The sequence below is a fragment of the Kluyvera intermedia genome (assembly GCF_021440345.1).
Lineage (GTDB): Bacteria > Pseudomonadota > Gammaproteobacteria > Enterobacterales > Enterobacteriaceae > Kluyvera > Kluyvera intermedia_A.
This window is the reverse complement of record NZ_JAKCNS010000030.1, coordinates 1-54,607: the sequence shown is the minus strand read 5'-3', so window position 1 is coordinate 54,607 and position 54,607 is coordinate 1. Positions and strand designations below refer to the sequence as shown.

Genomic DNA, 54,607 nt, shown 5'->3' with positions numbered 1-54,607 from the left:
GGCCGTCATTCAGGCCGTGCGCACCACGGTGGTGTCAGTGGCCCGCGCCGTCTGGGATTTCTTCTTCTGAGTATTTAACCCATCCCTGTTACTTCCCTGCCCCTGTCGCCGATGCGACGGGGATCCCTTTTATTTGTTTTCCCGTTATGAGGAGTCTGCTTATGACCCGTCTGGCTTCGCGCTTTGGCGCAGCAAACCTTATCCGTCGCGACCGTCCGTTAACCCGTGAAGAGCTGTTTCGCGTAGTGCCCAGTGTATTCAGTGAGGACAAACACGAGTCCCGTAGTGAGCGTTATACCTATATACCCACCATCTCCCTGCTCGACAGCCTACAGCGAGAAGGCTTCCAGCCATTCTTTGCCTGTCAGACCCGCGTGCGTGACCCGGGTCGTCGTGAACATACAAAGCATATGCTGCGTCTGCGGCGGGAAGGGCAGATCACCGGTATACAGGTGCCGGAAATTATTCTACTCAACTCTCACGATGGAACCAGTTCGTATCAGATGTTGCCGGGACTATTTCGTGCGGTTTGTCAGAACGGGCTCGTCTGCGGTGAGTCGTTTGGCGAGGTGCGGGTGCCACACAAGGGGGACGTGGTGAGTCAGGTGATTGAAGGCGCGTATGAGGTGCTGGGGATTTTTGACCGGGTGGAGGAGAAACGGGATGCCATGCAGTCGTTGCTGTTGCCACCCCCGGCACAGCAGGCACTGGCAAAAGCCGCCCTCACATACCGCTTTGGTGAAGACCACCAGCCGGTGACTGAATCGCAGCTCCTCTCCCCTCGCCGCTGGCAGGATGAGAGCAATGACCTGTGGACCACGTACCAGCGTATTCAGGAGAACCTGATTAAGGGCGGGCTCAGTGGCCGTAATGCCAAAGGAGGACGGTCACATACCCGTGCCGTTCGCGGTATCGACGGGGACGTGAAACTTAACCGGGCACTGTGGGTGATGGCGGAAGCCCTGCTCACGCAACTGCAGTGACCGTTTAATGTTGCTGCTTTGTTAATATCGGACACCACCTGTCCGCATCGCACCGTGCTGACGGTCCTCACTCACCGAGGGAAGGCCTGTAACCCCCGCTGCCTCTGGCTTTTGCAGAAATGAAAAATAGTTTCTGTGGTGTCCATACCCTGTCCGACCCCCTCTTTAAAGTAATCACATCATTTTCAGTCAGTTAACTTTCACGGAGAACGTCTCATGACACAGGCAGAACGCCGCCATGACCGGCTGGCTGTCAGGCTGTCACTGATAATCAGCCGTCTGGTGGCAGGGGAAACGCTGAGTGTGCGTAAGCTTGCCGCTGAGTTTGGTGTGTCGGTGCGCACGCTGCGGCGTGATTTTCGTGAGCGGCTGATGTATCTGGACCTGGAGTATCAGTCCGGATATTGCCGCTTACGCACTGCGGGCAGTGAGACGCAGATGGTGCCCGACGTGCTTATCTTTGCCCACCGCAGCGGGATGGCCGGTCTTTTCCCTGGCTTTGACCGTCGTCTGGTAAACGCACTGCTGATGTGCGATGAGTCTCCCTGCGTAATCGCACCCGCCAGTCCGGCTCCTTCGCCATCAGGCGCATTGTCTTTCTGGCGACTGATTCAGGCCATTACCGGGCGCAGGCGGGTGACTCTGATTGCCGAGGGGCAGCGCTGTGAGCGGCTGGCTCCCTGCCGGTTACTTATCCACCAGCAGGCCTGGTATCTGGCGGCAGAGCACGACGGACATATCGCCGTATTCTCCCTGGATGAAATCCATCTGGTTCAGCCCCTGCAGGAGACTTTCCGGCGTAACGACAGTCTGTGTCGTCTTGTTGAAGACCCGGGCTTTATTCAGTCCTTACCCCATTTTCGCTTTATCCAGCAGTCACTGCTTACGTTTGTTCCGGCCGACAGCCCACCAGAATAGCGTAAGCGTTGTTATCAACCCGGCAACAGGGAGGAGCCCTATGCCCGTTATTGCCATTATCGCCATTGTTGTCATCGTCATCATTCTGAACAAAACCGGGGTGTCCGAGAGCCTCACGGCCCTGACCCTTGCCACTGTTGCCGCACTGCTGACGGGCGGAGGGGCAGCAGGTGCCGCCAGTGTCGCGCTGACACCGTTCGTCGGCGTGCCGGTGGGTATTTTCGTGGGCATTTATGTCTTTGCCAAAGTGGTTCGTCTGATTTCAGGAAAAAAATAATGAAACGTAAAACACTGCCTCTGCTGGCGCTGGTTGCCACCACTCTGTTTCTCAGCGCATGCGATGACAGAAGTGATGACCTGAAGGCCATCAGTAAATTTAAGGACCTCACCCCACCGCGTTTCAGTGATGTGGTCAGCCACCAGGATGATGTCAGCGAAGAATGGTCACAGGTTGACTACTTATCCGGTCCCACCTCGCAGGTTTTACGTACCCGCCAGTCGCCCGATGGCTGCGAGGGTGGCAGTTACTACTACCTCGTGGATATGCAGGAAAAAACCGTCCAGCCACTGATGAATGCGCTGTGTATTGCCGATAACATCAAACTGGAATACCAGGAGGTGACGGACCCGTATACCAAAGAAAAATACTTTGAGTACGCCCATGACGGCAAACTGATGGGGCGACTGCTGATACCCTCAAACCCTGAGAACCAGTAATAAAACAACGACAAAGGAGACAAGAATGACAATACTTTCACTAAGTCGGTTTATGCTGGCGGGTGTACTGCTCGCGAGCTTTAATGCCTCTGCTATCCCGGGGTTCTGGCAGCAGGGTTACGGTCAGGGCAATACGGAATACAGCGTGACCGAAGCCAGCGGGAAGACGTTTACCATCAACTGCACAGGGAACCCGGACCAGAATGGTTTCTATCAGCATTCAGTCTTTCTTACCCTTGCCGATGACAAGATGGTCAGTTCGCACGATGACGACACTACTATCACCGTAGTGATGGATCACCAGCAGTACATTATTCCGTCCAGCCTGGGCTGGCGTAACGGCGATAACGCCTGGTTTGACTTCATCAGCAATATCTCTGAGGCCGGGCAGTTCGACGTCTACGTCAATGACCACAAAGCAGGGACCTTCACTGCGGACCGGAAGAACGCTGAGAAAGTTCTGTCCACTCTCGGAGACTGCAGCAACGACTGATAGTAGTATCTTCCCCAGCAAATCCACCCCGACAGCTAGCAGGCTGCCGGGGTTTTCTTTTATCAGGAGCCCGAAAATGTCCCAATCCGTGTTGCTGCCACCGGGGCCTTTCACCCGGAGACAAGCGCAAGCGGTCACTACCACGTACAGCAATATCACACTCGAAGACGACCAGGGCAGTCACTTCCGTCTGGTGGTTCGTGATACTGAAGGCCGGATGGTCTGGCGGGCATGGAACTTTGAGCCGGATGCCGGTGAAGGTCTTAACCGCTATATCCGCACCTCAGGCATCCGTACAGACACGGCCACCCGCTGATCGCGAAGCATTTACCCGCATTCACCTCCCCGAACACACTTTATATCCCCATACGCCAGCCATCGCCGCTGGCGTTTTTATTGACGGAGACATACCCATGACAACACAGACGCAGCACGACCTCGCACCCGCTAACCAACCCGAATTTGAACTGACCGTCACGCCGGTCCCCGATGAACAGCGTATCGATTTCTGGCCACAGTACTTTGGCGCTATCCCGCAGTGGCTACTCCTGGAGCCGCATATCTTCGCCTGGATGGACCGCTTCTGTGAGGGCTACAGCGGTGGTATCTGGTCGTTCTACACCCTCAGCAATGGCGGCGCATTTATGTCCCCCGATCCTGACAACGATGAGACATGGCGTCTGTTTAACTGCCTGAACGGTAACGATGCCCAAATGAGTGCAGAAGCAGCAGGTATTGCTGTCTGCCTGATTGCGTATAGCCACCATGCCTGCCGTACAGAATGTGACGCGATGACCGCACACTATTACCGCCTGCGGGAGTATGCCATGCAACATCCAGAGGCTCACGCCATTCTGCGTATTATCGACTGACCGAAGGAGCAACAGATGAAACAGCTTTCCTTTTTACCCGGCGAGATGACGCCACAGGACCGGCGTCTCATTCAGCGGGCGCTCAGGGCTCTGGACCGCCACCTGCATGAGCCCGGCGTAGCCTTCACCTCTACCCACGCCGTACGTGAATGGCTGCGACTGCATATGGCCGCGCTTGAGCGGGAAGAGTTCCGGGTGTTGTATCTGGACAACCAGAATCAGTTGATTGCCCATGAAACGCTCTTCACCGGCACGATTAACCGCACCGAGGTGCATCCCCGGGAGGTGGTCAAACGTGCTCTGCACTTCAACGCGGCGGCGGTGATACTCGCGCATAACCATCCTTCCGGCGAGACGACACCTAGCCAGGCCGACAAAACCCTCACGCAGCGACTGGTTCAGGTGCTTCAGCTGGTGGATATCCGTGTCCCTGACCATCTGATTGTCGGTGGCAGGCAAATCTATTCGTTCGCAGAACACGGTCTGCTTTGAGGTATTACATGAAAATTATCAGTAAACGCAGGGCAATGACGATATACCGCCAGCATCCTGAGTCCCGAATCTTTCGCTACTGCACCGGCAAATACCAGTGGCACGGTAGCGTCTGTCATTACACCGGCAGGGACGTTCCGGATATCGCCGGAGTCCTCGCGGTATACGCCGAACGCCGCCAGGACCGCAATGGGCCCTATACCTGCCTGATGAGCATCACCCTGAACTGACAATAGTGGAGAACTGTAATGAGCAACCCTACCAGGGGCCTGCAGCGGGAGATTACACTGCGCCTGGGAGCCCGTCTGGTGCAGGAAGGCAACCGACTGCATTATCTGGCTGACCGGGCCAGCATCACCGGCAAGTTCAGTGACATCGAATGCCGGAAGCTGGATGAAACATTCCCGCACTTTATCCGCCAGATGGAATCGATGCTGACCACCGGTGAACTCAGCCCCCACCATGCCCACTGCGTTACCCTGTACCACAACGATTTAACCTGCGAAGCCGACACCCTTGGCAGTTGCGGCTACGTATACATCGCCATTTACCCCACTCAGCGTTAATTACCTACACGAGAGCAAACATGAAAACTTTACCTGCAACAACTCAGCGGGCGGTGAAGCCCTGCCTGTCACCCGTGGCTGTCTGGCAAATGTTACTGACACGTCTGCTGGAACAGCACTATGGTCTGACAATAAACGACACGCCATTCTGCAATGAGGCTGTGATTAAGGAACACATCGATGCCAGTATCACCCTAGCCGATGCCGTGAATTTTCTGGTAGAAAAATACGAGCTGGTTCGTATCGACAGGAAGGGATTTAGCTGGCAGGAACAATCTCCTTATCTCCGGGCTGCAGACATTCTGCGAGCGCGGCAGGCAACTGGCTTGTTGCGGCAAAGCCGTAACAACGTAGTACGATGAACATTGCGTACAACCTTCCCGATTTACATTTCTGAACTTCCTCCCTTGTTTACCTATTGCGTAATGCGCCTGCTACTACCCGGCAGGCGCGTTATCTTTTTACGGACAAACAATCATGCAACCAGAAGTTGAAGTATTAACCGATCATAATGAGCTAATTTGTTCGAGCTTTATTGAACACATTGCCAACACATTAAATTTAGGAGTGGTGTACAACTAAACCTGCAGCCAAGGATGTATAGTGAGCGAAGCCCTATCAGGCCTTTTTGGTCAGTAGATAAGATTGATCTTCGTTGATAGAATTTACTTACACCAGCTGTTACATTAAGATAATTTTTTGGTGGGAGAATGATAAGATCTTACGTAACAATTTGATTTTAATGGTGCGATAATAGGAACAGTACACAAAGGTTATGACCATTGTTTTTGTTGGATTTTTTATTGTTCAGTTTTTATAGATACCCCCAAAAGTACCCCCATATCTTTTTCCGCCCCTGAAATTTGGTTATTATTCATACAGCACATCAGGCAGTAACGCTCTCCCTTCAACCCGCTTATTGTATGATAGTGCTATCCCACAATAAGGAATCAGCCAGCCATGAGAATGACCAGCCGCAAAAAAGAGATACTCAGCTATTTTGAACCGGATAACCTCGAATGGGTGACAGGTGAAATTGGTACGCCGCCGTTCGATGTGTCGGGCGTGACCTACCTGCTTCATGGCATGGTGTCGTTCGATAAGCGCCACCAGCTCGAATCAACCCGACGCACACTAGAAAGCATGGTTGCTGGTGGACTGCTGGAACGTGTGATTGTGTATGAATCGCGTCAGGCAAAGCGTGGCGGTGAAACCAGCGCTACGGTCGTGCGCTACGGTTTACCGGGACAGTGTGCCGTTGTGCGAGATAGTGGCGGCGCTGATAACGCAATATCAGGCGAATACATGCGGGTCAGTTAAGAGCCTGCAATCTGTCGTTGATGCGGCTCAGGTCGTAAACCCGGCGTTCAATATCCAGCATAAGGAAATTGCGTATCTCGGCCTGTTCAGGATTATCAGATTCTCTGGCCTGTAAGAGCAATTCATTGTAACCATGCAATCCCCCCGAATTTTCCGCCGGGGTAGTCCCCCTCCCACGCAAACAGCTAACAGGCTGGATGCTGGTATCATGTGTTTGCTTCTCCAGCACAATAAGGCAATCCCACCAGTCGCCAAAGTCATACGTGTAAACCAGCTTGTCACCCTCATTCTGGATCGCCGCCCATAGTGGCGTGATTGCCGCATTATCCATGCTTTCACCCTCACCCCATACGCGATACTCGCTACCTAGATCACCTTTACGGCCTTTCTCGAACATATACAGGTGTTCGTCATTCCAGCCAAAAGCCAACTGGATCACCGCGTGAAGTTCACTAAAGGGGATTTGCTCTGGAACCAGCACACGCCGCCATATAGGTGGCTTGCTGTCTCGGATGGTTATCTTTAGCTGGTACATGCAAATCCTGAATAAATGCGAATCGGAAGGATAACGATACTGACGTACTCACAATTCTGTAAAGGTGAATAAAGGAAATTTGCTTAATACGCATAAGTTACATGTGGAATAATCCCATATCTACCTGCGCGGCGCTGGCTTCTTCCACTGGTAGGCAGGTGCTCGCATCATTTCGCGGAACCTGTCGCGCCGGGCTATATCGGCATTAACTGAGCGTTCTATCTCCCGTTGATCTGCCTGTGTAAGCTGGTGGCCTCCGTGCTCAAGTTTGGCGATGGTCAATAAAGCTATTTCGCGTGGTGTCATACGTCATACCCTCTGGAAGGATGAAACACGCCCGGATTAAATTTCATTTTTCGCGGGTATAAAAAAACGATGGGGCGGGCAGTCCTTAAGGCTCAGGGTTGCAGAGATTTGGCCTCCCCCTCCCGGTGATAGTTTATTGCTTGATGTGGACGGCTTGCTATATTGGCGGCGAATGCAAATTGTCGCAGAAGTCTATCCCGTTCCTTGACGCCCCGTGCGGGCGTTTTGCTTTTACAAAGTCAGGCCAATGCCTCTCGCTGCTTTCCCCGTCTTACGCTCAATCACGCCCGTGATTCTATCTACTACCGGACTGAATGCCTGCCAGTAAGCCATCTCCATTGCTGACAACTCTGCCCGCTTCCTGTCAAACGTAGCCCAGCGCATCCCCTTTGGCTTCGGGAACATGCGAATGTCATTAAACAGATTATTGGTAAGGTCATTGTTGCCCCATATCGCGTGTCGCTGCTGGCGTATCTTCATGCACATCCTGTCCAGTCTGTCGGCACTCTGGCTTTTATAGTGAAGTTTCCAACACGCCCGGCAGCCAATGTCTTTCTTGCCGATATACAGCTTTGCAGCCCGCTTCATACAGTGGGGACAAACGTACCATTCCCGCACGCCATACCCGGCCTGCGTGGTTGTAGTGCGAATCGCCCGCGTCACGCCGTTGATTGTCATGGCGTAGCTGTCGGCTTGCCGGAAGGCATACAACGTTCCGCTTTCGGTCTGGGTATAAAGCTGCGTCCCCGGTTCGGCGTCCGCCAGCCTGCTACGCATGTTCGCAAGGAATGGCAACCCTATACGGGGCAGGTCGGTGGTATAGCTGCGCGTTCTGTCTCTCACTGGCTGGCCTCCTGCGAATTACTGCGCATTAACTGCGAATTACTGCGCATTAACTGCGAACGGTGCGCAAATTGAATACGAAATAATATGCGTATTTGACTGCGAATTGTGCACTACTTTGCGCACTGTATATCTATAAATCCAGTAATGGAGCGGGTTTCAGGATTGTTTGCGCATTGGTATCCGTTTCGTTTTCCGTGGTTACTTTGGAAACTGCGCAATTCGCAATATTCATCCGGCGGTACGCACGCTGAATGCGCAGTTTTGCCGCGTACCTGACTGCGTACTGCGAACCAGTGGCGCGAACCTGAATATTTTGGACTGCCTAAATCGAATATGGCTTCCAGCCCGCGACTGGCGCGGGTTTAGCGCTACGAGGGTTTAAAATCCGTCCAGGACAGTCCAGAATTTACAGCCGTTTTAGTGCGAACATTACTGCGAACAGTCGCCCCCGATGGTGGCCTGTCGTTGCTTCTTGCCGCCATTTAACCGGAAGGCGTTACCGTTCGGTTGCGCTATCCCCATGCGGTGTTGCGTTTCGGTAACAGCTTTATGCAGATCGCCAAAGTCCTCAACCTTCACGGGCGGGCGCTTCACGTTCTCCAGACACGTTTCACGGCGGCGCTTTATCCATTCCCGATCATCGTCCTCGGTGCATAACAGCATGACTTCCATCCATCGCGCGGCGGCGCGTCGGTACAGCCCTTTTGCTTCCAGATCCTCGGCTTTACTGTCGTTTACCATGTGTATCCCCCTCAGAATGGATCTTCATCATCAAACGGCGGGCGCTGGTCAAAATCATCAGGGGTGTTATATAACTCCCATCCCGGCGCGGATTGTGTTGCGTGGCCTCTGCTGGCTCCGCTTGCTTTGACTGATTCGGCCCGCTTCCCGCCGGGGCGTACCGTTCTGGCGCTGATCACACTGTCGGCTACTACCTGATAACCTTGCTGTGTACCGCCATCCTTGCCCGTCCACTGATTGATCTGCATCGCTCCGGCAACACTGACTAAATCGCCTTTAACGTGTCCTGCCAGTGCGTCGGCCTGTTTGCCGAATGCCACCACGCCCAGCCAGAAAGTAACCTCTCCGCCCTCTGCTGCATGGCATGGCAGTGCCACCGCTAAACGCCCCATTGCCATGCTTGTACCGTTTGCTGTGGTGCGGGTCTGCGGGTCTGCGACTAAACGCCCGTAGGCTGATATCTGTGCTGTCATTTTGCGAATACCTCGAATTATTAGTTTTTCTAATGAAGATTACCCGGCTCCGTCTTATTGTTGGACACCTTCGTTTTAAGCTACCCCCCCCATAGAATCTTTTTGGGGGTGTAATATCCCTACCAATCCCTACTAACTGGCTCAGGCCACGAATGGCAAGGCTTTCAGACTGGTAGGCATTCAATTTTGTTGCCCTACATAACCCTACTTATCCCTACTAAATCACTTCAACGGCATTTTACTGCCTGTTTTATTTGGTAGGGATAAGTAGGGATAAGTAGGGATAAAAATATATATCCCTACCTAGTTTAAATCCTTGCTACGTCTGGCCTCGTCTCGTTTTTAGTAGGGCAGTAGGGATAAGTGCTGCCGTAAAAGTTTCAATCATCACTCTGCCCGCTCTCCACACCGTAAGCACGGGGGATGAACTCCTCAGCCATCTCGTTATAGCCCACGTTGGTTTGCGCTCTGCCGTTAATGCTTCGCGTCAGGTAGCTGGCTCGGTACTCTTTTGCTGCTGATTTTATGGCGCGTGAAAACTTATTGACGGAAAGCGGTTTACCCAGCCCGTGATACTCCATAAACGCCAGGTAAAGATGATAAAGATACGCCCTCGGCTCTGGCTGGCCTGCCCATGTACCTCCGCCCATCATCATGCCTTTGGGTTCGTTCATGAAAAAAAGTGCCGCACACATATCGATAACCGGATCTGTGCCGCGTTTAACGTCTAGCGCCTCCTGAGAATCGCGCTGCTCAAGTAATAGTGCTTTTGCTTTGTTCTGGTCGGCAAAGGTGGTTAGCAGGTGGCGGATAATCACCGGGATTTCTCGCCTGATTTTTGCGGTTAAATCCGGGTCTTTGTCTGCGTCTGATACCGGGTTATTAAACGGGAATATCACGCGGCGGCGGGCAATGCCCCCGTTTCGCTCCGTGAATGTCATCGGCTCGTTATTGGTTGCCATAACAACGGCATTTAGCACGGTTGTGAACTGCTTTTCATATTTCCCATCAATCTCTACCGGATCGCCGCCCGTAATGGCCTTAATCCCCGCACCCTCTCCAACATAGCGGGTCTGGTCAGGCATGATAATGAGACTTTTGCCCACGAACTGCGCCCTTCCTCGAGCGGTGTCCAACGTCATCATGCTACCGCTGGCGGTGTTGTGTTCACCTGCCAGCGTGGTTGCTATGCTGCTGAATACGGATTTCCCACTGCCGCCCTCGCCAGTTACCTCAATGAATAGCTGCCAGTCGTGACGCTTCGCCAGCACCATAAACAAGGCTGCTTTGATACGCTCGGCCTTATGATGGTCGCCAGCCGTTGCATGATTCAGCCAACGGGTAAAATCGGGGGCGCTGGTGGAAATATTCTCCCCCGGCGCTGGCGGGGTGTAGGTGATCCCATTGTGGTTCATCAGCCAGTTACCAGGCGAATGGGCGGAAAACGTCTGTGCGGCGAGGTCATAAACGCCGTTATCAAAACCAATCAGATCCCCGCTCCGCTCACCAATTACCGGGATTTGCAGTTTCATGGTTGCGACAACCGATTTAATCCCCTTTTCGGTGTAGTGGGCTTCGTGCTCGTCGAAAATTGCCACCATAACCCTTTCTAATTCGCTGTCTGGTAGCTTCACCCATACGCCAGATTCGTAGCAGTAAACAGCGCCACTATCAGGGTTAACCGCCAACATATCCCAGCGAGATGAAAGCAACCGCGCTTTCTGGCTGGCTGCCATTTGTGCAATATCTCCGGCATCGGCTTTACGGCGGGATTTACCGCCCTCAATGGCCTGTAGTTGTGGTTTCACGGCATCCCCCTGAATCTGGTACATCGAATCGTTAAAAGCGGCTGTAGCGGCTTCCAGCCCGTTTTGCTGGCGGTAGTCGTCCCAGTCGGCTTTATGGTCTGTCGGCGGCAGCGCCACCCAGCCAGCCACGGATAAAGCTGCTTTCTCTGCGGCCTCCTTCCCGATGTTGGTGGCTCCGGTTTCGGAGGCTGCTGTAAGGTGGTCGTTATCTGCGGCGATAATAATTTGCGACTGCGGGTATTTCCGGCGCATTACTCCGGCAACGTGGATCAGGTTCCCGGCGTCAATTGCCGCCACTGTGAGCGCCTCCGGGCGCATCAGGTGAACAGACAGAGCGGTAGCCAGCCCCTCGGCAATTAATACGCTCTGCGGCTGTTCTGGTGCGTTTACGGCGTGATATGCCCCGCGCTTCGCTGAACCTGTCAGAAGTCGCTTCTCTCCCTGCGGTGTAATGGTCTGCGCTGCTGCCACTGCGCCGGATTCGTCCACCAGCTCCAGCAATAACGAACCATCCGGCATAACCGGATAGTTAAACCCGGTCAGCCCTTTTGATTGCAGGTACTCAGATTCGCCCCGTGTGACGCTCTGGCGCATTCCGGCATACAGACGGGCAAACGTAGCCCTTCGCTGCTCTGCGTCCTCTGCTGCCTGTTTCTGGCGCTCAGACTCCATTTGCTCCCGCCTCTGGCTGGCTGCTGTCGGGTCGGTTTCCGCTGCCCGGTAATCAATACCCAGCACATCAGCGGCAAGGTGCGCCGCCTCCGTGGTGTCGCAGTTGTTAACCCGCTTGATTAAATCCAGCCCGTCGCCCGCGCCGCACTGGTTGCAGATAAAGCTGCCGCGCCCGTTGTCGTCGAACCGGAAGCGATCCGTACCGCCACATGCAGGGCAGGGGGCATGGCGGCGTGATGAATCAGGCACGTCGATTGACAGGCCAGCCAGCACATAAGGCCAGTTACCAGCGGCGGCGGTGGTCACTTCGCGGATAAGGTCGATATTACGCATTGTGTCGCTCCCTCAGTGCGCCGCTGGCATTTCAGGCCAGCCGTTTTCATTCAGATCAGCAATGAAGTGATCGTGTAGCTCTGCCAGCGTTTCACGCCCGAACGGGGTTAACTCTCCGCGCTCCGCATCCAGCATGGCGCGGTAGAACACAATGGCGTTTTCCGTACCCTGTTCGACGCCGTATCGCTCAATCATTGCGCCCTCGATGTTGTTCGCCATCGCCAGCCGTTCAGCAAACGGGTAAATCACCATGCCCGCATTACCATTGGAGTAAATCGCCACCTGCGATGTTGTGCCGTCAGCCTCCGTGACGGAGGTTGTGCCGTTTTCGCGCTTCATTTCAGAAACGAACTTCGCAGCAATCAGCCAGCGCCACATAGTGACGTTATGCTGCGCGGTAAAGTCGAACCAGCCACGCGCCCCGCCATCAGCAACGGCAAAATGAATGGCGTAGCCGATATCTGGCGTATCGTCGTACTCTCCCGCATCCAGACGGCTTACAGCGCTCTCATAGGTGATAATGGCTACATGCTCATACATCCCGGCATCATTGCGGGTCATGATGTTTACGCCGTGCGGTGTGGCTTCTGCGTGGAACAGGTCGGGATTATCCGTCTTTAAGGTCAATACGTTGCTCATTCCGCCACCTCTACGCCCTTGCTGATTTTTCGCTGCTGTACACAAATAATTGCCCCAACGCTCCAGCCGTTGCCGTGTGCTTCGTCTCTCATACACTGAACGGCAATATCGGGCGTCTCGGCCTCGCCGTACCATGTGACCGGGATCGACGCTCCCGCACCATCAAGACAGGTAGCGAAAGTTCGGAACTGTTTCATTTGTCCGCCTCCAGTCTCGCCTGACACTCTTCAGCTCTTGTCACGGAGTGAATCTCAAACAACCATGCATACAACTCGTCACGTTCCGCGCTCGCTGTTATTCCGGGCATAATCTCCGTCAGCACATGGCAAAGGCCTGCACGTACACGCAAAAGGCGGGCGCGTGAAACATTCTCTGGGGTGTGTGGTTCGGTGATTTCACCGCAACCCAGCGCGGCACGAATGCGGTTACTTACTGCTGTTGCTTCCTCAATCTGGTCAGGTAACTGGCTCATGCTGCCACCTCCAGACGGATACGACCGGCAAAGAAACAGACGTGATCCCGCGCCAGTGAACGGCGGGCTTCCTGCTCAGTCTCTGCGGCGATATGGTGAATTTTGGCGGTAATTGTCGGCATGTCGCGGCGAACGGCAGCGATTAACCAGATGAATTGCGGATTTTGGGTATGGGTAGTAGCCAGCATAGCGGCAGCCTCTGATTCATGGTTTTGAGAACCACCACCGGAAACGCCAATTTCGCTGGTGGTGAACTGTACAGGGTTGGCGTAACCGGGAATCAGAGAAACCGGCGCGGATTGCTCCGCCCCCATACAGTCCACCATTGAACAGGTGTAACTGCGCGGCACAAAAAAACACGCATGGCGCGTGTTGTGCGCTCTGATAATTACCGGGACGCCAATCCCGACACCAGATTTTGCTAGTGCGCTATAACCATAAACCGGGTTGGCGATAATCAGCAAGCCCTTTTTTATGGACTCGCAAAACTCACCTTCGCGCACGCGCGTACTTCTCCGAAAACTCCCGCCAGTAGAATGATTTCCCCCTCGCGTAGTGATGTCAGAAAAACCTTCCTTGCGTGCGCGTACTGGTGCAAAAAGTCCCGTGCGCGTACTGGTCTCGAAAGTCCATGTGGCGCGGTTGTCAGCGGTAGCAATCCATTCCACAACATCAGCCATTTGGGGAAGAATCCCCCCCGTTTCTGGCTTATAACGTTTGGGTTTTGCTGAGTCGTTAGCGTTAACATTTGCATACATCACGCGATCACCTCTACGGTAAGCCCGCCAGCGGTATAACCCTGCACACGTACACCATCTACACGGTGACGCTTCTTCGCCAGAAAGCGGATATGGTCGGCGTAGACGTGCTGCCATTTACCATCGAGCGCCACGCGTTTAAACCACGGATGCGGCTTTGTCATGGTCTGGACAACGGGCGCGGAAGCCTTGCGGGGCGCGGGTTCTGCTGTGCATACCCCCTTGTCATTGCCTGTTACTCGATACAGCCAGACACTCGCCAGCTTTCCGGTCAGTCTGCGGGTACGCACCGGAACATAACCCGCGTTACGCATTGCCTTACTGAAAACTGCGTCATTCAGGTAATACTGGCGGCGTAGCTCGGTAGATACAGAAACGGCAAAGGTGCGTTTCGTCGGGTACTCCTGCCACTGGTGAACCATCGACAACGGTAGCCCGTTCACGTCCGGCTCTTTGCTGCCAGCCACGGGAAAACCCTTACTCTGGACGGCGGTCATTGCTGTTGTCATTGCTTCACCTCCGAAAACTCTTTGATGAATCGTTCTACAGGCTGGGCGCACGGGAATTGATAACCGCTTCGGTAGAACGTCACGCGATTAAACTCGACGCGCTCAACGGTCACGGTAGCGCCGTGGCTGTCTTTGTAGACGTGTCCGGGTAATGGGGTAGAGTTACGCATGATTAGCCCCCAGCATCGGCGCTACGCTCATCAGGGCGGCGAATGTCTCCATGCGGCGGGATACCTCGCGCACTGCGTCTGTTGGTGACAATCCGTTTTGGATAGCTTCATCAAAGGCGGCTTGCTCAATCTTCTGCATTACAATCAGCGCGCCCAACTGTTGCTCTGTGGCGCTGCGGCGCTCGCCACCCATCAGGCCAGTGACACGGTTTTCAGCACGCGCCAGATTGATGTAATGGTGCTTTTCGGCTCCCAGCGCTTTCAGTCCCTCCCGGCTCTCGTGATAGCCCGGCAGATATTCACGGCGTACAGGGTCGACGGCGCGGCGTTTAGCAAATGCCTTTGTCACGTCCAGCTTAAAACGCTTCATGCGCTCAGGATCGCGCCCACGAACAATGCGGCACATATAATCAAACTGGTCGGCATTTATCAGCGCGAACCTTGCGACTGTCGCCCCGGTATCATGTGCGCACGTCTCCGTTTGAAACGGAAGCGTGCCCAGCTCGCGTAACTCTGTTTTGTGGGACTTAATAAGCGCATAAAGGTTTTTGTGCTTTATCCCCACGTGATCAGCAAACAGCCGGGAATCAATGCGTGGCTCATGGTTGCGTATGATTAAAATATCGGTCTGGCTGTTGTTGAGGTGTGGGGCGGCCTCCGAATTGAATCGGCTTTTTTCGATAGTCATGTTTTCGGCTCCGTTATGCGGCGTTAAATGCGTCCGGGTAGAGGTTCAGAATGTCGGCAATATCCTGCTGAGATAACCCGTGATGTTCATTAATGGCGGCGTTATGGTTCACAAGTTGGATCACCTTGAGAACGTCGCCACGGCAGGAAAAGCGGTAGCGCAGGTGTGCGCCGATACCATCCGGGTTTTTCTCGTCGATACGCTCTAGTTGAATATCAAGCTGGCGCTCCAGTTCAGACGCATAATTACGCCCGGATGAAAGACGGCAGTAGCGCAGAATATCATTTTCTGTCCATCCCTCTACGCCAGTGCGCAGCATATAGACGCGGGCGCGGTGTTTCTTTGGGGTACGCTTAGGTACTTGTACCGGGCTGGTGGTCGGCGTAATATCAGACGTGCGAATATCTGAGTTAGCCGCCTGCTGTACGGGGCGGTTTTTCTTTTCCATTACGCCACCTCGCCACGCGACTCAGCGATGCGCTGATTAATCCACTCGTCAATTTCACTTTCAATAAAAGCGATAGAGCGGGAACCAATTTTAATTGCTGCGGGAAAGCGTTTCTCGCTCATAAGACGGTATAACCACGCCTTACTATAGCCAGTACGCTTTTGTACCTCGGCAAATCTAATTAATGACTGAGACATATTTACCTCGTAACGTCCATTGCGGTTTACGAGATTAATGATGGCATGAAAAAAGCTAAAAAAATCATACCCTCAGGCATGAGGGATTTTTCTTAGTTATAAACCCTAAGGGCTAAGGGTAATCGGCGAATCTATTTGTAATCGTACCCTCAGGGTAAGCCAGGTGCTGCCATGAGGGTACGGATAAAATTTCATTTTCACCCTGAGGGTAAGCATCATGCAGCATAATCCCTGAGGGTGTTAATTGCTTAACGTTTAATTGGGCAGGCGACCATTTCGATTGCTTTGGCCTGGACATTCGAAAAACCCTTATCCTCCAGGTCTTTCACAATCGCTGTTTGGTTGCCTCTTGTTTGCCTATCATTCTCAGGATCGTACTTTGCCCATTCTTGGTTCCGAATTTTAATCGCAAGGTATAGAGGGTCATCTTCCCGATACCTGTTAATTAAAATAGGGCGTTCATTTTCGAGCTTTCTAACCTGCTTTTTAAGTGTGTCAATTTCCATTTTCAGGATCTCAACATCAGCTTCACTAAGTGGTTTTTGCTCAACACCATTCAGTGGTGTGGGCTTAACCTCCTCAAGAGGAGTTGAAAGGTCAATTCCAAGCTTATCCGCTAACTGCTTCAACTCGGAGCGCCTAAAGCCATAAGTATCAAATGCTGGTGCTGACCAATGGTCTTTCACCGGCTGTCCCCATCCCGCCATAACATTAACCTCCAGATCTAGAATGGAATATCATCATCGAAGTCCATAGGAGGCTCAGATGGCGGAGTCACCTCAGGCATATGCCCTTCCTCATGAATAACTTTCAGGAGAGTTACCAATTCTGAATCCTGGTATCCACCATCGGTTCCTTCAATCGTGCTTGCAATACCTTGCTTCACCCACTCAGGGAGCGCTCTATCACTATTTTCAATGTAAAGAAAACTTGCGATATCGGATTCACTGACATGTGGTTGCTGTAGTCTGATACGAGTAATCAATTCTCTTAAACTGATAAACTCATTTTCTCGTGCTTTGAGCACTTCAGCGATATCTAACATAACGCCACCTCGCGCCCTCTGATTTTGGGGGCTATGTCAGCCCGCAGAGGTGTACGGGTTTTCGGGGATCAGCCTAGACATAGCCTATTCTTTGTTCGTCTACTGAAGTCTACCCGCATCAGCTATCACTGTCTATTCATCCAGTCATGAGGATTTACCAAAACGCCCATGAACCACGTTTTCATGGTGTTCCAGCGCATCCATATAGTCGGCATACCATTGAAGCATTTCCCGGCGGCCATCGAGATATTGAGCGTGGTTGTATGTGCCTCGAATAGAGTTTTTATCGACGTGGGCGAGCTGCGTTTCAATCCATGCGGTGTTATAGCCCTGTTCGTGGAGAATGGTACTCATGGTGTGGCGGAAACCGTGGCCTGTTACTCTCCCGGCATACCCGATGCGTTTAAAAACCTGGTTAATGCTGGCTTCACTCATGGTTTTACGCGGATCATTACGCCCAGGGAATATATAGGGATAGCGGCCTGTCATTTCCCGGATACGCATGATTATGGCTTGCGCCTGTAATGACAATGGCACTATGTGTGGGCGGCGCATCTTCATTCGTTCCGCCGGAATCTCCCAAACAGCAGCATCAACGTCGATTTCCTGCCATGTAGCTCCTCGGAGTTCACCTGTTCTTAAACCAGTGATGATCAGCAAACGCGCGGCCAATACCACCAGCTCACTACCTGAGTAACGTGATAGCGCCTCAAAAAATGCGGGAAGCTCAGGCGCATTCAGGAAAGGATAGTGGCTGGATTCATGCCCCTGCATAGCGCTGGTGAGATCTGGCGCTGGATTGTATTCAGCCCGGCCAGTAACAATGGCATAGCGAAAAACTTCACCGCAGCGCTGCCTAACCTTCTTAGCCTTCTCCGTTGCCCCTCTCCCCTCCATTCGGCGAAGCACATTAAGCAATTCTAGCGGTTTGATTTCCGAGATCGGTTTTTTACCAATGTACGGAAAAACATCCTTATTGAATGCTTCCATAATGTCCGAGGCGTACCCCTCAGACCATTTATAGAGCTTGCTGGAATGCCATTCGCAGGCTATTTCCTGAAATGTATTCCTGACATTTAACTCTCGGGATATCTTTTCTTCCCGCTTTGCTTCGCTAGGGTCGATGCCCCCGGCGATCCCCCTTTTTGCCTCATCACGTTTAGCCCGCGCATCTGCGAGGGTAACGTCTGGATATACCCCCAGAGCCAGCAGCTTTTCTTTGCCTGCTACACGATACTTAAGCCGCCAGTATCGTGCACCATTTGGGTTAACCAGAAGATAAAGCCCACCACCATCAGCAAGTTTATAGGGTTTATCTTTTGGTTTAGCGGTATCAACCTGGCGGGCGTTGAGCTTCATTGGGGGTATCTCCACAAGACCTAACAGCACATACCCCCGAATGTACCCCCAGAAGCATGTAGATTTTGGGGTATGTCAGTAGACGTAAAAATACTATCAGGAGCGACACAATGCAGAGTATAAGGGGTTTGAGTGAACTTTAGTAGACGTTAGAAGATGTTTGAATGGTGCCGATAATAGGAGTCGAACCTACGACCTTCGCATTACGAATGCGCTGCTCTACCAACTGAGCTATATCGGCCCTGCAAGATGTATCCACGGACGTTAATCACGGGACAAAAGGTTAAGACTAACGGGGCGATGCGTCAATAGTCAGTTGAATCAACTGCCTGTTTTTGCATCGCCCGCTATCAATTACGCACGAATGGTATCTTCGCCGAAGCCAATCCACTTGTAGGTGGTCAGCGCTTCCAGCCCCATCGGGCCGCGCGCGTGCAGTTTCTGCGTGCTGACCGCCACTTCCGCGCCGAGGCCGAACTGACCGCCATCGGTGAAGCGGGTCGAGGCGTTGACGTACACCGCTGAGGAGTCCACTTCGTTGATGAAACGATTGGCGTTGCTCAGGGTGCGAGTCAGGATAGCATCAGAGTGCTGAGTGCCGTGAGCGCGGATATGAGCAATAGCATCATCCATATCGGCCACGATAACCACGTTGAGATCCAGTGACAGGAACTCGTTATCCAGCTCTTCAGGCTTCAGGGACACCAGTTTCGCCGGTCCATTCAGCTCGCGCATTACCGTTTCGTCACCGTGCAGCGTCACGCCGCTTGTCGCCATCTGCTGGCTTAATGCCGGCAGGAAACGTTCTGCAATGGATTGATTCACCAGCAGCGTTTCGACGGTGTTACAGGTGCTTGGACGCTGGGTTTTAGCATTCACAATGATCTTCAGCGCCGGCTCAATCTCGGCCGTATCATCCACATAGATATGGCAAACGCCGATACCGCCGGTGATCACCGGGATCGTCGACTGCTCGCGGCACAGTTTGTGCAAGCCCGCGCCGCCGCGAGGGATCAGCATGTCGATGTATTTATCCATGCGCAGCATTTCGCTGACCAGCGCACGATCCGGATTTTCAATCGCCTGCACCGTCGCTTCCGGCAGGCCGCACTCTTTTAACGCCCGTTGAATAACGCCAACCGTGGCGGCATTGGTACGATAGGTCTCTTTACCACCGCGCAGGATCGCAGCGTTGCCGGTTTTCAGGCACAACGCGGCCACATCAACGGTGACGTTCGGGCGCGCTTCGTAAATCACGCCAATAACGCCCAACGGCACGCGACGACGTTCGATGCGCAGCCCGCTGTCCAGTAATCCGCCGTCAATCACCTGCCCTACCGGATCGGCCAGCGTGCAGACCTGGCGGACGTCGTTGGCAATCGCCGTCAGACGCGCCGGAGTCAGCGCCAGGCGGTCAAGCATCGCTTCGCTCAGGCCGCCTTCGCGCGCCTGAGTCAGATCGTCGGTGTTAGCGCGCAGGATCTCATCGCTGTGAGATTCCAGATAATCAGCAATCGTTTCCAGAACCCGGTTTTTTTCACGGCTGGATAATAGCGCCAGTTTGTAAGAGGCTTGCTTCGCTGCAATGCCCATTTGTTCCAGCATGTTGTACTCCTTAACGGGTGATCATGTCGTCGCGATGAACGGCAACTGGGCCGTACTCATAGCCGAGGATGGCATCAATCTCTTGCGAGTGGTGCCCGGCAATCAGCCGCAGCGCGTCGCTGTTATAGCGGCTGACGCCATGCGCGATGTCCCGACCTTCAAGGTTACGAATACGGATCACTTCACCACGGGAGAAGTTACCTGTCACGTTTTTAATGCCTTTTGGAAGTAATGAACTCCCGCGTTCCAGAATCGCGCCAGTCGCACCGGCATCGACAATCAGCTCACCTGCTGGAGGTGCGCCGAAAATCCAGCGTTTACGGTTCTCAAGCGGCGTGTCCTGAGCGTGGAAGCGAGTCCCGACGGAGATATTCGCCATGACATCACCAATCACACCAGGCAAGCTGCCCGCGGCAATGATGGTGTCAATACCTGCCCGACAGGCCACGTCGGCGGCCTGCAGTTTGGTGCCCATACCGCCGGTGCCAAGGCCGGAGACGCTGTCGCCGGCGACGGCGCGCAGTTTGTCATCGATACCGTAGACATCTTTAATCAGTTCCGCGTCCGGGTTGCTGCGCGGATCGGCGGTAAACAGGCCCTGCTGGTCGGTGAGCAGCAGCAGCTTATCGGCACCGGCCAGAATGGCTGCCAGCGCGGAGAGGTTGTCGTTGTCGCCCACTTTGATTTCAGCCGTCGCCACCGCATCGTTCTCATTAATCACCGGAACAATGTTGTTATCAAGCAGCGCACGCATGGTGTCGCGGGCGTTGAGGAAACGCTCGCGATCTTCCATATCGGCACGGGTCAGCAGCATTTGGCCAACGTGAATACCGTAAATGGAGAACAGCTGTTCCCAGAGCTGAATTAAGCGGCTTTGACCAACGGCGGCCAACAGCTGTTTAGAAGCGATAGTCGCGGGCAGTTCGGGGTAGCCCAGATGCTCTCGCCCGGCGGCGATGGCGCCTGAGGTGACGATAACAATACGATGCCCAGCCGCATGGAGCTGAGCACACTGGCGAACCAGTTCCACAATGTGCGCGCGGTTCAGGCGGCGCGATCCGCCCGTTAAAACACTGGTGCCCAGTTTGACGACCAGCGTCTGACTATCACTCATGATTCTCTGCCGTTAAATAGGAAAAAATGATACCAAACTCACGTTGTAGCAGGAGTCTGGCCGCTTGCCAACTGCCAGCATTGAAAGCGAGGGTTTTGTTGCGCGGGATCAGGCAGCCTAGAGGCGATTGTTGACATTTTTATGACAGAAAAAATTAATCATACTTTTTTATATTTAATCGGACATTGTCATAAATTTTTAACACGCGGGGGATAAAAACGTTCCTGTTTTTTCACAGTGGTCTTTCACAGCAATTTTAGAACATAAAAAACCGGGATTAAGAAATGCAAAAAACTACGCTGGCATTAACGATGATGGGTATTATTGCGTCCTCTTCAGCGATGGCTGCTGAAGTATATAACAAAGACGGTAATAAACTGGACGTTTACGGCAAAGTCAAAGCCATGCATTACATGAGCGACGATTCAAGCTCCGATGGCGATAAAACATACGTTCGTTTTGGTTTCAAAGGTGAAACCCAAATTAACGACCAGCTGACCGGCTATGGTCGCTGGGAGTCTGAGTTCTCCGGTAATAACGATGAAAGCACCTCTACGCAAAAAACGCGTTTGGCTTTTGCCGGTCTGAAAGTAAAACAGTTCGGTTCTTTTGATTACGGTCGTAACCTCGGCGCGCTGTACGATGTTGAAGCCTGGACCGATATGTTCCCGGAATTCGGCGGCGACTCCACCGGTAAAACCGATAACTTCATGACCAAGCGCTCAAGCGGCCTGGCAACCTACCGTAACTCTGACTTCTTCGGCGTTGTCGATGGTTTGGATTTAACCCTGCAATATCAGGGTAAAAATGACCGTAGCACTTACGCTACCGCTAACGGCGACGGCTTCGGTTCTGCGCTGTCCTATGATTTCGGTGGCAGCGATTTCGCGATTAGCGCGGCGTACACCAACTCTGACCGTACCAACGTTCAGCAGGCTAAATCCCTGGCTAATGGCGGCAAAAATGCCGAGTCCTGGGGTACCGGTGTGAAATATGACGCCAACAATGTTTACCTGGCGATGATTTATACCGAAACCCGCAATATGACCCCAATTAAAGGTCTGGTCTCTGCGGATCAAGGTTTTGCTAATAAAGCACAGAACTTCGAAGCCGTTGCCCAATATCAGTTTGATTTCGGCCTGCGTCCATCCCTGGGTTACGTGCAGATGAAAGGCAAAGATCTGGATAACGGAATTGGCGATCAGGATCTGATGAAATATGTGGATGTCGGCGCGACCTACTATTTCAACAAAAATATGTCAGCGTTTGTTGATTATAAAATCAACCTGATTGATGAAGATGCCGTGACCAAACGTCTGGCTATTATGACCGACGACGTTGTTGCGGTTGGTATGACCTACCAGTTCTAAGTGATTTATAAAAAAGCCTTCCATCTGGAAGGCTTTTTTTATGACCAAATAAAAAGACCAGCGCACAGGCTGGTCTCTTTATTTTATTTATGCCGTACGCTTAACCGCTTCGTTGGCAAAACCTTCTGCCGGCTCCAGCGTCAGATCCAGCGTCTTAAGCAACTCTTTTGCCCGGTCATGGAAACCACGCAACGTTAACTGCAGACGTTCAACCACCTCGGGATCTTTGATCGCCACCGCCTGCCATACCCCATCTTTATCAAACAGGCCGAACTGATAGCTGTAAGTGAAGCGATTTTCTTGTGCTTCCATTTCCATCCACCAGCCCCAGAACTCACGCTTCTCAGGCGCAGGCTTTACGTTAACGCAAACGGCCAGACAGTCGAAAAAAAAGCGGTTGTCTTCGCACTGTTCTTCGCGAATATAGGGGCCAAGCGCAGCGAATTTCTTAATCAATCTACTCTTCGGGTGTCCACTCGGTAACGTCATTGCGATCTCCTTTAGTGATGCACCTGTTTTACCAAATCAATAGAATTTATCAATCTATTAACAAAATCTATTGTTGATCCACCCGGCAATTTCTTTCAGCGCCTTGTCAAAGTTGCGATACACCGGGTTAAACGGGATCGACATCAGTTTCCCCTGCGCAGATGACGAAACAATTAAACGCGACTCTTCTTCCGGGCTAAATGGATCGTTATTCCAGAATCCTGAAAGCATTGGCGTTGGGCAGCGGCGTCCCAGCAGCCCCTGAGTTTTCAGGGAGTAGCGATTAAGTTCAACGCGCAGCGCTTCGTCAGACGCATCGTGCATGCCCAGTCGCGAGGCCAGCACATCGAGATACATCTCCGGTACGCGTCCCTGTTGCAGTGGATCATTCAAAAGACAATGCACCACCGGCCCCAGACAGGCGACAGCTTTCAGATTCTGCGCTTCCAGATACGCCAGGCGTACCGCAATGTTGGCACCAAAGCGGAAACCAAAAGCGGCAACGCGGGTATGGTCAACCCACGGAATATTGGGCAGCGCGCGGATCACATGCTGATGCAGCATGCTGGAGTCCTGAGTCAGCTTCCATTTTGAGGAGAAGCCGATAGAAGGCATATCTACCGTCAGCATCGCAATACCCAGCGGCGCAAAATAGTACTCGTATAGGCTGTAATAATCGGTTTGCAGACCATCAAGGCCGCCGCACATTAGCACCGTCGGGAACGGGCCCTCGCCTTTCGGCATATGCAGGAAACCGGTAATCGGCGCCCCACCAGGAATGGCAAACTCGAGCTCGCGCATCTCGCCGGGTAAACGCTTCGCCGCTTCTTCATAAGCACGGTTAGCCAGCGCCTGCGCCTGCTCGGCGAGGTCGTCCCCCTTCAGATGGGGATAGGCGGCAATGCTATAGAGGTTAGAGGCGTGCAGCCAGTGGCGACCGCTGAGGGTTTCATCAGGCTCCTGAGTGGCTTTCTGCTGCCAAAGCATGGCCTGTGATGACCACTCATAAATCCAGTTACCGCCACGGTAGCCGACGACGGTGTCAAACAGGTCATCGTCGGTACGCTCGGCCTTGCTCATCACGATACGCGACTGGACGTCGAGAATTTCCTGCGGCGTTACGCCACGCCAAATCCACATTAAACGGTTAATCATGCGGTACCAGTGCGGGATATTACTTCCGCTCAGCGCCGACTGCATACTGTCGGTCTTACCGTTGGAGAAGCGGCGTACCAGCGTTGATGTTTCAGGGTGTTTAAAGCGTGGTTTGAATAGCGTTTCGCTGAGATTGGCTTCTGGCATCACAAAACCTCCATAGGTACGATCTTGGGTCTATTGTAACGCGTGGAACGTTAAAAAAAACAACGCCCGGCATAACCGGGCGTTGGAAGCGCATTTATTGATGAATTAACGGCCAGAAATAGGCGGTACGAATACCACGCCCATGTCCCAAGGCTGTTCAATCCAGGTATCCTGCGGGATATCAACAACATAATCGTTAACCAGTGGGCGACCCGCTGGTTTAGCGAAGATGGTGACGAAATGCGCTTTCGGGTACATTTCACGAATAGCTACCGCGGTGCCGCCGGTATCGACCAGATCGTCAATAACGATAAAGCCTTCGCCATCGCCTTCAGCGCGTTTGAGAACTTTCAGTTCACGCTGGTTGTCGTGGTCATAGCTGGAGATGCATACGGTGTCGACATGACGAATGCCCAGTTCACGTGCCAGCAGTGCGGCTGGTACCAGACCGCCACGGCTAACGGCAATAATGCCTTTCCATTGTTCTGAAGGCATCAGGCGTGCAGCCAGTTTGCGCGCATGAATCTGCAACATGTCCCAGGTGACGACGTATTTTTCGCTCATGTGAAGTGTCCCAGCCTGTGTTATACGGCTTAAAAAGTGTTCAAGGGGGAAATGGGTTGCGCGAGATTATAGAGATCTGACGCACTAAAAACCAGTGTTTAGCGGAATTGCAGGCTCTTTTTACGTGGTTTCTTCTACCGGGAGGGAGAGAAAGTGGTATTCTCAACCGCATCGCGCAAGCCAGTCTTGTGGTATATGTATGTGCTAACCCTTTACCTGCAAGCGACTTTTGCAGAACGCCGTAAGGAGACTCATCGTGTCTGAACTGTCTCAATTATCCCCGCAGCCGCTGTGGGATATTTTTGCCAAAATCTGTTCTATTCCGCACCCTTCTCATCATGAAGAGCAGCTCGCTGCCCATATCGTGGGCTGGGCGAAAGAAAAAGGTCTGCACGCAGAACGCGACCAGGTCGGCAACATTCTGATTCGTAAAGCCGCGACGCCGGGCATGGAAAACCGCAAAGCGGTTGTTCTGCAGGCTCACCTTGATATGGTGCCGCAGAAAAACAATGACACCGTGCACGACTTCGCCAAAGACCCTATTCAGCCGTACATCGACGGTGAGTGGGTAAAAGCACGTGGCACAACTCTGGGTGCTGATAACGGTATTGGCATGGCGTCCGCGCTGGCAGTACTGTCCGACGATTCCGTTGAACATGGCCCGCTGGAAGTGCTGCTGACCATGACCGAAGAGACCGGGATGGACGGCGCATTTGGTCTGCAGCCTAACTGGCTGCAGGGCGAAATCCTGATCAACACCGACTCTGAAGAAGAGGGTGAAATCTACATGGGCTGTGCGGGTGGTATCGACTTTACCAGCAACCTGCCGCTGACCCGTGAAGCAATTCCGGCTGGCTTCCAGACCTTCAAGCTGACGCTGAAAGGGCTGAAAGGCGGTCACTCTGGCGGTGATATTCACCTCGGTCTGGGTAATGCCAACAAGCTGCTGGCCCGTTTCCTGGTCGCCCATGCGGCGGAACTGGATCTGCGTCTGGTAGACTTCACCGGCGGTACTCTGCGTAACGCAATCCCACGTGAAGCGTTTGCCACTCTGGCGATTCCAGCAGATAAAGTTAGCGGCCTGAAAGATCTGGTAGAAACCTATCTGCACATTCTGCAAAACGAACTGTCAGCGAAAGAGAAAAACCTGAACCTGGTGCTGGAAGCTCAGACCGTTGAAGGTAAGGCGCTGACCAACGCTTCCCGCGATGCCTTTATTCAGTTGCTAAACGCAACGCCAAACGGCGTTATCCGCAACTCTGACGTGGCCAAAGGCGTGGTAGAGACCTCTCTGAACGTGGGCGTCGTCTCCTTTACTGAAGACACCGCAACCATTCACTGCCTGATTCGTTCCCTGCTCGACAGCGGTAAAGATTACGTTGTCAGCATGCTGGAATCACTGGGCGCGCTGGCGGGTGCTAAAACCCAGCCAAAAGGCGGATACCCAGGCTGGCAGCCGGATGCAAGCTCCCCGGTCATGCAGCTGGTACGTGAAACCTATCAGCGCCTGTTCAACAAGGTGCCGAACATTCAGATTATCCACGCGGGTCTGGAATGTGGCCTGTTCAAGAAACCTTATCCAAACATGGACATGGTCTCTATTGGGCCAACCATTACCGGCCCACACTCTCCGGATGAGCAGGTTCATATCGAAAGCGTTGGCCAGTACTGGCAGCTGCTGACGGAACTGCTGAAAGCGATTCCGGCGAAGTAAGTTTTGCCCTCCCGGCGGGTTTAGGCTCGCCGGGAATCTCTGCCCACTACCTGACTTTTTCCATCCGGTAATTCACAAACCGTTCCCCGCGCGCTTCAACCTCTTGCTCAGCTATTACCTGAAAACCCAGCCGCTCAAAACACACTTTCGCCGTCAAGCTTGCTTCTACCGTAAGCGTCCCGGCTGGAGCCTGGGTAAACAGTTCCTGCAACAAAGCGCTGGCAATGCCCTGCCGCGAATATGCAGGATCAACAAAAAGCAGATCGATATAGGTGCCTGCAGCAGTAACGAAACCGACTGGGCGCTGGTTTACCGTCGCCACCAGCACCAGAGAATCGGCCATTTTCTGCCGCCAGCGCGTTTCATCAACCTGCGCCCAGGACTCAATCTGCGAGGCAGAATAGTGTTGGCTGGCAGTTTCCCGCACCGCGCGCTGGAATATCTGGCACAGTGCAGAAAAATCATCTTCACGATATGGGCGAATAAGCATAACTAAATCCCTAAAAGTAGCTGTCGTTCCAGCTGTGGGTCGAGCAGCGTAACGTGCAGGCCAACAAGCCGCACGCCGCGCCCTGCCCGCCGTTCATGCCAGGATTTTTGCGCCGTGGCGATGAGATCGTCTTTGTTTAGCTTCGGCCAGACATGTTCCTGGGTGGTGAGCTGGAAGTCATTAAATTTAAGTTTAACGCCCTGACGCGCGATCAGCAGATCCGGTTTGACCTTTGCCAGCCGACGTTCCAGTTCAGGGTAGAGCCGTTCGATAATCGCCTCGCAATCGGACCACTCATGAATGTCTTCTTCCAGCGTCCGTTCTACGCCAATCGATTTACGCTGCCTGTCGTTGTGGATTTCACGCTCATCGATCCCCTGACTGCGCTCCCAGAGGATCCGGCCAAACTTGCCAAAACGCTTTAACAGCATCGCTAAATCGCTATTCTGCACATCTTCACAGGTACGCAGCCCCATGCTTTCAAGCTTGGCCGCCGACACCTTGCCCACGCCGGGGATTTTGCTCAGCGGCAGGGTTTTGAGAAATGCCGGGACTTCAGCCGGAGTCAGGACAAACTGGCCGTCGGGTTTATTGAGATCGGAGGCAATTTTGGCGAGAAACTTCACCGGCGCCACGCCCGCCGAAGCGGTGAGGGCCAGCTCTTTAAATATGGTCTGACGGATTTCCTGGGCCATTAACGTCGCCGAACCGTGGCAGTGCGGGCTATCGCTCACGTCAAGATAGGCTTCATCCAGCGACAGCGGTTCAATCAGCGAAGTGTAGCGGGAGAAAATTTCACGGATGTGGTGAGAGGCTTCACGATAGGCTTCAAAGCGTCCCGGCAGTAACGTGAGATGCGGGCAGAGCTTCAGCGCCATTCCGGTAGGCATGGCGCTACGCACGCCAAATTTGCGCGCCGGATAGTTCGCCGTGCTGATCACCCCGCGCTGTACCCGACTGCCGCCGATGGCGATAGGAATATCGCGCAGCGCCGGGTTGTCACGCATTTCAACCGCCGCGAAGAAGCAGTCCATATCAATATGGATTATTTTGCGCATCGTTAGCCCTCACTTACCACTGGATAAGTATACAGCATAACTTTGGCAAATGAGAAGAGTGCAAAATCGCCCGGCAGTACCGGGCGATAGAGAAAACTACAGGATGCGGTTTTGTTGCCGCTGCGCCTCACGTGCCATACGTTTCTTACGCGCATCGCAGGGTTCAGGGCAGTCGCAGACTTTTTCCATCCCCAGCGACGAGATACCACCGCAGCTACCCTGCAGCGTTTTTCGCTTCACCAGATAGCCGAGCGACATTCCAAACACCACCAGGATAAAAATAGCGAATGTCGCCAGAAACACCGTTAGCATCATCAGCCTCCAAAGTCGTCGAGCATGATGTTTTCATCCTCTACGCCCAGGTCTTTGAGCATTTTAATCACCGCAGCGTTCATCATCGGCGGCCCGCACATGTAGAACTCGCAGTCTTCCGGCGCTGGGTGATCACGCAGATAGTTCTCGTACAGAACGTTATGAATAAATCCGGTGTAGCCCGTCCAGTTATCTTCCGGCAGCGCATCGGAGAGCGCGATATTGAAGCTAAAGTTCGGATTTTCCCGCGCGAGTTGCTCAAATTCTTCGGCATAGAACATTTCACGCAACGAGCGCGCGCCGTACCAGAAGCTGATTTTACGCGTACTGTGCAGGCGCTTAAGCTGGTCGAAAATATGCGAACGCATCGGTGCCATCCCGGCCCCGCCGCCGATAAAGACCATTTCCGCCTCGGTCTCTTTGGCAAAGAACTCCCCAAATGGCCCCGAGATCGTCACCTTATCTCCCGCTTTCAGCGACCAAATATAGGACGACATAATCCCCGGAGGCGCCTCAGGTGCGGACGGCGGCGGCGTGGCGATACGCACGTTGAGCATGATGATGCCCTTTTCTTCCGGGTAGTTCGCCATCGAGTAGGCGCGTAGCGTCGGCTCTTTGACGTCGGAGACGTAGCGGAAGAGATTAAATTTATCCCAGTCGCCACGATACTCATCCGGCACGTCGAAGTCGGCGTAGGCGACTTTATGCGGCGGGCATTCAATCTGAATATAGCCACCGGCGCGGAACGGCACATTTTCACCGGCAGGGATCGCCAGCTTCAGCTCTTTAATGAAGGTGGCTTTGTTATCGTTGGAGATAACTTCACATTCCCATTTCTTAACGCCAAAGACTTCGTCCGGCAGTTCGATTTTCATATCCTGGCGCACGGCAACCTGACAGGCCAGGCGACAGCCCTCTTTCGCCTCGCGCTTGGTGATATGTGAAAGCTCGGTCGGCAGAATATCGCCGCCGCCCTCTTTCACCGTCACCCGGCATTGACCGCAGGAACCACCGCCACCACAGGCGGAGGAGATAAAAATACCGTTGCTGGACAGCGTATTCAGCAGCTTGTCGCCCGCCGGGGTTTTGATCTGCTTGTCCGCTTCATTGTTGATTTCGATAACCACATCGCCGGCGTTCACCAGCTTTGATTTGGCGAACAAAATCAGCAGCGACAGCACCAGTACGATCAGCGTAAACATGACTACGCCCAGTAAAATTTCCATCATTCGCGGCCCTTATAGCTGCACACCGGAAAATGACATAAAACCTAATGCCATCAATCCCGTGGTGATAAAGGTGATCCCTAAGCCACGCAGTCCCACGGGCACATTTGAGTACTTCATTTTTTCGCGGATCCCGGCCATGGCGACAATTGCCAGCATCCAGCCGATGCCGGAACCAAAGCCGTAAACGATAGATTCACTGAAGTTGTAGTCGCGCTGCACCATGAACGAGACGCCGCCGAAGATGGCGCAGTTCACGGCAATCAACGGCAGGAAGATACCCAGCGCGGTATACAGCGACGGGAAGTACTTATCGAGGATCATCTCGAGAATTTGCACCAGCGCCGCAATCACCCCGATAAAGGTGATGAAGTTGAGGAAGCTGAGATCGACCCCTTCCGCCAGCGCGCCATCGCGCAGCACCAGGTTATAGACCAGGTTGTTGATCGGCACGGCCAGACCCAGCACGACGGTTACCGCCACGCCAAGACCAAAAGCGGTCGAGACTTTCTTCGATACCGCGAGGAAAGTACACATCCCCAGGAAGAACGCCAGCGCCATATTTTCAACAAACACCGCGCGGACAAACAGGCTAATGTAATGAGCCATAATCGGTTACTCCTTTTCCTGCTGTTCTGGCTTCCAGCTTCGCAGCGCCCAGATCAGCAAACCGATAATGAAAAATGCGCTTGGCGCGAGCAGGAATAGACCATTTGGCTGATACCAGCCGCCGTTCTTAACGGTTTCCAGCACCGTGATACCGAACAGTTTTCCGCTGCCGATAAGTTCACGCAGGAAGCCGACGATCAACAAAATCGCACCGTAGCCCAGGCCATTACCGATGCCGTCCATAAAGCTCGCCAGCGGCGGTGACTTCATGGCGTAGGCTTCCGCACGCCCCATCACAATACAGTTGGTGATGATAAGCCCAACGAACACCGACAGCTGCTTGGAGGTTTCATACGCGAATGCGCGCAGCAACTGATCGACCACGATAACCAGCGAAGCGATAATCGCCATTTGCACGATAATACGCACGCTGTTCGGAATGTGGTGGCGGATCATCGAGATAAACATGCTGGAGAATGCCGTCACCAGCGTGACCGCAATGGTCATCACAAACGCCGTTTCCAGCTTAGTGGTGACCGCCAGCGCCGAACAGACGCCGAGCACCTGCAGCGCAATCGGGTTATTGGCGATGAGCGGGCCAACCAGCACGCGCTTCACCTCTTTCATATCGCCTTGCTCAGCCATGATTCAGCCCTCCTTCACGCACCTGCTTCAGGAACGGGCCAAAGCCCATTTCACCCATCCAGAAATTGAAACTGTGCTGCACGCCGTTGGCGGTCAGCGTCGCGCCGGATAAGCCATCAACCGCATACAGATCGCCCTGTGGTGCCGCGCCTTTCATCACTCTCAGCGCCGGCTGGCCGTTGTCATCCACCACGCGTTTGCCGATAAACTGCGCGCGCCAGTTCGGGTTTTCAATTTCGCCGCCCAGCCCTGGGGTTTCCCCCTGGTCGTAATAAGTAATGCCTTTGATGGTACGGCCGTCTGTATCCAGCGCCACAAAGGCATACATCATCGACCACAGGCCGTTGCCGTATACCGGCAGAACGATTTCCTGAGTTTTCTGCTGCTCGTCTTTGATCAGATAGATTTCCACCACGTTGCTGCGGCGTTTGATACCCGCAGGATCCTGATTAGCTTCAAGCGCCACACTCTGTTGAGGATCTTTTAACGCCATGCTCTGATTAAACTTCGCCGGGTCGCTGTCCAGCATCGCGCCGCTTTTTAAATCCACCAGACGCGGCGTCACGCGGGCGGCATAGATTTCCGCAACCTCTTCGGCAGACATGTTGTCGTGCATCAAACCGGCAACGGCGAGAATGTTGCGCTGTTTATCCAGCGCGCGCTGTTCTTGCTGGAGGGGTTTGAGCCCCACGGCAGAACCGGCCACCACGATGGAGCAGACCAGGCAAAGCACCAGCACCACCAGCAGCGTTTTGCCGATGCTATCGTTACTTTTGATTTCAGCCACGCGACTTCCTCCGCTTAATATTGGCCTGCACCACCAAGTAATCGAACAGCGGCGCAAAGAGGTTGGCGAACAGAATCGCCAGCATCATCCCTTCTGGATAGGCCGGGTTTACCACGCGAATCAGCACGCACATCACGCCAATCAACGCGCCGTAGCACCACTTTCCTTTATCGGTAAACGAGGCTGAAACCGGGTCAGTCGCCATAAACATCATGCCGAAAGCAAACCCGCCCAGCACCAGATGCCAATACCACGGCATAGCGAACATTGGGTTAGTCTCCGACCCCACCAAATTGAACAGAGTGGCGCAGACAATCATGCCGAGCATCACTCCGGCCACAATGCGCCAGGAGGCGACGCGGCCAAAGATAATCAGCGCACCACCGAGCAGAATCATCAGGGTTGAGACTTCACCAATCGAACCGGGAATATTGCCGATAAAGGCATCCATCCAGCTTACCGGTTGACCAGTTACCACGTTCACCAGCGACTCACCGCCGTGGCTCGCCCACTGAGAAAGCGGCGTGGCACCGGAGAAACCATCGGCCGCGGTCCATACCAGATCACCGGAGATTTGCGCCGGATAGGCGAAGAACAGGAACGCACGCCCCGCCAACGCTGGGTTGAGGAAGTTGCGCCCGGTGCCGCCGAAAATCTCTTTGGCAATCACCACGCCGAAAGAGATACCCAGCGCCGCCTGCCACAGCGGCATCGTCGGAGGGACAATCAGCGCGAAAAGAATCGAAGTGACGAAGAAGCCTTCGTTTATCTCGTGTTTGCGTACGATGGAAAACAGGACTTCCCAGAAACCACCGACCAGGAATACGGTCGCGTAGATAGGTACGAAGAACACTGCGCCCAGCATCATCATGCTGATCCAACCGGCGTCAGGGGCAAAACTCACACCCAGCGCCTGCGCCAGACTATAGTGCCAGTTGCCTGCAATCACCTGCTGGAGCTGTTCCGCACCGTACAGCTTGTGCAGCGCGGGAATGGTTTGCAGCCCCACGTTGTACATGCCCCAGAACATCGCCGGGAACACGGCGAACCAGACGAGGATCATCATGCGTTTAAGATCGATAGCGTCACGGACGTGTGCTGCACCTTTCGTGACATGGCCCGGCGTATAGAGCAACGTCGCCGTCGCTTCAAACAGCGGGTAGTATTTTTCCAGCTTGCCGCCCTGCGTAAAGTGCGGCTCAACTTTTTCCAGTAGCTGTTTTAAGCCCATCACTTAGCCTTCCTGCTCAATTTGCGTTAATACGCGGCGCAACACCGGACCGTATTCATATTTTCCCGGACAGACGTAGGTGCACAGCGCCAAATCTTCTTCATCCAGCTCCAGGCAGCCCAACGCCTGAGCGCTGTCGGTGTCGCCGGCCAGCAGGTCGCGCAGCAGCACGGTAGGCAGAATATCCAGCGGCATCACCCGCTCGTAGCTGCCAATCGGCACCATCGCACGTTCGCCGCCGTGGGTATCCGTCGAGAAGTTGAAGAGTTTTATCTTCAGGAAATGGCCCAGCGTGGTGCGCGTAATAGAGAACTTATCCCGGCCCGGAGCAACCCAACCGAGCAGCTCTTTTTCGCGCCCTTCTTTCAGCACGCTGACCTGCAGATGGAAGCGGCCAAGGAACGCATGTGGCCCGATGGCGTGAGTGCCGTTCAGAACGGAGCCGGAGAGCACACGATTTTCACCCTCATGCAGTTCGTCCACCAGCAGCGCGTTAAGATCCGCCCCCAGACAGGTTCGCACCAGGCGCGGATGTTTGGCCTGTGGCCCACCCAGTGCTATCACCCGTTCGGTCCATAAAATACCCTCGAGGAACAGTTTGCCGATGGCGATAACATCCTGGTAGTTAAGGTGCCAGACCTGTTTATTCAGACTGACCGGTTCCAGAAAGTGAATATGCGTGCCGACTAATCCCGCCGGGTGCGGGCCGGTGAATTGGTTAAACGTCACCTGTCCCTGCGGGTGACCGCCCAGCTTGCCACCACTGCTCTGGCAAACGTGGACTTTGCCGTCGGTCAGGCGTGTCAGGAGAGTTAAACCGGCATTAAAAGCTTCGCGTTGGGCAAGGATAATAGGCTGCGGATCGGCTGCCAGTGGATTAGTGTCCATTGCGGTGACGAAAATCGCCGCAGGCTCCGTACCCGGTGTCGGTGTTTTGCTGAAAGGACGAGTACGCATCGCCGTCCACAGGCCAGACTCAATCAGCTGCGAGGCCACCGTGTCACGCGGCAGGGTCGCCAGTTCATCGGCGGCATAGCGGGTGAACGCCACGGCTTCATCGCCGTCAATATCAATCACCACCGATTGCAGAACCCGGCGCTCACCGCGATGTATCGCGCTCACCGTGCCACAGGCCGGGGAGGTAAAACGCACGCCGGGAATTTTTTTATCTTCAAAAAGCAGTTGCCCTTTAATGACCAGGTCGCCCTCTTTTACCGCCATGGAAGGACGTAGCCCCACATATTCTTCACCCATGACCGCCACTCGGCTCACCATGGCATTATCAATACGTTGTTGATCGGGCAGGCCGGCAATAGGCAAATCAAGGCCTTTCGTTATTTTAATCATACTGTTCGCAGGTATCCGTTAACGACGACGTCAACAAAGCGTTGAGGCCAGCGTTTTGGTTAACGAGACAAAAGAAAGGAATTACACCGGAAACCCAATGGCATCCCAGGATTGGGTAAAACGAGGGACTGAAGCATCCTTTCTTACACTGTATTGAGAGTTACTCCGTGAATCATCCAAACATTCCATTATCTGGCTGAATGATTACGTAACTAAAGTTTACCATTTTCTCCTCCCGCGATGCAGCAGTTCTGCTTTTCGGCCCATTAAATTGCGAGCTAATACGCAAAGTTCTGTTGATTCAGACCGGGATAGCTGGTGAATCATCAACTTATCCTACACACTTTGTGACGAGAGCAAATGCGCTCGCCCGCAGCACAACGCACCGGGTTCTAGCGGGAATGCAATAGGAAATTGTAAACGCCAACCGCTCCTCTTGCGAAAAAATGCGGTGGTGCTAAGGTGAGCGCACAAAAACAGATTTATCTGCTTTTTCTCTCTATGGCCTCTCCTGGCGTGTTGTTATTTTTTATCAAGGAACATGTAGTATGCGCAAAATCGCATTATTTATTGCGATGCTTTTAATGCCGTGCGTTTCGTTTGCTGGGCTAATGAGCAGCAATAGTCCGACGACGCCCGTTAGCAAAGAATATAAGCAGCAAATGATGGGCTCTCCGGTTTATATCCAGATCTTCAAAGAAGAGCGAACGCTCGATCTTTTCGTCAAAATGGGTGAAACCTACCAGCTCCTTGATAGCTACAAAATCTGCAACTACTCCGGTGGTCTGGGGCCAAAACAGCGCCAGGGCGATTTCAAAAGCCCGGAAGGGTTTTATTCGGTACAGCGTAGTCAGCTGAAGCCTGACAGCCGTTTCTATAAAGCGATTAATATCGGTTTCCCGAACGCCTACGACCGCGCACACGGCTATGAAGGGAAATATCTGATGATTCACGGTGCCTGCGTATCGGTTGGCTGTTATGCCATGACCGATTCTGGCATTGATGAGATTTTCCAGTTTGTGACCGCCGCGCTGGTCTTCGGACAGTCTGGCGTGCAGGTCAGCATCTATCCGTTCCGTATGACGGATGCCAACATGCAGCGCCACAAATACTCTTACTACCATGATTTCTGGCAGCAATTAAAACCGGGCTACGACTACTTCCAGCAGACCCACCGACCGCCGATGGTTTCGGTCGTCGATGGTCGTTATGTGGTGAGCAAACCGCTCAGCCACGAAGTGGTTCAGCCGCAGCTGGCGTCAAACTATACGCTCACCGAGGCAAAATAAACGCCATTCGCCTGGCATAATCTTGTGCCAGGTTTCATTCCCCGTCAGCGGTTGGGTGGCAATAACCGTCACCACATCGTTGGCGGTCGTTTCCTTCTGAAAATCAATTTCGACATCCTGATCCAGAAGCGTTGCCACACCAAACGGCGCGCGACGGGTTATCCAATACAGGTTTGTAGAACAGAACGCCATCACGTAACGACCGTCTGACAACAGCATATTGAATACGCCCTTCTCACGTAACTCATCGGCCAGTGACGCAATATACTTGAATACCGCCTGCATATTACCCGGCGTGCGCGGGTAGCGCTGCGTCAGTTTATGCAGCAGCCAGCAGAACGCTTTCTCGCTGTCCGTTTCACCGACAGGACGAAACTGCCCCGTCTCCAGCGATTTGTAGCCGGTGAGCTGGCCATTATGCGCATAGGTCCAGTTGCGTCCCCACAGTTCGCGGGTAAACGGATGGGTGTTCTCCAGCGCCACCATGCCTCGGTTGGCCTGACGGATATGGGCGATCACCGAGCAGGATTTTATCGGATAGTCCTGCACCAGTTTGGCGATGGGTGATTGATAGCTGGGCTGCGGATCTTTAAAGGTGCGACAGCCTTTACCTTCGTAAAAGGTAATTCCCCAGCCGTCTTTATGCGGCCCAGTGCCCCCACCGCGCTGAACCAACCCGGTAAAACTGAAGCAAATATCGGTTGGCACATTGGCGCTCATCCCGAGCAATTCGCACATATCACACCCCCACAGCAATCGGGGCCGAAGCCCCGTGAAACTTATGCCTTAACCATCTCTTTTTCGATAAGCATGATCAGGATATGGATAACTTTAATGTGAATTTCCTGCACGCGGTCAGCATAGCCAAAGTGCGGTACACGGATTTCGATATCCGCAGAACCCGCCATTTTGCCGCCGTCTTTACCGGTCAGGGTAATGACTTTCATGCCCTGCGCACGCGCCGCTTCAATCGCTTTGATGACGTTTGCAGAGTTACCGGAAGTGGAGATACCCAGCAGAACATCACCTGCACGGCCTACAGATTCAACGTAGCGAGAGAAAACATATTCATAACCGAAATCATTACTCACGCAGGAGAGATGGCTGACGTCGGAGATAGCAATCGCCGGGTAGCCCGGACGGTTTTCACGATAGCGGCCAGTCAGCTCTTCTGCGAAGTGCATCGCATCACAGTGTGAACCACCGTTACCGCAGGAGAGTACTTTACCGCCCGCTTTAAAGCTGTCCGCCAGCAGGACTGCTGCGCGCTGAATGGCGTGGATATTGGCTTCGTCTTTAAGGAAGTTTGCCAGCGTATCGGCCGCTTCATTCAGTTCGTTACGAATAAGATCCTGGTACATGAGGATAATCCTTCAGCATTAATAAAATTGTCATCGCTAGTGTAACGGATAGCGCTAGCGCAGAGAAGCGAGCGCCGTTCTATTCAGCGGATGTTTGGATTTTTGGTGCGCTAAAAAGCAGCAACAATGTGAGCGAGGTTGTAATTATTTTGTAAACACATTGCTAATTAAAATCACATCAACTACAACCATATCATCACAAGTGGTCAGACCTCCTACAAGACAGGGGCATTTCTCTATGATGATTTTGAGTGTTGTATTAACCATTGCTTTACTCGGTGTACTCTTCTATCACCGCGTCAGTTTAACGCTCAGCAGCGTGATTCTGCTGGCCTGGACCGCCGCGCTTGGCGCATCCGGCCTATGGAATCTGTGGCTGCTGGTGCCGCTGGCCATCATTCTGGTGCCGTTCAACTTTACGCCGATGCGTAAGTCGCTGATCTCCGCGCCGGTCTTCCGCATGTTCAGTAAAGTGATGCCGCCGATGTCACGCACTGAAAAAGAAGCGATTGATGCCGGTACCACCTGGTGGGAAGGCGATCTGTTCCGCGGCAACCCGGACTGGAAAAAACTGCACAACTATCCGCGTCCTCAGCTGACGGCGGAAGAGCAGGCCTTTATTGACGGCCCGGTTGAAGAAGCCTGCCGCATGGCCAATGACTTTGCGATCACCCACGAAATGGCCGATCTGCCGCCAGAACTGTGGGCCTATCTGAAAGAACACCGCTTCTTTGCGATGATCATTAAGAAAGAGTACGGCGGCCTGGAGTTCTCGGCTTATGCCCAGGCTCGCGTCCTGCAAAAACTCTCCGGCGTTTCTGGCATTCTGGCGATTACCGTCGGTGTACCAAACTCTTTAGGCCCGGGCGAACTGCTGCAGCATTACGGTACTGAAGAACAAAAAGATCATTATCTGCCGCGTCTGGCACGTGGTCTGGAAATTCCATGCTTCGCCCTGACCAGCCCGGAAGCGGGTTCTGATGCTGGCGCGATTCCGGATACCGGCGTCGTTTGCATGGGCGAATGGCAGGGTGAGCAGGTTCTGGGTATGCGTCTGACCTGGAACAAGCGTTACATTACGCTTGCGCCTATCGCCACCGTACTCGGTCTGGCCTTTAAACTGTCCGACCCGGACAAACTGCTGGGCGGCGCGGAAGAGTTAGGTATCACCTGTGCGCTGATCCCAACCAACACCCCGGGCGTGGAAATTGGCCGTCGCCACTTCCCGCTGAACGTACCGTTCCAGAACGGTCCGACCCGTGGTCAGGATATCTTTGTGCCGATTGATTACATCATCGGTGGACCAAAAATGGCCGGCCAGGGCTGGCGTATGCTGGTTGAATGTCTGTCCGTCGGTCGCGGTATTACCCTGCCATCTAACTCCACCGGCGGCGTGAAATCCGTGGCGCTGGCGACCGGTGCCTACGCACACATTCGCCGTCAGTTCAAAGTCTCCATCGGTAAGATGGAAGGTATTGAAGAGCCGTTGGCGCGTATCGCCGGTAACGCCTATGTGATGGATGCAGCGGCTACGCTGATTACCTACGGCATTATGCTGGGTGAAAAACCGGCCGTGCTGTCGGCTATCGTGAAGTACCACTGTACCCACCGCGGCCAGCAGTCCATCGTTGACGCCATGGATATCGCCGGCGGCAAAGGCATTATGCTCGGTGAAGGTAACTTCCTGGCACGTGCTTACCAGGGCGCGCCGATTGCCATCACCGTGGAAGGGGCCAACATCCTGACCCGTAGCATGATGATCTTCGGCCAGGGGGCAATTCGCTGCCATCCATACGTGCTGGAAGAGATGGCCGCAGCGCAGAATAAAGACGTGAATGCTTTCGATAAGCTGCTGTTCAAACACATCGGCCACGTCGGTAGTAACAAAGTTCGCAGCTTCTGGTTAGGGCTCACCCGTGGCTTAACCAGCCCGACGCCAACCCGTGACGCTACCAAGCGTTACTATCAGCATCTGAACCGCCTGAGCGCTAACCTGGCTCTGCTGTCAGACGTATCGATGGCGGTGCTGGGCGGTAGCCTGAAACGCCGTGAACGTATCTCCGCGCGTCTGGGCGATGTGCTGAGCCAGCTGTATCTTGCGTCTTCGGTGTTGAAACGCTATGACGACGAAGGTCGTAATGAAGCTGATTTACCGCTGGTTCACTGGGGCGTGCAGGACGCGCTGTATCAGGCAGAACAGGCGATTGACGATCTGCTGCAAAACTTCCCGAACCGCTTTGTGGCAGGTGCGATGCACGTGGTTATCTTCCCGACCGGTCGTCATTACTCTGCGCCGTCCGATAAACTGGATCACGCCGTAGCGAAAATCCTGCAAACCCCAAGCGAGACTCGTTCCCGTATTGGTCGCGGCCAATACCTGACACCGAGCCAGTACAACCCGGTGGGTCTGCTGGAAGAAGCGCTGGTTGACGTAATGGCCGCAGACCCAATCCACCAGCGTATCTGTAAAGAGATTGGCAAAAACCTGCCATTCACTCGCCTGGATGAACTGGCGCATAACGCGCTGGCAAAAGGGCTGATTGACCAGGCTGAAGCCGCTATTCTGATCAAGGCTGAAGAGAGCCGTCTGCGCAGCATTAACGTTGACGACTTTGCCCCAGACGAACTGGCGACCAAGCCGGTAAAGCTGCCGGACAACGTACGCAAGGTTGAAGCCGCGTAACGTTACCTTCTCGTTATCCTCGAAGCGGAGCCTGGCTCCGCTTTTTTTTATCCAAACAGTCCTCAGCGCTATCACCTCCTGATAAGGTGTTACAGTTAGATTAATGCCCTGCCATAAGGAGCGAATCACTGTGCCTGGTTTGAAAATTACCCTTTTGCAGCAACCGCTGGTGTGGATGGATGGCCCTGCCAACCTGCGCCATTTTGATCGTTTGATGGAAGAAATTGTCGGGCGCGATGTGATTGTCCTGCCGGAAATGTTTACCACCGGTTTTGCCATGGAAGCCGCCGAGCAGTCGATGGCGGAAGAGGACGTGATTGCCTGGATGCGCACGCAGGCGCTACGGACTAATGCCCTCATTGCCGGTAGCGCGGCGTTACAAACCGGACGCGGGGCGGTAAACCGCTTCCTGCTGGTCGAGCCGGAAGGCCACGTGCATGCCTATGATAAGCGCCATCTATTCCGTATGGCCGACGAACACCACCATTATCTCGCAGGCGATAAACGTATCGTGCTGACCTGGCGCGGCTGGCGTATTCTGCCGCTGGTTTGCTATGACCTGCGCTTCCCGGTGTGGTCTCGCAATCGCAACGACTACGATCTGGCGCTGTACGTTGCCAACTGGCCGGCTCCGCGCTCGCTGCACTGGCAGGCGCTGCTGACCGCTCGTGCCATTGAAAACCAGGCCTACGTTGTCGGATGCAATCGCGTTGGCACTGACGGCAATGGTCATCACTATCGTGGGGACAGCCGGATTATTTCTCCGCAGGGCGAGATCCTGGCAACCGCCGAAGCGCACCAGGCGACGCGTATTGACGGCGAGCTGTCGCTCACCGCGCTACGCGAGTATCGTGAGAAATTCCCCGCCTGGCAGGATGCCGACCCTTTCGCACTCGGTTAATTTGCGCATCTTCTGGCCTGATGTTCCGTCAGGCCATAAACCCCATCTTTATTACTCATTATATTTCAATGAGATTCGATATTTATTTTCAGGCTAATCATTTTTCTTATTAAATGAGTGTTGCCACCTTTTAATATTTACTTATTACGCCTGCTTTCTGTTCTACACTCATAAAGTGGATAAAATTCAATACCAATAAGCGGTTGCAGTTAATAAGATCCAACGATGACTTTTTTCTATTGGCTTGCTTTTAACATCAGGTCGGGATGGTTGTGTCTGCAATATCAACTGGAACAATGCTCATGGAAAATAATAATCTCATTGTTGTTGAAAAAAGGCTGGTTGCCCGATTTATGGATATGTTCATCAAGTTTGGACTTATTCTGGCATTAGCCTCTTTTTGTTTTACCGTTTTCTCTCCCTTTCTGAACATGATGCTGTGGGCGATAATTCTGGCGGTTACGCTCTATCCTCTCCATCAACGCTTCGCGGCTCGTTTTGGCGGCAAGCAGGGCTTAGCGTCTACTCTGTTGGTATTGCTGGGAATTCTGCTTATCGTCGCCCCGACGGTCATGATGGTGAGCTCGTTGGGTGACAGCATCAGCGGCCTGCTCAGCAAATTTGGTCATGACAATCTGGTCATCCCTCCTCCTCCCGATAATATCGCCACCCTCCCGCTCGTCGGGGAAAAACTGTATGCACTATGGCTCAAAATCTCGGTAGATCTCCCCGGATTTATCAGCGCTTATCGCACTCAGTTGGGTGATATTGCTAAACAAATACTCGGGTTTCTCGCCAGCATGGGCGGCGGGTTATTGGGTTTTGTTTTTTCATTCATCGTGGCCGGCATCATCATGGCCTGGGGCGCGGCTGGTGCCAACAGCGCCAGGCGTATTGCGATGCGCATTACCGATGAGCACAAAGGCGTTGCCCTGGCAAAACTGTGCACCAGTACGATTCGCGCCGTGGCGCTAGGCGTAATTGGTGTGGCGTTGATCCAGGCGCTGCTGGCAGGGGTGATCATGGTAGTGGCCGGCATCCCAGCGGTAGGCGTCTTCTTTATTCTGGCGCTGATTCTGGGGATCGCGCAGATCCCGGTGATTTTGGTTACCGCACCGGCGATCGCTCTTATGTGGGGCATGGACTTACACGGAATGGGGCTGAATATTCTCTTTACCGTGCTGTTGCTGATTGCCGGGATGGCCGATAACGTCCTTAAACCGTTAATGCTGGGTCGTGGCGTCGATGCCCCTATGCCGGTGGTTTTATTGGGCGCACTGGGCGGAATGGCGGCCAACGGTATTCTGGGCATGTTTATCGGCGCGACGCTGCTCTCCATCGGCTATCGCATCTTTATGGCCTGGGTGAATGATGGCCTGGCTAAAGCGCCGAGCGATAGCGATGTTCAATGACGGCAGTCTGTGGCGTCTCCTGATCGCGGGAGGCGCTAGCCTGGTACTGACTGCCTGTACAACGCTGGGTCCGAACTATATTCCGCCAAAAACGCCCGAACTTGCGCAATGGCAACCGGCTACGCAGAAGGCCGTATCTCACTCGGCCCAACCATCCTACGCGCAATGGTGGACTCAGCTTCACGACCCCACTCTAACCATGTTGGTTAATGAGGCGCTGCGGAAAAATCCGGATGTAAAAATAGCCGGGCTACGCCTGCTGGAATCTCGTGCCCAGCTTGGGATTGCGGAGAGTCTGCTTGGGCCGCAGGCGACTATTGGCAGCGGTGAGGTCGTACGTTCAGGCCAGGTGCATGACGGCCGTAGCAGCTCGGCCACCCGCTACAGCGCGGGTTTTAATCTTGGCTGGGAAATTGATTTCTGGGGTAAATTTCAGCGCGGCATCGAATCCGCAGATGCCAGCTATTTCGCCGTGCTGGCGCAGTATGACGACATCCAGGTATTGATGGCCGCTCAGGTCGCACTGCTGTACGTCAATATCCGCACGCTGGAAGCCCGGTTGGCAATCACCCGCAATAACGCCGCCATTCAGAAACGCAGTCTGCAAATTACCGAGCGCTTATTCCAGAGCGGCAATAGCGCCGAGCTTGATGTACAGCAGGCGAAAACCCAATACCTTTCAACACTCTCTACGCTGCCGCAGTTAGAAACCAGCCTGCGTCAAAGCCAGAACGCCTTAAGCGTTTTGCTAGCCAGAAAACCGGGGGCATTGCCGGAAATGTCTGGAGACACCGGGGTGATCCCACGCGGAGATTTATCGTTAGTGACTGAACTACCGGCAGACCTGCTTCGCCGTCGCCCTGATGTCAGAACCGCCGAACGACAGCTAGCCGCGCAGTCAGCGCTAATTGGCGTTGCACAAAGCGAGCTTTACCCGTCCATTTCGCTGATAGGCAGCGTCGGGATCGGTGCTCAGACCGGTAACAGTGGTAGTACGGTTTCGTGGGTCGCGGGGCCGACATTTAGCTGGAACCTGCTGGATCAGGGACGGCTTGGCAACCAGGTCCTGGTACAGGACGCACGTTTTCTCCAGTTGCATGAGCGCTATCGAGACACCGTATTCCAGGCCGCACGCGAAGTTGATGATTCCGCCATCGCTTACGCTAATGACAAAGAAGAAATTACCCTGCTTATCGACACCGGAAAAGCGGCGAGCCGCTCACTGGAGATAGCCAATACGCAATATCGCGAAGGCATGGCTGATTTTCAGCGTGTTCTGGATTCGCAGCGTGCGCTGTTTAACCAACAGGAACGGCTGGTTAACACTCAAGGTGCGATGATGCGCGACCTCATTACCCTGTACAAAGCGCTGGGCGGCGGCTGGGAGCCGGGTCGTCAGCGTCCGCTGGTTGACCGCGAAACCGATGCACATCTGCGTCAACGCGACGATTGGGTTCCGCTGCTGGATACCCCTCTCCCCTCTGCTACCGAAACCCAGAAAGGTCACGCGCCATGACGACATCCTCACCTTCGCCCGGACAAGCCAGCCGTCGTGGAACTGCGGTTATGGCAGTACTGATCCTGATTCTGCTCGTCGGGTATTTATTCGCCGACCGTTTTACCCCTTACACCTCACAGGCCAGGGTACAGGCGTTTATTGTGCCCATCGCCGCCGAGATCAGCGGGCAGATCCAGCAGGTTCACGTCCGGGATAATCAGCGCGTGGCTATTGGCGATCCGCTTTTCGATCTCGATCCAGAACCTTACGATCTAGCGCTGGCGCGGGCTCGCGCTGATTACCTGACGGTATTAAGTTCAGTCAAAGCCAACGGTGAAACCATCGCCGCCGCCAAAGCGGGTTATCAGGCCTCAGTGACCGCTTATGAAAATGCGGCGAAAGACGCCGAGCGCCAGGAGAGGCTGTATCGGGAAGATCCCGGCACTATCTCCGTTCGTCGTCTTGAAATTGCCCAGGCCGGTCGCGAGACAGCGCGTAGCCAAATGGCGGCGGCGGCCGCAGATGTTCGACGGGCGACCGAAGCAGCCGGAGAGATCGGCAATAACAACTCGCAGCTGCTCAGCGCCCGCGCCGCTATCAACAAAGCCGAACTGGACAGAAAGAATGCCCATGTTGTCGCCAGCAACCGTGGCCTGATTACCGATCTGCGGGCCGAAAGTGGAAAATTTGTTGCTGCGGGTTCACCCGTAATGACGCTGGTTGCGATAAACGATGTCTGGATCAGCGCCGATATGACGGAAAACAACCTCGGTCATGTGCAGCCCGGCGATGAAGTGGCCATTTTACTCGACAGCATGCCAGGGCATATCTTCAGAGGCGAGGTTCGCAGCGTCGGCTACGGTATCAATGCAATCCCGGCACAACCGGCAGGCACACTGCCCAGCATCGATAACAACCGCGATTGGCTGCGTCAGGCGCAGCGCTTTCCGGTCAAGATTGCTTTCAGCAAAGACAGTCCGCCGCCGCCGAATAGCCTGCGGGTCGGTGGCCAGGCCGATGTGCTGGTTTACGCCAGCGGCAGCAGCCTGCTGAATGTCTTCGGCAGCCTGTATATCCGCCTGATGAGCCTCTTCTCGTATCTTTATTGAGGTTCATTATGCATAACGCCGACCGTGCCGTGCTGAGGATAGGGTTTGGGATCGTGCTAGCCTCGCTGGTCTGCTACGGCATTGCGCTACCGATGCCGCATCTTGGCTGCATTATGGCGTGGATAGTGTTGTGTCAGGGTAAACCACTGCCTATCCAAAAAGGGGCGATCGTTGGCTTGATGCTGACGGTGATGATGACAGGTGGAGTACTGATGGTGCCGCTGCTGACGCATTATCCGTTAGCGGCTATGCTGCTCACCGCACTGCTGCTGTACCGGCTAATGCTGATAGGGCTTGCGGGGAAAGGCCCTCAGGCTACGCTTCTGATTGCCGCCCTCACGATTATCCCCGTCGCCGGTCTGATTGAGCAGTCGCTGGCTATCGGCATTGCACAAATGATGGGGCTCGGCATTATTCTCGGCACGCTGGTGAATCGGCTGATGCTGGCGCTTTTTCCCGCCTCCCCGGCATCTCTTAGTACAACACTACCGTCTCATACATCCCATACGCTGGCGCTGCGGGCCGTTGCAATTGTGCTGCCGGTTTGGCTGCTGGCGCTAAGCCATCCAGCGTTTTATATCCCTGCGGTGATGAAAACCGTCATGCTGGCGCAGCAGGCCAATACCCTGACGGCGAAAGCATCTGGGCGCGAACTGGTTTTCTCAACGTTGATCGGTGCTCTGCTGGCTGCGGGAATGTGGTTTGGCTTAAGCGTCTGGCCTTCACTGCTCATGCTGGTGCTCTGGCTGGGGCTACTGAGTCTATGGGTAGCCCGACGGATGATCCGACTCGCCACCAGCCGCTTTACGCCCTCATTCTGGAGCAACGCCTGGATAACTTGCCTGATCCTCTTCGGCCCCGCCATTCAGGATAGCGCGTCAGGTAAGGATGTATGGATGGCATCCGCCATGCGCTGCGCGTTATACATCGCTATTGCCCTTTACGCCTGGGCCTGCGTGGCGCTGCTTGAGCGCTGGCGCACGGGCAGTCAGCCAACTCTTTCCGGAGAATAAAACAATGCTACTGCCTTTACTCATGGGGATGCCGGTGATTCTGTGCAATATGTTGCTGCAATCGCTGGTTTCCGTCTGGTGTATTCGCTTTTATATCAAACGCTTTCATGACAAAGAAGGCGCCTTAGCCGGCGTCATGGCACTGTTTGGCATCATTACCATCGTTTTGCTCGGCAATCTGCTGCAAATTTTACTGTGGGGCGCGTTGTTTTTGTGGCTGGGTGAATTCACCACGCTGCTGGAAGCGGTCTATCACTCGGGGGTGAACTTTGCCACGCTTGGTTATGGCGATATTGTGATGAGCCCGCAATGGAAGCTACTTGGCCCGCTGGAGGCGGTAAACGGTGCGCTGATGATTGGTCTGTCCGGCGCCTGCATGCTGGCAGTATTGCAGCATCACATTCGGAAGCAGTTAAGACCGTAGATGAGATAAGCCGTAAAACGACGAAAGCCTGAATCATTTCTGATTCAGGCTTTCTGAATGTGGCGGAACGGACGGGACTCGAACCCGCGACCCCCTGCGTGACAGGCAGGTATTCTAACCGACTGAACTACCGCTCCACAACGTTCCCTTCGGAACGAGGCGAATATTACGGTTTCCCTGGAAAACCGTCAACGCTTTTTCTCTACTTTTGAATCGTTTGCTGCAAAAATCGCCCATGCGCTCATTTTCACGGCGAAAATAGACGATTTATCCCCGCCAGAGGCAGCTACCGCCCTTTTTCTGCACCAGGTCGAGGCGCGATTCATGGCTCACCAGTTCCTCATCGGTGGCGTAAACCACACGTAATTTACTCTCAGCCCGCGCAATACGCTGAATACCGGTATTCCCTGCCAGCTGCTGCCCCTCACCTTCCATCGCAAATTTAATCGACGTTTGCCCGCCGGTCATCGTCAGGTAGACGTCTGCCAGTATCTGGGCATCGAGCAGTGCGCCGTGAAGCGTACGCTTAGTGTTGTCTATTTCATAACGCGAGCATAACGCATCGAGGCTGTTACGCTTGCCGGGGAACATCCGCCGCGCCAGCGCCAGGCTATCGGTAACCTTACAGAAGGTATCGGTTTTTGGAATACCGCGGTTGAGCTTACTAAACTCATAGTCCATGAAGCCGATATCGAACGATGCGTTATGGATGACCAGCTCCGCCCCGCGGATGTAGTCCATAAACTCGTCGGCTACGTCGGCAAAGGTCGGTTTATCCAGCAAAAACTCATCGGCAATACCGTGAACGCCGAAGGCTTCAGGGTCCACCAGCCGGTCAGGCTTGAGATACACATGGAAGTTATTACCGGTCAAACGACGGTTTATCACCTCGACGGCACCGATTTCGATGATCTTGTGGCCTTCATAGTGGGCACCGATCTGGTTCATACCGGTGGTTTCGGTATCCAGAACGATCTGTCGTGTAATTGCAGTGCTCATATCAGTCATTTATGTCAGACTTGCCGTTTTACTTTCAATTGCAGATACAGGAAGTCTACCAGAGATGCTTAAACAGGTAGAAATTTTCACCGATGGCTCTTGCCTCGGCAATCCCGGCCCGGGTGGTTATGGTGCTATTTTACGCTATCAGCAGCGGGAAAAAACCTTCAGCGAAGGCTATCGTCTGACCACCAACAACCGGATGGAAATGATGGCGGCAATCGTCGCGCTCGAAGCACTTAAAGAACCGTGTACCGTGGTGCTGAGTACCGACAGCCAGTACGTTCGCCAGGGGATCACCCAATGGATCCACAACTGGAAAAAGCGCGGTTGGAAAACGGCGGATAAAAAACCGGTCAAAAACGTCGATCTGTGGAAGCGACTGGATGCCGCCCTCGGCAAACATGAGATTCGCTGGGAGTGGGTCAAAGGCCACGCCGGCCATCCGGAAAACGAACGCTGCGACGAACTGGCGCGGACCGCTGCCAATTCACCGACCCATGATGATACCGGATACCAACCGGACGCTTAAGCGTCCGGCTTGCGGTACTGCCGCGTCGCCCCAACGGCCTGCTGAATACGGCTTTTGGCTTTATTCTGCCGCATCGGATTCAGCGTAAGAGGAATGGTTCGCTTACGCGCGACAATCAGCTGTAAGCAGCCCAACGCGGGCAAATGCGTGCCCAGCAGCGCCCCGCCCTGTTTCGCCCACGGCAACACCTGAAAGCGACTTTGGTGCAGCACTTCGAAATTCAACAGCGCCAGCCAGTCAAGCTGGCGCGTCAGAGTAAACATCCGGCTGTTGTACGGCACCGATTTACGCAGCACCGGCACCATCTTGCGTAATCCCATCAAGCTCACCGGGTTGAAGCTGCTGATAATCAGCCAGCCGTCATCGATTAAGACACGATCCGCCTCACGCAATAGGCGGTGAGGATCGCTACACCAGGGAAGGGTATGGGAGAGTAGACAGGCATCAACCGACTTTTCGGCAAACGGCAGATGCAGCGGGTCGGCCATCACCTGAATGGGGCTGCCCTCCAGAGAAATGTTCACCTGATGGGATATAGCGCAAGCTTCAGTGTTGATCTCTGCGCTCAGGTTCCCCACCTTGAGCAGGTGGAAGCCGTACAGTTTCCCCAGCCACGGTTTAAGTTGACGATCGATGGCCTCACGATAATATTCACCCCAGGGCATTTGCGCCCACGAGACAGGCGCTGAGACTGTTTGAGGTATCCTTGCCGGTTTCATCACAACCTTCCCTACGCGTAAGAGGTAACGAATGAATCTTAACAGTATTCCTGCATTTCAGGACAACTACATCTGGGTTCTTAATGATGAAACGGGTCGTTGTCTGATCGTCGATCCCGGCGAAGCCGCACCAGTCCTCAAAGCGATCGCAGATAATCGCTGGCAGCCCGAAGCCATTTTGTTGACTCACCACCATAACGATCATGTCGGTGGCGTCGCAGATCTGTGTGAGCAATTTCCGAATCTTGTGGTTTATGGCCCAGAAGAGACAATTAACAAAGGGGCAACAAAAATAGTTGCCGACGGCGATAAAATTCACATTCTCGGTCAGGAATTTTACGTATTCGCGACCCCTGGGCACACTTTAGGACATATCTGTTTCTATAGCGCGCCGTATCTTTTCTGCGGCGACACCCTATTTTCCGGGGGCTGCGGACGGTTATTCGAAGGCACTGCGGGCCAGATGTACAGCTCGTTACAGAGAATTAACACTCTCCCGGAAGAGACACTTATTTGTTGCGCACATGAATATACTCTCTCCAATATGAAGTTTGCGCTGAGCGTTTTACCGCATGATTTGTTCATTAACGAATACTATCGTGAAGTTAAGGAGTTACGAGCAAAAAAACAAATAACACTCCCCACAACTCTGAAAAATGAGCGCCGGATTAATCTCTTTTTAAGAACGGATGACATTGATTTAATTAATGAAATAGAGAAAGAAACAAAGATGCTACAATCTGAGCAGCGTTTTGCTTGGTTACGGTCAAAGAAAGATAACTTCTGATACTTCCGGGTTGCGTTTTCGAAAGTTCGCCGTTATGATCGCTCGTCTTTTAAGCAACTATTGACACACACATGAAGGCAAAAGCGATATTACTCGCCTCTGTCCTGCTCGTGGGGTGCCAGGCATCACAGCATGGCAACGTCCAACAGCACGCACAGAGCCTTTCTGCGGCTAGTCAAGGGGAAGCAAGTAAGTTCGCAAGTCAGGCGAGTTGGATGGACAATGGGACATTCGACACGCAGAATCAGGACTTGTGGGCTTATATTGGCGACGAGCTAAAGATGGGAATCCCGGATAATGACCGGGTTCGCGAACAAAAACAGAAGTATTTGAAAAATAAGAGCTATCTCCACGATGTAACTTTACGGGCAGAGCCGTATATGTACTGGATAGCCGGGCAAGTTAAGAAACGTAACATGCCGATGGAACTGGTATTACTACCCATAGTGGAGAGCGCTTTTGACCCGCATGCAACGTCTGGCGCCAATGCCGCAGGCATTTGGCAGATCATTCCGAGCACCGGGCGAAATTACGGTCTGAAACAGACCCGCAGTTATGATGCACGCCGTGACCTTGTTGCTTCCACAACGGCGGCACTGGATATGATGCAGCGCCTGAACAAAATGTTCGATGGCGACTGGTTGTTGACGGTAGCAGCGTATAACAGCGGCGAAGGCCGTGTAATGAAAGCGATGAAAGTGAACAAAGCCCGTGGCAAGCCCACCGACTTCTGGTCACTGCCGTTGCCTCAGGAAACCAAGCTGTACGTGCCTAAAATGCTGGCATTGAGTGATATTCTCAAAAACAGCAAACGCTATGGCGTTCGTCTGCCAAGTGCGGATGAAAGCCGAGCTCTGGCGCGCGTTCGCCTCGACAGCCCGGTGGAGATCTCTCAGTTGGCAGATATGGCAGGAATGCCGGTCAACAAGCTGAAGACCTTCAATGCTGGCGTCAAAGGCTCAACGCTCGGTGCCACAGGCCCGAAGTACGTGATGGTGCCAAAGAAGCATGCAGATCAGCTGCGTGAGTCCCTGGCCTCCGGAGAGATTGCCGACCTCCAGCCAACGCTGGTTGCCGACAACACGCCGTTGACCAGCCGCAGCTATACGGTCCGCTCGGGTGATACGCTGTCCGGTATCGCATCACGTTTAGGCGTGAAGGCGAAAGACCTGCAGCAGTGGAATAGCCTGCGCGGTAACAATCTGAAAGTGGGTCAGAGCTTAACGGTAGGTGCGGGCAGCAGCGCTGCACGTCTTGCCGATAACAGCAGCATTACGTACCGGGTACGTAAGGGCGACTCACTGTCGAGCATTGCTAAGCGTCACGGCGTTAACATCAAAGATGTGATGCGCTGGAATGGCGGTACCGGCAACCTGCAGCCGGGCGATCAGCTCACGCTGTTTGTGAAAAATAGCGATCGTCCTGATTCCTGACAGGCAACCCATAAAAAAAGGCACCGATTCCCCCGGTGCCTTTTTTTATTGCGCTCATTTCGGTTTATTTCCCCGGACTAAACTCCACAATCAACGGATTATGATCCGACGCGCGAGTCACCAGCACCGATGCCTGGCTGACATTAAGTCCACGATAGAAAACAAAATCTAGCGGTCGGCCAAATGCGCGACGGCGCTGATCGTCGTCAAAAGAAACCGGCCGCAGTGACATCTCACGCGCGAAACGGTAAAGCGCATTCATTCGTGGTCGGCTCCAGGCGTTGAAATCGCCGGCCATAATGACCGGGCCGTTATGCAGTGCCATCTGCTCACCGATCGGAATAAGCTGTTTGCTGTAAACGTCGACACCCAGGCTAAAATTAACCGCATGGATGTTCACCACCATCAGCAGCCGTGCGTCTGGAAGTGGGTAAACGGTCACTAACGCGGATTTCGCGAGTCTGAGAATAGGTTCACGTTCACGCAGTGGGCAGCAGTATACGGGCTGCGCGGCGGACAAGGTCATAACGCCGGATGGATGGTGTGGTAAGGCAAAGGCCGGCACCTGATCGGCGGCCAGATAGTTAGTGGTCGCAAACTTAACTAATTCGGGTGTTGTCTGCGCTTCCTGAAGCAGCACCAGGTGAGCATCTTTACCAAACTTATTCAGCACTGAAAGCCATTCAGCACGCTTCTGCTTAAAGATATTCCACACCAGGATTCGAATATTCTCTTCCGTGCTTAACGGCCTACCCATCGATAGCGCCTGGCTAATGCTGGTATATTCGCCTGGTGGCGGCAGAATCCGCTCCGCAGGTTGTCCGGCAATATAGCGCATAGCATAGGTATTTTTTCGCACTTTCTTTTATAACCTCAATAACGAAAGAACCCTCCTGCTTCCAGGAAGGTCCTTCAGTTATAGGGGCTTTTGCCCACGGTTTCAACGCTATTTGCGATAAAGCCGGCCGAACTTTTATAAGTCAGTGCTTACCTTTCCCGCCTTAGCTCATCGCGACGTGAGCGGTCTTATCCAGACGTCCACTCAGACCAGTCAGCAACAGAGCACCAACGACAATCAGCGCACCAATCCACGGGGTTTGTGCCAACCCATAGTGTTCAACCGTTTGGCCACCGATGACCGAACCTAGCGCGATACCGACGTTAAAAGCAGCGATATTCAGCCCCGAAGCAACGTCTACGGCCGCTGGCGTATATTGTTCGGCCTTCTGCACAACGTAAACCTGCAAACCTGGCACATTACCAAAGGCGAAGATACCCATCACCAGAATCGTAGCCAGTGCGGCATACTGAATCGACGCGGTGAACTGGAATACCAGCAACAAGGCGGCAAGTGCGGCGAAGATAAACTTCAGTGCAGGCACTGCGCCGTGTTTGTCAGCCAGTTTCCCTCCCCAGATATTACCGATGGCCACCGCGACACCATATCCCAACAGGATCCAGCTGACCGCATTTGGCGTAAAACCAGCTAAATTTTGCATCATGGGTGCCAGGAAGGTGAAAGCAGTAAATACACCACCGTAGCCAAGGGCCGTGATAGCGTAGATCATCAGCAGGCGCGGGTGAGTCAGCACTTTTAGCTGGTCCGATAAACTCGCTGGCGCACGGCCAGGGATATTACGTGGTATCAGTATCGCGCTGGCAATCAGTGCAATCGCACCCAGCATAGAGACCGCAAGGAAGGTTTCACGCCAGCCGAAGTGCTGACCGATAAACGTTCCCAGCGGTACGCCAGTAACCAATGCCACGGTCAGGCCGCCAAACATGATGGCAATTGCCGAAGCGGCTTTTTCTTTCGGTACCAGACTGGTCGCAATCGTCGATCCGATAGAGAAGAAAACCCCGTGAGCCAGACCTGTCAGTAAACGAGCAATCACTAAGGTGATATAACCCGGCGCCTGCCAGGCCAGCAAATTGCCGATGGTAAACAGCACCATCAGCGCCAGCAGCAGTTGTTTACGCGGTAGCTTACCCGTCAGCGCGGTTAAGACCGGCGCACCGATAGCCACGCCAAGCGCGTAGATAGAGACTAACAGCCCCGCAGAGGGCAGAGAGATAGATAACTGTTCAGCAATTGTCGGTACCAGACCAACAATAACAAACTCGGTTGTGCCAATGGCAAAGGCACTGATCGTTAAGGCAAGTAGCGCCAGCGGCATAATTTACTCCACATCATCAGTATTAAGATGACACGTAGTATGCCCGGGTGTTTAAATAACAAAAATATTCAAAATCTCAATATAATTTTGCTTCAGGTGCAATAATGAGAGCTACTTCAGAAGAAATCGCCATTTTTGTCGCGGTCGTTGAAAGCGGCAGTTTTAGCCGGGCAGCGGAACAGCTTGAACTCGCCAACTCGGCGGTGAGCCGGGCGGTAAAGAAGCTGGAGTCAAAGCTGGGCGTCAGCTTGCTTAACCGTACAACCCGTCAGCTGAGCCTCACCGAAGAAGGCGAGCGCTATTTCCGTCGCATGCAGGTGGTGTTGCAAGAGATGGCCGCCGCGGAAAATGAGCTCCTGGACACCCGTAATACTCCGCGTGGCCTGCTGCGGGTGGATGCGGCAACGCCGGTTATGCTGCATTTTCTGATGCCGCTGGTTAAGCCATTTCGCGAACGTTACCCTGAAATGACGCTTTCTTTGGTATCGTCAGAGACGTTTATCAATCTGATCGAGCGTAAAGTTGATGTCGCAATACGTGCAGGGACACTAACGGATTCAAGCCTGCGGGCACGTCCGCTATTTACCAGCTATCGCAAGATCATTGCCTCACCGGACTATATCGCCCGCTACGGAATGCCGGAAAATGCGACCGATCTTAAAGATCATCAGTGTCTGGGATTTACCGAGCCGTCGTCACTGAATACCTGGCCCGTATACTGCTGCGATGGGCAGTTCATGGAAATCAGCAGTAGTATCTCCTCAAACAGTGGTGAAACGCTGAAACAGCTTTGTCTAAGCGGCAACGGAATCGCCTGTCTGTCGGATTACATGGTAGATAAAGAGATTGCCAGAGGGGAGTTTGTCGAGCTGTTGGCGGATAAACGGATGCCCGTAGAAATGCCGTTTAGCGCGGTCTATTACAGCGATCGGGCGGTGAGTACTCGAATTAGGGCATTTATCGATTTTCTTAGCGAATACGTGAAGGAAAATCACTAGCGGAGAATGCATGAAGGAGGCACCATGCCTCCTTCAGTCTGGTTTGTACAATCAGAATCAGAGATCGATTAATCCCACTCTGGTGCCAGGCTTTCCGGGCTCACCAGGCGGTCGTTGCAATCCAGCGCGGCGATGGCTTTTTTATCTTCCGCATCCAGATGCAGATCCAGCGCCAGCAGATTGCTTGCCAGGTTTTCGCGCTTGGTGGATGACGGGATCACGGCATAACCTTCCCCTATCGCCCAGGACAGAATCACCTGTGCTGCCGTCGCATTATGCTTCGCGGCAATACGGCCAATCACTTCATCTTTCAATGCCTTGCCATAAGCTAAAGTCATATACGATGTGATGTGAATACCGTGCTCTGTTGCCCAATCAACAACCTTACGATTCTGCAGGTAAGGCGACAGCTCAATTTGGTTAGTTGCAATATTCTCTGCGCCAACCGCGGCGATAGCGCGCTCCATCAGCGGGATCGTAAAGTTCGAAATCCCAATCTGGCGGGTCAGCCCCTGTTTTTTCGCTTCCAGCAACGCGGACATAAACTCTTCTACTGCAACAGCATCATTAGGTGATGGCCAGTGAACCAGCGTCAGGTCAACATAGTCGGTACGCAACTTCTGCAGACTTTCTTTTAGGCTTGGGATCAGCTTGTCTTTGCTCAGGTTTTCAATCCAGATTTTCGTCGTGATAAACAGTTCATCACGTGCGATGCCGCTTTCAGCAACAGCTTGACCAACAGCCGCTTCATTATCATAAATTTGTGCGGTATCGATGGTGCGATAGCCCAGTTCCAGCGCCGTTTTGACAGAAGCGATAACAACATCATCTTTCAGGCGAAAAGTACCAAGGCCAAATGCAGGGATTGTCATGATTTTCCTCTTTATTTATCAGTATAGGTTAACTAAAAACCATTATGACGAAGGCGAGGATTGGGAAAAAGATCGTTAAATGCAGAGGATTTTTGCTAAATCAGCAACAATTAAATAACACATACAAAAAAGCCCTGAGCAAATGCTCAGGGCTCTTAATAAGTGGCGGAACGGACG

66 protein-coding genes and 2 tRNA genes (1 of these 68 cut by a window edge) are annotated in these 54,607 nt (G+C 53.5%); 27 read left to right on the top strand and 41 right to left on the bottom strand.

Going from position 1 to position 54,607, the window contains the following annotated elements; translation table 11 throughout:
• From LZ634_RS10095 to LZ634_RS10035, 13 genes are all read left to right on the top strand, one after another.
• Positions 1-70, top strand: the 3' portion of a protein-coding gene (locus tag LZ634_RS10095) for a GTPase family protein (protein ID WP_063927136.1). Its footprint begins 794 nt before the window's first position; 70 of the gene's 864 nt are visible here — the last part of the coding sequence; the start codon falls outside the window, past its left edge; it ends in the stop codon at positions 68-70.
• A 91-nt stretch (positions 71-161) separates the two neighbouring features.
• Positions 162-983: a DUF932 domain-containing protein gene (locus tag LZ634_RS10090; RefSeq protein WP_234504575.1), complete on the top strand. Its 822-nt coding sequence runs from the start codon at positions 162-164 to the stop codon at positions 981-983.
• 216 nt (positions 984-1,199) lie between these two features.
• Positions 1,200-1,901 carry a WYL domain-containing protein gene (locus LZ634_RS10085; RefSeq protein ID WP_234504572.1) on the top strand — a complete coding sequence of 234 codons (702 nt, stop codon included), beginning with the start codon at positions 1,200-1,202 and terminating at the stop codon, positions 1,899-1,901.
• A gap of 40 nt (positions 1,902-1,941) precedes the next feature.
• Entirely contained in the window at positions 1,942-2,178 is a 237-nt protein-coding gene (gene ypjK / locus LZ634_RS10080; protein ID WP_234504569.1) for a protein YpjK, read from the top strand.
• Positions 2,178-2,618: a YfjS/YafY family lipoprotein gene (locus LZ634_RS10075; protein ID WP_234504565.1), complete on the top strand. Its 441-nt coding sequence runs from the start codon at positions 2,178-2,180 to the stop codon at positions 2,616-2,618. Before ypjK ends, LZ634_RS10075 begins: the two co-directional genes overlap by 1 nt.
• 25 nt (positions 2,619-2,643) lie before the next feature.
• Positions 2,644-3,111 (top strand): protein YkfB, encoded by a 468-nt coding sequence (gene ykfB, locus LZ634_RS10070; protein ID WP_001547765.1) that lies wholly within the window; start codon positions 2,644-2,646, stop codon positions 3,109-3,111.
• A gap of 76 nt (positions 3,112-3,187) precedes the next feature.
• Positions 3,188-3,427, top strand: a complete 240-nt coding sequence (locus LZ634_RS10065) for a DUF905 domain-containing protein (protein WP_063199992.1) — start codon at positions 3,188-3,190, stop codon at positions 3,425-3,427.
• Positions 3,428-3,524: 97 nt separating this feature from the next.
• Positions 3,525-3,983 carry an antirestriction protein gene (locus tag LZ634_RS10060; RefSeq protein ID WP_053275267.1) on the top strand — a complete coding sequence of 153 codons (459 nt, stop codon included), beginning with the start codon at positions 3,525-3,527 and terminating at the stop codon, positions 3,981-3,983.
• 15 nt (positions 3,984-3,998) lie between these two features.
• On the top strand, positions 3,999-4,475 hold the full coding sequence (locus LZ634_RS10055; RefSeq protein ID WP_000811693.1) for a JAB domain-containing protein: 477 nt from the start codon (positions 3,999-4,001) through the stop codon (positions 4,473-4,475).
• Between the two features lie 8 nt (positions 4,476-4,483).
• A complete protein-coding gene (locus tag LZ634_RS10050) occupies positions 4,484-4,705 on the top strand; it encodes a DUF987 domain-containing protein (protein WP_000691994.1) in 222 nt (73 codons plus the stop codon).
• An 18-nt stretch (positions 4,706-4,723) separates the two neighbouring features.
• Entirely contained in the window at positions 4,724-5,041 is a 318-nt protein-coding gene (yafW, locus tag LZ634_RS10045) for a type IV toxin-antitoxin system antitoxin YafW (protein WP_000070396.1), read from the top strand.
• A gap of 20 nt (positions 5,042-5,061) precedes the next feature.
• A complete protein-coding gene (gene ykfI, locus LZ634_RS10040; RefSeq protein ID WP_234504564.1) occupies positions 5,062-5,403 on the top strand; it encodes a type IV toxin-antitoxin system toxin YkfI in 342 nt (113 codons plus the stop codon).
• A 598-nt stretch (positions 5,404-6,001) separates the two neighbouring features.
• Entirely contained in the window at positions 6,002-6,361 is a 360-nt protein-coding gene (locus tag LZ634_RS10035; RefSeq protein ID WP_129939950.1) for a hypothetical protein, read from the top strand.
• On the opposite strand, the gene LZ634_RS10030 is transcribed toward LZ634_RS10035, so the two are convergent.
• From LZ634_RS10030 to proB, 21 genes are all read right to left on the bottom strand, one after another.
• On the bottom strand, positions 6,354-6,896 hold the full coding sequence (locus tag LZ634_RS10030; RefSeq protein ID WP_234504562.1) for a plasmid pRiA4b ORF-3 family protein: 543 nt from the start codon (positions 6,894-6,896) through the stop codon (positions 6,354-6,356). The genes LZ634_RS10035 and LZ634_RS10030 overlap by 8 nt on opposite strands.
• A 120-nt stretch (positions 6,897-7,016) precedes the next feature.
• Positions 7,017-7,202: a hypothetical protein gene (locus LZ634_RS10025; RefSeq protein ID WP_000188903.1), complete on the bottom strand. Its 186-nt coding sequence runs from the start codon at positions 7,200-7,202 to the stop codon at positions 7,017-7,019.
• Positions 7,203-7,433: 231 nt separating this feature from the next.
• Positions 7,434-8,045: a hypothetical protein gene (locus LZ634_RS10020; protein WP_234504559.1), complete on the bottom strand. Its 612-nt coding sequence runs from the start codon at positions 8,043-8,045 to the stop codon at positions 7,434-7,436.
• A 432-nt stretch (positions 8,046-8,477) separates the two neighbouring features.
• Positions 8,478-8,789, bottom strand: a complete 312-nt coding sequence (locus LZ634_RS10015) for a PerC family transcriptional regulator (protein ID WP_033486983.1) — start codon at positions 8,787-8,789, stop codon at positions 8,478-8,480.
• 11 nt (positions 8,790-8,800) lie between these two features.
• On the bottom strand, positions 8,801-9,262 hold the full coding sequence (locus LZ634_RS10010; protein ID WP_181238826.1) for a single-stranded DNA-binding protein: 462 nt from the start codon (positions 9,260-9,262) through the stop codon (positions 8,801-8,803).
• Positions 9,263-9,642: 380 nt separating this feature from the next.
• Positions 9,643-12,075: a primase-helicase zinc-binding domain-containing protein gene (locus LZ634_RS10005; RefSeq protein WP_234504558.1), complete on the bottom strand. Its 2,433-nt coding sequence runs from the start codon at positions 12,073-12,075 to the stop codon at positions 9,643-9,645.
• A gap of 12 nt (positions 12,076-12,087) precedes the next feature.
• A complete protein-coding gene (locus LZ634_RS10000; RefSeq protein WP_129939955.1) occupies positions 12,088-12,714 on the bottom strand; it encodes a hypothetical protein in 627 nt (208 codons plus the stop codon).
• Positions 12,711-12,911 carry a hypothetical protein gene (locus LZ634_RS09995; RefSeq protein ID WP_106108011.1) on the bottom strand — a complete coding sequence of 67 codons (201 nt, stop codon included), beginning with the start codon at positions 12,909-12,911 and terminating at the stop codon, positions 12,711-12,713. Before LZ634_RS09995 ends, LZ634_RS10000 begins: the two co-directional genes overlap by 4 nt.
• Complete coding sequence (locus LZ634_RS09990; RefSeq protein ID WP_106108012.1) at positions 12,908-13,186, bottom strand: hypothetical protein; 279 nt, start codon at positions 13,184-13,186, stop codon at positions 12,908-12,910. Before LZ634_RS09990 ends, LZ634_RS09995 begins: the two co-directional genes overlap by 4 nt.
• Positions 13,183-13,866: a host cell division inhibitor Icd-like protein gene (locus tag LZ634_RS09985; protein ID WP_205715691.1), complete on the bottom strand. Its 684-nt coding sequence runs from the start codon at positions 13,864-13,866 to the stop codon at positions 13,183-13,185. Before LZ634_RS09985 ends, LZ634_RS09990 begins: the two co-directional genes overlap by 4 nt.
• Positions 13,867-13,943: 77 nt before the next feature.
• Positions 13,944-14,453, bottom strand: a complete 510-nt coding sequence (locus LZ634_RS09980) for a hypothetical protein (protein ID WP_129939957.1) — start codon at positions 14,451-14,453, stop codon at positions 13,944-13,946.
• A complete protein-coding gene (locus LZ634_RS09975) occupies positions 14,450-14,623 on the bottom strand; it encodes a DUF4222 domain-containing protein (RefSeq protein WP_023294790.1) in 174 nt (57 codons plus the stop codon). Before LZ634_RS09975 ends, LZ634_RS09980 begins: the two co-directional genes overlap by 4 nt.
• Entirely contained in the window at positions 14,616-15,311 is a 696-nt protein-coding gene (locus LZ634_RS09970) for a hypothetical protein (RefSeq protein WP_129939958.1), read from the bottom strand. The genes LZ634_RS09975 and LZ634_RS09970 overlap by 8 nt, the downstream gene beginning before the upstream one ends.
• Before the next feature lie 13 nt (positions 15,312-15,324).
• The gene (locus LZ634_RS09965; RefSeq protein WP_033146207.1) at positions 15,325-15,759 is read right to left on the bottom strand and encodes a hypothetical protein; all 435 of its coding nucleotides are present in this window, start codon (positions 15,757-15,759) and stop codon (positions 15,325-15,327) included.
• Entirely contained in the window at positions 15,759-15,956 is a 198-nt protein-coding gene (locus LZ634_RS09960) for a helix-turn-helix transcriptional regulator (RefSeq protein WP_048241341.1), read from the bottom strand. Before LZ634_RS09960 ends, LZ634_RS09965 begins: the two co-directional genes overlap by 1 nt.
• Positions 15,957-16,204: 248 nt before the next feature.
• A complete protein-coding gene (locus tag LZ634_RS09955; protein ID WP_062856128.1) occupies positions 16,205-16,663 on the bottom strand; it encodes a hypothetical protein in 459 nt (152 codons plus the stop codon).
• A 17-nt stretch (positions 16,664-16,680) separates the two neighbouring features.
• The gene (locus LZ634_RS09950; protein ID WP_062856127.1) at positions 16,681-17,001 is read right to left on the bottom strand and encodes a hypothetical protein; all 321 of its coding nucleotides are present in this window, start codon (positions 16,999-17,001) and stop codon (positions 16,681-16,683) included.
• 144 nt (positions 17,002-17,145) lie between these two features.
• Positions 17,146-18,360, bottom strand: a complete 1,215-nt coding sequence (locus LZ634_RS09945) for a tyrosine-type recombinase/integrase (RefSeq protein WP_062856126.1) — start codon at positions 18,358-18,360, stop codon at positions 17,146-17,148.
• Positions 18,361-18,525: 165 nt separating this feature from the next.
• Positions 18,526-18,601 (bottom strand) — tRNA-Thr (locus LZ634_RS09940).
• A gap of 113 nt (positions 18,602-18,714) precedes the next feature.
• The gene (proA, locus tag LZ634_RS09935) at positions 18,715-19,965 is read right to left on the bottom strand and encodes a glutamate-5-semialdehyde dehydrogenase (protein WP_234504555.1); all 1,251 of its coding nucleotides are present in this window, start codon (positions 19,963-19,965) and stop codon (positions 18,715-18,717) included.
• A 10-nt stretch (positions 19,966-19,975) separates the two neighbouring features.
• Positions 19,976-21,079, bottom strand: a complete 1,104-nt coding sequence (gene proB / locus LZ634_RS09930) for a glutamate 5-kinase (protein WP_234504553.1) — start codon at positions 21,077-21,079, stop codon at positions 19,976-19,978.
• Between the two features lie 284 nt (positions 21,080-21,363).
• Here proB and phoE point away from each other — a divergent pair, with 284 nt between their 5' ends.
• Positions 21,364-22,449, top strand: a complete 1,086-nt coding sequence (gene phoE / locus LZ634_RS09925; RefSeq protein ID WP_234504549.1) for a phosphoporin PhoE — start codon at positions 21,364-21,366, stop codon at positions 22,447-22,449.
• Between the two features lie 87 nt (positions 22,450-22,536).
• Here phoE and crl read toward each other — a convergent pair whose 3' ends face one another.
• The 3 genes from crl to gpt form a co-directional block, all read right to left on the bottom strand.
• On the bottom strand, positions 22,537-22,938 hold the full coding sequence (gene crl / locus LZ634_RS09920) for a sigma factor-binding protein Crl (protein WP_234504546.1): 402 nt from the start codon (positions 22,936-22,938) through the stop codon (positions 22,537-22,539).
• A 57-nt stretch (positions 22,939-22,995) separates the two neighbouring features.
• Complete coding sequence (gene frsA, locus LZ634_RS09915) at positions 22,996-24,240, bottom strand: esterase FrsA (RefSeq protein ID WP_234504543.1); 1,245 nt, start codon at positions 24,238-24,240, stop codon at positions 22,996-22,998.
• Between the two features lie 105 nt (positions 24,241-24,345).
• The gene (gene gpt, locus LZ634_RS09910) at positions 24,346-24,804 is read right to left on the bottom strand and encodes a xanthine phosphoribosyltransferase (RefSeq protein ID WP_062777267.1); all 459 of its coding nucleotides are present in this window, start codon (positions 24,802-24,804) and stop codon (positions 24,346-24,348) included.
• Between the two features lie 256 nt (positions 24,805-25,060).
• On the opposite strand from gpt, the gene pepD reads away from it, so the two are divergent.
• Complete coding sequence (gene pepD / locus LZ634_RS09905) at positions 25,061-26,518, top strand: beta-Ala-His dipeptidase (protein ID WP_234504540.1); 1,458 nt, start codon at positions 25,061-25,063, stop codon at positions 26,516-26,518.
• Between the two features lie 46 nt (positions 26,519-26,564).
• Here the strand turns inward: pepD and LZ634_RS09900 are convergent, their stop codons facing one another.
• From LZ634_RS09900 to LZ634_RS09860, 9 genes are all read right to left on the bottom strand, one after another.
• Positions 26,565-27,008 carry a GNAT family N-acetyltransferase gene (locus LZ634_RS09900; protein WP_234504536.1) on the bottom strand — a complete coding sequence of 148 codons (444 nt, stop codon included), beginning with the start codon at positions 27,006-27,008 and terminating at the stop codon, positions 26,565-26,567.
• Positions 27,009-27,010: 2 nt separating this feature from the next.
• On the bottom strand, positions 27,011-28,066 hold the full coding sequence (gene dinB, locus LZ634_RS09895) for a DNA polymerase IV (RefSeq protein WP_234504533.1): 1,056 nt from the start codon (positions 28,064-28,066) through the stop codon (positions 27,011-27,013).
• A 96-nt stretch (positions 28,067-28,162) separates the two neighbouring features.
• Positions 28,163-28,378 (bottom strand): (Na+)-NQR maturation NqrM, encoded by a 216-nt coding sequence (gene nqrM, locus LZ634_RS09890; RefSeq protein ID WP_234504584.1) that lies wholly within the window; start codon positions 28,376-28,378, stop codon positions 28,163-28,165.
• Between the two features lie 2 nt (positions 28,379-28,380).
• The gene (nqrF, locus tag LZ634_RS09885; RefSeq protein ID WP_234504581.1) at positions 28,381-29,604 is read right to left on the bottom strand and encodes an NADH:ubiquinone reductase (Na(+)-transporting) subunit F; all 1,224 of its coding nucleotides are present in this window, start codon (positions 29,602-29,604) and stop codon (positions 28,381-28,383) included.
• Between the two features lie 12 nt (positions 29,605-29,616).
• Complete coding sequence (nqrE, locus tag LZ634_RS09880) at positions 29,617-30,213, bottom strand: NADH:ubiquinone reductase (Na(+)-transporting) subunit E (protein WP_234504531.1); 597 nt, start codon at positions 30,211-30,213, stop codon at positions 29,617-29,619.
• Between the two features lie 6 nt (positions 30,214-30,219).
• Positions 30,220-30,858, bottom strand: coding sequence for an NADH:ubiquinone reductase (Na(+)-transporting) subunit D (locus LZ634_RS09875; RefSeq protein ID WP_061285166.1), 639 nt, complete (start codon positions 30,856-30,858; stop codon positions 30,220-30,222).
• Complete coding sequence (locus LZ634_RS09870) at positions 30,851-31,645, bottom strand: Na(+)-translocating NADH-quinone reductase subunit C (protein WP_234504528.1); 795 nt, start codon at positions 31,643-31,645, stop codon at positions 30,851-30,853. Before LZ634_RS09870 ends, LZ634_RS09875 begins: the two co-directional genes overlap by 8 nt.
• Positions 31,638-32,876, bottom strand: coding sequence for an NADH:ubiquinone reductase (Na(+)-transporting) subunit B (locus tag LZ634_RS09865; protein WP_234504578.1), 1,239 nt, complete (start codon positions 32,874-32,876; stop codon positions 31,638-31,640). Before LZ634_RS09865 ends, LZ634_RS09870 begins: the two co-directional genes overlap by 8 nt.
• Positions 32,877-32,879: 3 nt before the next feature.
• Positions 32,880-34,223: a Na(+)-translocating NADH-quinone reductase subunit A gene (locus tag LZ634_RS09860; protein ID WP_234504525.1), complete on the bottom strand. Its 1,344-nt coding sequence runs from the start codon at positions 34,221-34,223 to the stop codon at positions 32,880-32,882.
• Between the two features lie 548 nt (positions 34,224-34,771).
• Between LZ634_RS09860 and dpaA the strand changes: the two genes are divergently transcribed.
• Positions 34,772-35,512, top strand: coding sequence for a peptidoglycan meso-diaminopimelic acid protein amidase (dpaA, locus tag LZ634_RS09855; protein WP_234504522.1), 741 nt, complete (start codon positions 34,772-34,774; stop codon positions 35,510-35,512).
• Here dpaA and LZ634_RS09850 read toward each other — a convergent pair.
• Both LZ634_RS09850 and lpcA read right to left on the bottom strand, forming a co-directional pair.
• Positions 35,483-36,250 (bottom strand): class II glutamine amidotransferase, encoded by a 768-nt coding sequence (locus LZ634_RS09850; protein WP_234504521.1) that lies wholly within the window; start codon positions 36,248-36,250, stop codon positions 35,483-35,485. The two genes, dpaA and LZ634_RS09850, sit on opposite strands and share 30 nt — an antisense overlap.
• Positions 36,251-36,291: 41 nt before the next feature.
• Entirely contained in the window at positions 36,292-36,873 is a 582-nt protein-coding gene (lpcA, locus tag LZ634_RS09845) for a D-sedoheptulose 7-phosphate isomerase (RefSeq protein WP_035894459.1), read from the bottom strand.
• 238 nt (positions 36,874-37,111) lie between these two features.
• Here lpcA and fadE point away from each other — a divergent pair, with 238 nt between their 5' ends.
• The 7 genes from fadE (at position 37,112) to LZ634_RS09810 (ending at position 45,913) form a co-directional block, all read left to right on the top strand.
• Positions 37,112-39,556: an acyl-CoA dehydrogenase FadE gene (fadE, locus tag LZ634_RS09840; RefSeq protein ID WP_234504519.1), complete on the top strand. Its 2,445-nt coding sequence runs from the start codon at positions 37,112-37,114 to the stop codon at positions 39,554-39,556.
• 130 nt (positions 39,557-39,686) lie between these two features.
• Entirely contained in the window at positions 39,687-40,457 is a 771-nt protein-coding gene (locus LZ634_RS09835; protein ID WP_234504516.1) for an amidohydrolase, read from the top strand.
• A 302-nt stretch (positions 40,458-40,759) separates the two neighbouring features.
• Positions 40,760-41,869: an AI-2E family transporter gene (locus LZ634_RS09830; RefSeq protein WP_234504514.1), complete on the top strand. Its 1,110-nt coding sequence runs from the start codon at positions 40,760-40,762 to the stop codon at positions 41,867-41,869.
• Entirely contained in the window at positions 41,826-43,385 is a 1,560-nt protein-coding gene (locus LZ634_RS09825) for an efflux transporter outer membrane subunit (RefSeq protein WP_234504512.1), read from the top strand. Before LZ634_RS09830 ends, LZ634_RS09825 begins: the two co-directional genes overlap by 44 nt.
• 50 nt (positions 43,386-43,435) lie before the next feature.
• Positions 43,436-44,476: an HlyD family secretion protein gene (locus LZ634_RS09820; protein ID WP_234504509.1), complete on the top strand. Its 1,041-nt coding sequence runs from the start codon at positions 43,436-43,438 to the stop codon at positions 44,474-44,476.
• 8 nt (positions 44,477-44,484) lie between these two features.
• On the top strand, positions 44,485-45,489 hold the full coding sequence (locus tag LZ634_RS09815; protein ID WP_234504506.1) for a DUF2955 domain-containing protein: 1,005 nt from the start codon (positions 44,485-44,487) through the stop codon (positions 45,487-45,489).
• Between the two features lie 4 nt (positions 45,490-45,493).
• Positions 45,494-45,913: an ion channel gene (locus LZ634_RS09810; RefSeq protein WP_234504503.1), complete on the top strand. Its 420-nt coding sequence runs from the start codon at positions 45,494-45,496 to the stop codon at positions 45,911-45,913.
• Positions 45,914-45,973: 60 nt separating this feature from the next.
• On the opposite strand, the gene LZ634_RS09805 is transcribed toward LZ634_RS09810, so the two are convergent.
• Together LZ634_RS09805 and dnaQ are read right to left on the bottom strand one after the other, a co-directional pair.
• A tRNA-Asp gene (locus LZ634_RS09805) sits at positions 45,974-46,050 on the bottom strand.
• A 130-nt stretch (positions 46,051-46,180) separates the two neighbouring features.
• Positions 46,181-46,912, bottom strand: coding sequence for a DNA polymerase III subunit epsilon (gene dnaQ / locus LZ634_RS09800; RefSeq protein ID WP_234504500.1), 732 nt, complete (start codon positions 46,910-46,912; stop codon positions 46,181-46,183).
• On the opposite strand from dnaQ, the gene rnhA reads away from it, so the two are divergent.
• Positions 46,866-47,444, top strand: coding sequence for a ribonuclease HI (gene rnhA / locus LZ634_RS09795; RefSeq protein ID WP_234504495.1), 579 nt, complete (start codon positions 46,866-46,868; stop codon positions 47,442-47,444). The two genes, dnaQ and rnhA, sit on opposite strands and share 47 nt — an antisense overlap.
• Here the strand turns inward: rnhA and LZ634_RS09790 are convergent.
• Complete coding sequence (locus LZ634_RS09790; protein ID WP_234504492.1) at positions 47,441-48,163, bottom strand: class I SAM-dependent methyltransferase; 723 nt, start codon at positions 48,161-48,163, stop codon at positions 47,441-47,443. The genes rnhA and LZ634_RS09790 overlap by 4 nt on opposite strands.
• A gap of 31 nt (positions 48,164-48,194) precedes the next feature.
• On the opposite strand from LZ634_RS09790, the gene gloB reads away from it, so the two are divergent.
• Together gloB and mltD are read left to right on the top strand one after the other, a co-directional pair.
• On the top strand, positions 48,195-48,950 hold the full coding sequence (gene gloB / locus LZ634_RS09785; RefSeq protein ID WP_234504490.1) for a hydroxyacylglutathione hydrolase: 756 nt from the start codon (positions 48,195-48,197) through the stop codon (positions 48,948-48,950).
• Positions 48,951-49,021: 71 nt separating this feature from the next.
• On the top strand, positions 49,022-50,383 hold the full coding sequence (gene mltD, locus LZ634_RS09780; RefSeq protein ID WP_234504489.1) for a murein transglycosylase D: 1,362 nt from the start codon (positions 49,022-49,024) through the stop codon (positions 50,381-50,383).
• Between the two features lie 64 nt (positions 50,384-50,447).
• Here the strand turns inward: mltD and LZ634_RS09775 are convergent, their stop codons facing one another.
• Complete coding sequence (locus LZ634_RS09775; protein WP_234504486.1) at positions 50,448-51,242, bottom strand: endonuclease/exonuclease/phosphatase family protein; 795 nt, start codon at positions 51,240-51,242, stop codon at positions 50,448-50,450.
• A gap of 142 nt (positions 51,243-51,384) precedes the next feature.
• Positions 51,385-52,560, bottom strand: a complete 1,176-nt coding sequence (locus LZ634_RS09770; protein WP_234504484.1) for an MFS transporter — start codon at positions 52,558-52,560, stop codon at positions 51,385-51,387.
• Between the two features lie 104 nt (positions 52,561-52,664).
• Here LZ634_RS09770 and yafC point away from each other — a divergent pair, with 104 nt between their 5' ends.
• Entirely contained in the window at positions 52,665-53,558 is an 894-nt protein-coding gene (gene yafC, locus LZ634_RS09765; protein WP_234504481.1) for a DNA-binding transcriptional regulator YafC, read from the top strand.
• A gap of 68 nt (positions 53,559-53,626) precedes the next feature.
• Here yafC and dkgB read toward each other — a convergent pair whose 3' ends face one another.
• Entirely contained in the window at positions 53,627-54,430 is an 804-nt protein-coding gene (dkgB, locus tag LZ634_RS09760) for a 2,5-didehydrogluconate reductase DkgB (protein WP_234504477.1), read from the bottom strand.
• Between the last annotated feature and the right edge of the window lie 177 nt (positions 54,431-54,607).

Excerpts from the sequence above, each read along its gene's own strand:
- LZ634_RS10090 (WP_234504575.1), top strand. The coding sequence starts at position 162 with ATGACCCGTCTGGCTTCGCGCTTTGGCGCAGCAAACCTTATCCGTCGC.
- LZ634_RS10085 (WP_234504572.1), top strand. The coding sequence starts at position 1,200 with ATGACACAGGCAGAACGCCGCCATGACCGGCTGGCTGTCAGGCTGTCA.
- ypjK (WP_234504569.1), top strand. The coding sequence starts at position 1,942 with ATGCCCGTTATTGCCATTATCGCCATTGTTGTCATCGTCATCATTCTG.
- LZ634_RS10075 (WP_234504565.1), top strand. The coding sequence starts at position 2,178 with ATGAAACGTAAAACACTGCCTCTGCTGGCGCTGGTTGCCACCACTCTG.
- ykfB (WP_001547765.1), top strand. The coding sequence starts at position 2,644 with ATGACAATACTTTCACTAAGTCGGTTTATGCTGGCGGGTGTACTGCTC.
- LZ634_RS10065 (WP_063199992.1), top strand. The coding sequence starts at position 3,188 with ATGTCCCAATCCGTGTTGCTGCCACCGGGGCCTTTCACCCGGAGACAA.
- LZ634_RS10060 (WP_053275267.1), top strand. The coding sequence starts at position 3,525 with ATGACAACACAGACGCAGCACGACCTCGCACCCGCTAACCAACCCGAA.
- LZ634_RS10055 (WP_000811693.1), top strand. The coding sequence starts at position 3,999 with ATGAAACAGCTTTCCTTTTTACCCGGCGAGATGACGCCACAGGACCGG.
- LZ634_RS10050 (WP_000691994.1), top strand. The coding sequence starts at position 4,484 with ATGAAAATTATCAGTAAACGCAGGGCAATGACGATATACCGCCAGCAT.
- yafW (WP_000070396.1), top strand. The coding sequence starts at position 4,724 with ATGAGCAACCCTACCAGGGGCCTGCAGCGGGAGATTACACTGCGCCTG.
- ykfI (WP_234504564.1), top strand. The coding sequence starts at position 5,062 with ATGAAAACTTTACCTGCAACAACTCAGCGGGCGGTGAAGCCCTGCCTG.
- LZ634_RS10035 (WP_129939950.1), top strand. The coding sequence starts at position 6,002 with ATGAGAATGACCAGCCGCAAAAAAGAGATACTCAGCTATTTTGAACCG.
- LZ634_RS10030 (WP_234504562.1), bottom strand. The coding sequence starts at position 6,896 with ATGTACCAGCTAAAGATAACCATCCGAGACAGCAAGCCACCTATATGG.
- LZ634_RS10025 (WP_000188903.1), bottom strand. The coding sequence starts at position 7,202 with ATGACACCACGCGAAATAGCTTTATTGACCATCGCCAAACTTGAGCAC.
- LZ634_RS10015 (WP_033486983.1), bottom strand. The coding sequence starts at position 8,789 with ATGGTAAACGACAGTAAAGCCGAGGATCTGGAAGCAAAAGGGCTGTAC.
- LZ634_RS10010 (WP_181238826.1), bottom strand. The coding sequence starts at position 9,262 with ATGACAGCACAGATATCAGCCTACGGGCGTTTAGTCGCAGACCCGCAG.
- LZ634_RS10005 (WP_234504558.1), bottom strand. The coding sequence starts at position 12,075 with ATGCGTAATATCGACCTTATCCGCGAAGTGACCACCGCCGCCGCTGGT.
- LZ634_RS10000 (WP_129939955.1), bottom strand. The coding sequence starts at position 12,714 with ATGAGCAACGTATTGACCTTAAAGACGGATAATCCCGACCTGTTCCAC.
- LZ634_RS09995 (WP_106108011.1), bottom strand. The coding sequence starts at position 12,911 with ATGAAACAGTTCCGAACTTTCGCTACCTGTCTTGATGGTGCGGGAGCG.
- LZ634_RS09990 (WP_106108012.1), bottom strand. The coding sequence starts at position 13,186 with ATGAGCCAGTTACCTGACCAGATTGAGGAAGCAACAGCAGTAAGTAAC.
- LZ634_RS09985 (WP_205715691.1), bottom strand. The coding sequence starts at position 13,866 with ATGGCTGATGTTGTGGAATGGATTGCTACCGCTGACAACCGCGCCACA.
- LZ634_RS09980 (WP_129939957.1), bottom strand. The coding sequence starts at position 14,453 with ATGACAACAGCAATGACCGCCGTCCAGAGTAAGGGTTTTCCCGTGGCT.
- LZ634_RS09975 (WP_023294790.1), bottom strand. The coding sequence starts at position 14,623 with ATGCGTAACTCTACCCCATTACCCGGACACGTCTACAAAGACAGCCAC.
- LZ634_RS09970 (WP_129939958.1), bottom strand. The coding sequence starts at position 15,311 with ATGACTATCGAAAAAAGCCGATTCAATTCGGAGGCCGCCCCACACCTC.
- LZ634_RS09965 (WP_033146207.1), bottom strand. The coding sequence starts at position 15,759 with ATGGAAAAGAAAAACCGCCCCGTACAGCAGGCGGCTAACTCAGATATT.
- LZ634_RS09960 (WP_048241341.1), bottom strand. The coding sequence starts at position 15,956 with ATGTCTCAGTCATTAATTAGATTTGCCGAGGTACAAAAGCGTACTGGC.
- LZ634_RS09955 (WP_062856128.1), bottom strand. The coding sequence starts at position 16,663 with ATGGCGGGATGGGGACAGCCGGTGAAAGACCATTGGTCAGCACCAGCA.
- LZ634_RS09950 (WP_062856127.1), bottom strand. The coding sequence starts at position 17,001 with ATGTTAGATATCGCTGAAGTGCTCAAAGCACGAGAAAATGAGTTTATC.
- LZ634_RS09945 (WP_062856126.1), bottom strand. The coding sequence starts at position 18,360 with ATGAAGCTCAACGCCCGCCAGGTTGATACCGCTAAACCAAAAGATAAA.
- proA (WP_234504555.1), bottom strand. The coding sequence starts at position 19,965 with ATGCTGGAACAAATGGGCATTGCAGCGAAGCAAGCCTCTTACAAACTG.
- proB (WP_234504553.1), bottom strand. The coding sequence starts at position 21,079 with ATGAGTGATAGTCAGACGCTGGTCGTCAAACTGGGCACCAGTGTTTTA.
- phoE (WP_234504549.1), top strand. The coding sequence starts at position 21,364 with ATGCAAAAAACTACGCTGGCATTAACGATGATGGGTATTATTGCGTCC.
- crl (WP_234504546.1), bottom strand. The coding sequence starts at position 22,938 with ATGACGTTACCGAGTGGACACCCGAAGAGTAGATTGATTAAGAAATTC.
- frsA (WP_234504543.1), bottom strand. The coding sequence starts at position 24,240 with ATGCCAGAAGCCAATCTCAGCGAAACGCTATTCAAACCACGCTTTAAA.
- gpt (WP_062777267.1), bottom strand. The coding sequence starts at position 24,804 with ATGAGCGAAAAATACGTCGTCACCTGGGACATGTTGCAGATTCATGCG.
- LZ634_RS09900 (WP_234504536.1), bottom strand. The coding sequence starts at position 27,008 with ATGCTTATTCGCCCATATCGTGAAGATGATTTTTCTGCACTGTGCCAG.
- dinB (WP_234504533.1), bottom strand. The coding sequence starts at position 28,066 with ATGCGCAAAATAATCCATATTGATATGGACTGCTTCTTCGCGGCGGTT.
- nqrM (WP_234504584.1), bottom strand. The coding sequence starts at position 28,378 with ATGCTAACGGTGTTTCTGGCGACATTCGCTATTTTTATCCTGGTGGTG.
- nqrF (WP_234504581.1), bottom strand. The coding sequence starts at position 29,604 with ATGGAAATTTTACTGGGCGTAGTCATGTTTACGCTGATCGTACTGGTG.
- nqrE (WP_234504531.1), bottom strand. The coding sequence starts at position 30,213 with ATGGCTCATTACATTAGCCTGTTTGTCCGCGCGGTGTTTGTTGAAAAT.
- LZ634_RS09875 (WP_061285166.1), bottom strand. The coding sequence starts at position 30,858 with ATGGCTGAGCAAGGCGATATGAAAGAGGTGAAGCGCGTGCTGGTTGGC.
- LZ634_RS09865 (WP_234504578.1), bottom strand. The coding sequence starts at position 32,876 with ATGGGCTTAAAACAGCTACTGGAAAAAGTTGAGCCGCACTTTACGCAG.
- LZ634_RS09860 (WP_234504525.1), bottom strand. The coding sequence starts at position 34,223 with ATGATTAAAATAACGAAAGGCCTTGATTTGCCTATTGCCGGCCTGCCC.
- dpaA (WP_234504522.1), top strand. The coding sequence starts at position 34,772 with ATGCGCAAAATCGCATTATTTATTGCGATGCTTTTAATGCCGTGCGTT.
- LZ634_RS09850 (WP_234504521.1), bottom strand. The coding sequence starts at position 36,250 with ATGTGCGAATTGCTCGGGATGAGCGCCAATGTGCCAACCGATATTTGC.
- lpcA (WP_035894459.1), bottom strand. The coding sequence starts at position 36,873 with ATGTACCAGGATCTTATTCGTAACGAACTGAATGAAGCGGCCGATACG.
- fadE (WP_234504519.1), top strand. The coding sequence starts at position 37,112 with ATGATGATTTTGAGTGTTGTATTAACCATTGCTTTACTCGGTGTACTC.
- LZ634_RS09830 (WP_234504514.1), top strand. The coding sequence starts at position 40,760 with ATGGAAAATAATAATCTCATTGTTGTTGAAAAAAGGCTGGTTGCCCGA.
- LZ634_RS09825 (WP_234504512.1), top strand. The coding sequence starts at position 41,826 with ATGATGGCCTGGCTAAAGCGCCGAGCGATAGCGATGTTCAATGACGGC.
- LZ634_RS09820 (WP_234504509.1), top strand. The coding sequence starts at position 43,436 with ATGGCAGTACTGATCCTGATTCTGCTCGTCGGGTATTTATTCGCCGAC.
- LZ634_RS09815 (WP_234504506.1), top strand. The coding sequence starts at position 44,485 with ATGCATAACGCCGACCGTGCCGTGCTGAGGATAGGGTTTGGGATCGTG.
- LZ634_RS09810 (WP_234504503.1), top strand. The coding sequence starts at position 45,494 with ATGCTACTGCCTTTACTCATGGGGATGCCGGTGATTCTGTGCAATATG.
- dnaQ (WP_234504500.1), bottom strand. The coding sequence starts at position 46,912 with ATGAGCACTGCAATTACACGACAGATCGTTCTGGATACCGAAACCACC.
- LZ634_RS09790 (WP_234504492.1), bottom strand. The coding sequence starts at position 48,163 with ATGAAACCGGCAAGGATACCTCAAACAGTCTCAGCGCCTGTCTCGTGG.
- gloB (WP_234504490.1), top strand. The coding sequence starts at position 48,195 with ATGAATCTTAACAGTATTCCTGCATTTCAGGACAACTACATCTGGGTT.
- mltD (WP_234504489.1), top strand. The coding sequence starts at position 49,022 with ATGAAGGCAAAAGCGATATTACTCGCCTCTGTCCTGCTCGTGGGGTGC.
- LZ634_RS09770 (WP_234504484.1), bottom strand. The coding sequence starts at position 52,560 with ATGCCGCTGGCGCTACTTGCCTTAACGATCAGTGCCTTTGCCATTGGC.
- yafC (WP_234504481.1), top strand. The coding sequence starts at position 52,665 with ATGAGAGCTACTTCAGAAGAAATCGCCATTTTTGTCGCGGTCGTTGAA.
- dkgB (WP_234504477.1), bottom strand. The coding sequence starts at position 54,430 with ATGACAATCCCTGCATTTGGCCTTGGTACTTTTCGCCTGAAAGATGAT.